At 39.4% G+C, this 43,710-nt stretch carries 41 protein-coding genes; 12 read left to right on the forward strand and 29 right to left on the reverse strand.

The annotated features are described in order from the left end of the window. The first annotated feature begins 216 nt into the window (after positions 1-216). Positions 217-855 carry a hypothetical protein gene (locus CSV79_RS11825; RefSeq protein ID WP_099689265.1) on the forward strand — a complete coding sequence of 213 codons (639 nt, stop codon included), beginning with the start codon at positions 217-219 and terminating at the stop codon, positions 853-855. Between the two features lie 193 nt (positions 856-1,048). Here the strand turns inward: CSV79_RS11825 and CSV79_RS11830 are convergent, their stop codons facing one another. After that, positions 1,049-1,909: an ion transporter gene (locus CSV79_RS11830; RefSeq protein WP_233201430.1), complete on the reverse strand. Its 861-nt coding sequence runs from the start codon at positions 1,907-1,909 to the stop codon at positions 1,049-1,051. Between the two features lie 674 nt (positions 1,910-2,583). On the opposite strand from CSV79_RS11830, the gene CSV79_RS16850 reads away from it, so the two are divergent. From CSV79_RS16850 to CSV79_RS11840, 3 genes are all read left to right on the forward strand, one after another. After that, entirely contained in the window at positions 2,584-2,721 is a 138-nt protein-coding gene (locus CSV79_RS16850; RefSeq protein ID WP_158232531.1) for a hypothetical protein, read from the forward strand. Between the two features lie 76 nt (positions 2,722-2,797). Continuing rightward, the gene (locus tag CSV79_RS11835) at positions 2,798-3,982 is read left to right on the forward strand and encodes an HD-GYP domain-containing protein (RefSeq protein WP_369824955.1); all 1,185 of its coding nucleotides are present in this window, start codon (positions 2,798-2,800) and stop codon (positions 3,980-3,982) included. 125 nt (positions 3,983-4,107) lie between these two features. Further along, complete coding sequence (locus CSV79_RS11840) at positions 4,108-5,277, forward strand: peptidase (protein ID WP_099689268.1); 1,170 nt, start codon at positions 4,108-4,110, stop codon at positions 5,275-5,277. A 199-nt stretch (positions 5,278-5,476) separates the two neighbouring features. Here CSV79_RS11840 and rlmH read toward each other — a convergent pair whose 3' ends face one another. From rlmH to rpsF, 14 genes are all read right to left on the reverse strand, one after another. Continuing rightward, positions 5,477-5,956 (reverse strand): 23S rRNA (pseudouridine(1915)-N(3))-methyltransferase RlmH, encoded by a 480-nt coding sequence (gene rlmH, locus CSV79_RS11845; protein WP_099689269.1) that lies wholly within the window; start codon positions 5,954-5,956, stop codon positions 5,477-5,479. 402 nt (positions 5,957-6,358) lie between these two features. Next, positions 6,359-7,585, reverse strand: a complete 1,227-nt coding sequence (locus CSV79_RS11850) for a S1C family serine protease (protein WP_099689270.1) — start codon at positions 7,583-7,585, stop codon at positions 6,359-6,361. Between the two features lie 111 nt (positions 7,586-7,696). Then, the gene (locus tag CSV79_RS11855; protein WP_099689271.1) at positions 7,697-8,485 is read right to left on the reverse strand and encodes an MBL fold metallo-hydrolase; all 789 of its coding nucleotides are present in this window, start codon (positions 8,483-8,485) and stop codon (positions 7,697-7,699) included. Between the two features lie 11 nt (positions 8,486-8,496). Next, on the reverse strand, positions 8,497-9,309 hold the full coding sequence (locus CSV79_RS11860) for a two-component system regulatory protein YycI (protein ID WP_158232532.1): 813 nt from the start codon (positions 9,307-9,309) through the stop codon (positions 8,497-8,499). After that, positions 9,296-10,627, reverse strand: coding sequence for a YycH family regulatory protein (locus CSV79_RS11865; RefSeq protein ID WP_099689273.1), 1,332 nt, complete (start codon positions 10,625-10,627; stop codon positions 9,296-9,298). The genes CSV79_RS11860 and CSV79_RS11865 overlap by 14 nt, the downstream gene beginning before the upstream one ends. After that, positions 10,618-12,441, reverse strand: coding sequence for a cell wall metabolism sensor histidine kinase WalK (walK, locus tag CSV79_RS11870; RefSeq protein ID WP_099689274.1), 1,824 nt, complete (start codon positions 12,439-12,441; stop codon positions 10,618-10,620). The genes CSV79_RS11865 and walK overlap by 10 nt, the downstream gene beginning before the upstream one ends. Positions 12,442-12,447: 6 nt before the next feature. Further along, the gene (gene yycF / locus CSV79_RS11875) at positions 12,448-13,158 is read right to left on the reverse strand and encodes a response regulator YycF (protein ID WP_099689303.1); all 711 of its coding nucleotides are present in this window, start codon (positions 13,156-13,158) and stop codon (positions 12,448-12,450) included. A gap of 189 nt (positions 13,159-13,347) precedes the next feature. Continuing rightward, entirely contained in the window at positions 13,348-14,694 is a 1,347-nt protein-coding gene (gene dnaB, locus CSV79_RS11880; RefSeq protein ID WP_369824956.1) for a replicative DNA helicase, read from the reverse strand. A gap of 24 nt (positions 14,695-14,718) precedes the next feature. Next, positions 14,719-15,165 carry a 50S ribosomal protein L9 gene (gene rplI / locus CSV79_RS11885; RefSeq protein ID WP_099689276.1) on the reverse strand — a complete coding sequence of 149 codons (447 nt, stop codon included), beginning with the start codon at positions 15,163-15,165 and terminating at the stop codon, positions 14,719-14,721. After that, positions 15,165-17,138 carry a DHH family phosphoesterase gene (locus tag CSV79_RS11890; protein ID WP_099689277.1) on the reverse strand — a complete coding sequence of 658 codons (1,974 nt, stop codon included), beginning with the start codon at positions 17,136-17,138 and terminating at the stop codon, positions 15,165-15,167. Before CSV79_RS11890 ends, rplI begins: the two co-directional genes overlap by 1 nt. Positions 17,139-17,142: 4 nt before the next feature. Beyond that, positions 17,143-18,087, reverse strand: a complete 945-nt coding sequence (locus CSV79_RS11895; RefSeq protein WP_099689278.1) for a YybS family protein — start codon at positions 18,085-18,087, stop codon at positions 17,143-17,145. A gap of 303 nt (positions 18,088-18,390) precedes the next feature. Further along, positions 18,391-18,630 (reverse strand): 30S ribosomal protein S18, encoded by a 240-nt coding sequence (rpsR, locus tag CSV79_RS11900; RefSeq protein WP_199171918.1) that lies wholly within the window; start codon positions 18,628-18,630, stop codon positions 18,391-18,393. A 42-nt stretch (positions 18,631-18,672) separates the two neighbouring features. After that, a complete protein-coding gene (ssb, locus tag CSV79_RS11905) occupies positions 18,673-19,194 on the reverse strand; it encodes a single-stranded DNA-binding protein (RefSeq protein WP_099689280.1) in 522 nt (173 codons plus the stop codon). Between the two features lie 47 nt (positions 19,195-19,241). Next, positions 19,242-19,529: a 30S ribosomal protein S6 gene (rpsF, locus tag CSV79_RS11910; RefSeq protein ID WP_099689281.1), complete on the reverse strand. Its 288-nt coding sequence runs from the start codon at positions 19,527-19,529 to the stop codon at positions 19,242-19,244. 154 nt (positions 19,530-19,683) lie between these two features. Here rpsF and CSV79_RS11915 point away from each other — a divergent pair, with 154 nt between their 5' ends. Further along, positions 19,684-20,226, forward strand: a complete 543-nt coding sequence (locus CSV79_RS11915) for a metalloprotease family protein (protein WP_099689282.1) — start codon at positions 19,684-19,686, stop codon at positions 20,224-20,226. 170 nt (positions 20,227-20,396) lie between these two features. Here CSV79_RS11915 and ychF read toward each other — a convergent pair whose 3' ends face one another. From ychF to CSV79_RS11930, 3 genes are all read right to left on the reverse strand, one after another. Further along, a complete protein-coding gene (gene ychF / locus CSV79_RS11920) occupies positions 20,397-21,497 on the reverse strand; it encodes a redox-regulated ATPase YchF (RefSeq protein ID WP_099689283.1) in 1,101 nt (366 codons plus the stop codon). A gap of 101 nt (positions 21,498-21,598) precedes the next feature. Beyond that, the gene (locus CSV79_RS11925) at positions 21,599-21,796 is read right to left on the reverse strand and encodes a DUF951 domain-containing protein (protein ID WP_099689284.1); all 198 of its coding nucleotides are present in this window, start codon (positions 21,794-21,796) and stop codon (positions 21,599-21,601) included. After that, positions 21,777-22,733 (reverse strand): mechanosensitive ion channel family protein, encoded by a 957-nt coding sequence (locus tag CSV79_RS11930; protein WP_233201431.1) that lies wholly within the window; start codon positions 22,731-22,733, stop codon positions 21,777-21,779. The genes CSV79_RS11925 and CSV79_RS11930 overlap by 20 nt, the downstream gene beginning before the upstream one ends. 120 nt (positions 22,734-22,853) lie before the next feature. Here CSV79_RS11930 and yyaC point away from each other — a divergent pair, with 120 nt between their 5' ends. Beyond that, positions 22,854-23,495 carry a spore protease YyaC gene (gene yyaC, locus CSV79_RS11935; protein ID WP_099689286.1) on the forward strand — a complete coding sequence of 214 codons (642 nt, stop codon included), beginning with the start codon at positions 22,854-22,856 and terminating at the stop codon, positions 23,493-23,495. Here yyaC and CSV79_RS11940 read toward each other — a convergent pair. From CSV79_RS11940 to rpmH, 11 genes are all read right to left on the reverse strand, one after another. Continuing rightward, positions 23,406-24,110 carry a DUF554 domain-containing protein gene (locus tag CSV79_RS11940; RefSeq protein WP_099689287.1) on the reverse strand — a complete coding sequence of 235 codons (705 nt, stop codon included), beginning with the start codon at positions 24,108-24,110 and terminating at the stop codon, positions 23,406-23,408. The genes yyaC and CSV79_RS11940 overlap by 90 nt on opposite strands. Positions 24,111-24,178: 68 nt before the next feature. Further along, positions 24,179-25,015: a ParB/RepB/Spo0J family partition protein gene (locus CSV79_RS11945; RefSeq protein WP_099689288.1), complete on the reverse strand. Its 837-nt coding sequence runs from the start codon at positions 25,013-25,015 to the stop codon at positions 24,179-24,181. Beyond that, positions 25,008-25,769, reverse strand: a complete 762-nt coding sequence (locus CSV79_RS11950; protein WP_099689289.1) for a ParA family protein — start codon at positions 25,767-25,769, stop codon at positions 25,008-25,010. The genes CSV79_RS11945 and CSV79_RS11950 overlap by 8 nt, the downstream gene beginning before the upstream one ends. Positions 25,770-25,963: 194 nt before the next feature. Then, positions 25,964-26,827, reverse strand: a complete 864-nt coding sequence (gene noc, locus CSV79_RS11955; RefSeq protein ID WP_099689290.1) for a nucleoid occlusion protein — start codon at positions 26,825-26,827, stop codon at positions 25,964-25,966. Between the two features lie 79 nt (positions 26,828-26,906). Next, positions 26,907-27,626 (reverse strand): 16S rRNA (guanine(527)-N(7))-methyltransferase RsmG, encoded by a 720-nt coding sequence (rsmG, locus tag CSV79_RS11960; protein ID WP_099689291.1) that lies wholly within the window; start codon positions 27,624-27,626, stop codon positions 26,907-26,909. 51 nt (positions 27,627-27,677) lie between these two features. Beyond that, positions 27,678-29,567 carry a tRNA uridine-5-carboxymethylaminomethyl(34) synthesis enzyme MnmG gene (gene mnmG, locus CSV79_RS11965; protein ID WP_099689292.1) on the reverse strand — a complete coding sequence of 630 codons (1,890 nt, stop codon included), beginning with the start codon at positions 29,565-29,567 and terminating at the stop codon, positions 27,678-27,680. Between the two features lie 29 nt (positions 29,568-29,596). Next, on the reverse strand, positions 29,597-30,982 hold the full coding sequence (mnmE, locus tag CSV79_RS11970; RefSeq protein WP_099689304.1) for a tRNA uridine-5-carboxymethylaminomethyl(34) synthesis GTPase MnmE: 1,386 nt from the start codon (positions 30,980-30,982) through the stop codon (positions 29,597-29,599). A 217-nt stretch (positions 30,983-31,199) separates the two neighbouring features. After that, entirely contained in the window at positions 31,200-32,009 is an 810-nt protein-coding gene (gene jag / locus CSV79_RS11975) for an RNA-binding cell elongation regulator Jag/EloR (RefSeq protein WP_099689293.1), read from the reverse strand. Continuing rightward, on the reverse strand, positions 32,006-32,779 hold the full coding sequence (gene yidC / locus CSV79_RS11980) for a membrane protein insertase YidC (RefSeq protein ID WP_099689294.1): 774 nt from the start codon (positions 32,777-32,779) through the stop codon (positions 32,006-32,008). The genes jag and yidC overlap by 4 nt, the downstream gene beginning before the upstream one ends. Positions 32,780-32,898: 119 nt before the next feature. Next, the gene (rnpA, locus tag CSV79_RS11985) at positions 32,899-33,237 is read right to left on the reverse strand and encodes a ribonuclease P protein component (RefSeq protein ID WP_099689295.1); all 339 of its coding nucleotides are present in this window, start codon (positions 33,235-33,237) and stop codon (positions 32,899-32,901) included. 123 nt (positions 33,238-33,360) lie between these two features. Beyond that, positions 33,361-33,495 (reverse strand): 50S ribosomal protein L34, encoded by a 135-nt coding sequence (gene rpmH, locus CSV79_RS11990; protein WP_099689296.1) that lies wholly within the window; start codon positions 33,493-33,495, stop codon positions 33,361-33,363. A gap of 504 nt (positions 33,496-33,999) precedes the next feature. On the opposite strand from rpmH, the gene dnaA reads away from it, so the two are divergent. The 6 genes from dnaA to gyrA all read left to right on the forward strand — a co-directional run bounded on the left by dnaA (position 34,000) and on the right by gyrA (position 42,665). Next, entirely contained in the window at positions 34,000-35,349 is a 1,350-nt protein-coding gene (dnaA, locus tag CSV79_RS11995) for a chromosomal replication initiator protein DnaA (RefSeq protein ID WP_099689297.1), read from the forward strand. Between the two features lie 171 nt (positions 35,350-35,520). Further along, complete coding sequence (gene dnaN, locus CSV79_RS12000; protein ID WP_099689298.1) at positions 35,521-36,657, forward strand: DNA polymerase III subunit beta; 1,137 nt, start codon at positions 35,521-35,523, stop codon at positions 36,655-36,657. Positions 36,658-36,776: 119 nt separating this feature from the next. Continuing rightward, positions 36,777-37,016, forward strand: coding sequence for a S4 domain-containing protein YaaA (gene yaaA / locus CSV79_RS12005; protein WP_099689299.1), 240 nt, complete (start codon positions 36,777-36,779; stop codon positions 37,014-37,016). Beyond that, complete coding sequence (gene recF / locus CSV79_RS12010; protein WP_099689300.1) at positions 37,006-38,124, forward strand: DNA replication/repair protein RecF; 1,119 nt, start codon at positions 37,006-37,008, stop codon at positions 38,122-38,124. Before yaaA ends, recF begins: the two co-directional genes overlap by 11 nt. Positions 38,125-38,165: 41 nt before the next feature. Continuing rightward, positions 38,166-40,088: a DNA topoisomerase (ATP-hydrolyzing) subunit B gene (gene gyrB / locus CSV79_RS12015; protein WP_099689301.1), complete on the forward strand. Its 1,923-nt coding sequence runs from the start codon at positions 38,166-38,168 to the stop codon at positions 40,086-40,088. 72 nt (positions 40,089-40,160) lie between these two features. Continuing rightward, complete coding sequence (gene gyrA, locus CSV79_RS12020; RefSeq protein WP_099689302.1) at positions 40,161-42,665, forward strand: DNA gyrase subunit A; 2,505 nt, start codon at positions 40,161-40,163, stop codon at positions 42,663-42,665. Positions 42,666-43,710: the final 1,045 nt, after the last annotated feature.

The following is a 43,710-nucleotide window of genomic DNA, read 5'->3' on the forward strand; positions in this document are numbered from 1 at the left end:
TTTCCTGTATCCAGCGAAAGCTGTCAAGTGCGGTCTTTCACTTGACTGGTTTCGCTGGATACAGGACGCTCCATGAATGGATGCCGTTCTGAAACGGACTTAACTTTTTTGTGTCCAGGATATTGACGTAGATCCATTACCTTATAAAGGCTTATAGTATAAGCAAATTAATATTAGTATAGTAAAAGAAATACTATAAACTTTAGGAGGTAAAGTATGAGTAATTTATATTGGTATAGCCATAGTCTAAAAAATTATTTAACCTTTTCTAACCAAAAAATCATCTCAAAAGGCTTTATACTAGTAGAGGAGTCTTGTTCAACTCCATTTTTTAAACAGTTCCTTTTCCAAAAGGACAATCAACAAATTCTTGTCTATTTGTATGCCAGTGATGTTCAAGAAGAGATGTATTTATTCGTTCAGGAATGTGATGTAAAAGAAGTATTTATACAGAATCTCAAATCAAAAGCATTCCAAAGTTTCCATTCTGATATTTTTATTAAAGAGAAGGAACCATTGAAAATAATTGAGGAAATTGAGAAGGCAATGAATTATAGTGAGGAAGATGAATACTTACACATTTATGGACAGCCAAGTTGGCATGGCGATGCCTTTATCGTTGGCAATCGTGCAGCATTACAATTGTTAAGGGATACGATTGATCAAGCACTTCAATTTGGTGAAAAAAAAGAAGTCTTTTTCCCTGAAGACGAAGAAGGTTATAGTTTATATATAGCATGTACAGATGATTCCTTTGATCTGAGTCAATTAGATCTTCCCTACCATGACCCTGATATCTTTGAGAAGCGCAAGCCGCCTATTCAAGCATTTAAACATTATAAATTCCATGACTAAATTAAATATTAACTACCTAAATTGTTGTCCGATCAATTTCCTAGGTGGTCTGTTTTATCAATTTCATCTTACAGTTTTAATACACAGCTGCGATATCATTCAAAAGCAAAGATACAACATACAAAGAATCCCATTTGATCGCGTACGGTTCAGGATCAAACGGGATTCCTTTATTACAAATGAACAATGGTCATTATTTTAGATTCTCTTGATCATGACCATTTTTTTTATGATAACTATCAAGAATGATTTGTTTAATTTCCTGTATGTCACCCTTTAATTCTTGATTTTCCCTAAGAAGACGCTCCATTTTCTCTTCACGCTCAAGTTCATCATCCTGGCCCAAATAGCTTAGAATGACAGCAACAACAAGGTTTAAGATGACTAAAGCACCAATAATAATAAAGGATACAAAATAAGCCCAAGCCCACGGCACCTCATTAATAATTGGTCGAGCAACTTGACTCGCCCATGATTCAAACGTTACAACTTGCAATAAAGTGAACAATGCTGTATGAAAACTACCGAAAAATTCATAAGGAAGTACTTCACTAAAAAACGTCGTTCCAATAATCGCGTAAATAGAGAAAATTAAAAATGATAATCCCAAAATCCCTGTTAATGCAGGTATCGATTTCATTAATGAGTCAATAATTTTTCGTAATGCTGGAATGGCCGGTATTAATCTAATTAAGCGCAACACTCTAATTAACCTTAGGATACTGACAAACGGCGTTGCGTAAAATATCAAACTAGCTACAACAATAAGGAAATCAAATATATTCCATCTGTCTGAAAAATATCCTTTAAGACCGTAGCCGACTAGTTTTAATAGTACCTCTAGGACAAAGATCCATACGATGATTAAATCAAGAGCCAGTAATACGGAGTTTCCAGCAAAGTAAGTCTCACTAACGATGATCAATCCGTTTAGTAGTATAATACTAATAATAACCGGCTGAAAGTATTTGTGCATTACCAACTTAGTAATAAAGTCTCTTAAAGATCCTCTACCATTCCACTCTTTATTGTTTTTATATTCTGTTTGCGGCAATCTACATTTCCCTCTCATTAATTTACTATATCTTTACTAGTATAACAGCATATCTCGTAATTAATTTACTCTGGAAGATAATTTCATCAATATTTTTGATGACAATATTGTGAAGTAGAAGCAGAATGGGATAAGTAAGGTTTTAAATTAATTATCACAGAGCAATTGGTTGAATACTTTTATACTTCCATACCTCTTTCGATTATCACATAAGAATGAACTAATAAATATCATGCCCTATCACACTCCACATTGCCTAAATAACCGCAAAAAAGTATACTATATCAATTAACATAATAGAACTCATGTCACGGGACATGAACATTTTTACCGCACAAAGGTGAACATATGAAGCACCGAGGAAGATTTACTTTTTATTTCTAACGTTTGCCAGTTCATGGATATATTTAATAATTAGGAATGCGGAAGCCATCCTTTTACTATTTTCGTATTAATAGATGTGAGTATTTCATGGTTTATCGGAGGTGGTATGACAAGTATAGGTACCTATCCTATCGCGATTCCCTGACAGGTGTGTATAATCGTATGTATGCATATATTCTGAGAAGTGTTTTAAAAGTGCTAAACGTCATAATGAGAAAATAGGAATTTTAACTATTGATATTGATTATAAGTCTAACCAACCAAATCAATGAAACAATTATGCAGAATCTATGAAACGAGATATAACATTACCCATCGACCATTCCATCTATCCAGAAGATGGGCAAAACATTTCAGATTTATTATTAATTGCCGATAAAAGAATGTATAAAGTGAAATCTATTGCAAAGGATGTTAGTTCATTATGAGACAAGCACAACTTCATCTTCCTATAACCGAGATCCTCCTAGACAAACCATTCATGCTTAGTAGGGTAGAAAATTGATGAATAGATCTTTATTACAAGAAGAAAAAAGAGCTACTGTTTTATTTATGTGGTTATTTTATATTGTATTTTTTCTATATGATATTTTTTATTATATTTTTCTCCCCTTATTACCATGGATAGCGGAAGCTTTACCTGATACAGTATGGTACTATCTAAGTTTTATAAAATATATCATCATAATTAGCCTTATTCCGATTACTATCTATCTATTTAAAAAGGAAAATCCCGGGAAGGTAAAATATATTGTCGTTATTGCTTATCTGGTTACTAATCTAGTTACGGATATTTATTATTACTTTGGCAACGCCAATTCATATTCTAGTGGTAATTTGGTAGAGTTAGTCATTATATTGTTTTCACCTATTTTTATTAATAAAAGATTTTTTTATCTAGTTACATGGGGAATAATCCTGAAATACTTATTAGTTGGGATATTCATACAAGATCCTATCATATTATTCCCTGTTACTATCAACATCATGTTGGCCATTATTGCTTACATCCTTCTTCATCGATTCTTAAGTTACGTGAAAGTACTAAAAAACTCTTATGATGAACAACTAGCGGGAATTGTAAAAGGGGTTATTGCCACATTAGAGTTAAAAGACCCTTATACACGTGGACATAGTGAGCGGGTTGCCGAATATGCACTGAGTCTTGCAATAGCAACAGGGAAAGTGAAAGAGTCTGAATTAAATCACTTTTATTATGCATGTCTATTACATGATATCGGAAAAGTTAATATCCCCGACAGTATCTTGGCAAAGTATGGTAAACTTACAGATGAAGAATATGAAATTATTAAAACCCACCCGGTTGTAGGAGCTAAAGCAATTGAAGATGTAGAAGGAATTGCTGATAATATTGCTGTTGTTTATTATCACCATGAAAGATGGGATGGTAAGGGCTATCCAGATGGGCTTACGGGAGAAGAAACACCCCTTGTTGCTAGAATTACAGCTATTGCAGATGCCTTCGATGCGATGACTTCCACAAGGTCTTATCGACCAGCACTTCCTTTTGACGAAGCTTATAAACGAATACTATGTGGAAAAGGGTCCCAGTTTGATCCTGAATTGGTGGAGGTTTTTAAAAAAGTGTATCCAGATTGGATTACAATCTCAAAACAATATTGTAAGGATCATACTTCAAAGGAGGGGTGTAAACATGAAAATCCGTAAACTTAAGAAAGTTAAAGTAACATGTTGGTGGTGTTTCTTTGCTCCAAAAGGCTAAGCAACACTACGTATAGGATGCTATCACGATAGCATCCTATTTTCATTTTTAAAGAGCGGTGGTGCTATTTTTGGAATTAACGTTACAATCACAAATTATTCTATACCCTTTATCTATTCAAAAAGATAAGAAGAATTATATCGTAGAAGAACCTGTTTCTGGCGATTTTTTTGAAATGCCAAAGATTTGTATCGATGCAATAGAAAGGATAAATAAAGGTCAAACATTAGACGACATCCAAATAGAGTTGCGAGAAAAGTATCCGAATGAAAAAGTAGATATGATTGAATTTGGCGAACAGCTGATTGAATTAGGTCTCGTTCAAGAGCTAGATGGAGAACAAGTCACTCAGAAAAAAGAAGTTCAAGCTTCAGGTGGATTTACATGGATCCCTTCATCTGTTGGACGCATCTTCTTCAATGAGATTACTAATAAGATTTACCTCGTTTTATTATTGATCAATGTTACACTTATGGCGTGGAACCCTGAATTATTCCCGCGTTATCAAGATATATTTTTATTTGATTCGATGATGCTCAACATCATTGCCTACATGCTTATTTCCCTCGCATTAATCACCATTCATGAATTCGGACATATTCTCGCTATCCGCTCCTATGATTTACCCGCTAAATTAAGTATTGGAAACAGGCTTATCTTTGTCGTTATTCAAACAGACATAACGTCAGCCTGGAAGCTAGCACCGAAGCAAAGAAATATTCTTTATTTTGCCGGAATGTCTTTTGAACAAACATGTCTATTAATTGCACTTTCACTACAAGTCATCTTGCCAGAAGCGAATGTTATTATACTAGGTATTTTAGGGATAGTTGTCTTTGATATTTTCATAAAGACCATGTATCAATGCGCTTTCTACATGAAAACAGATGTCTATTATTTCGTTGAAAATATAACAGGATGCTATAACTTGATGGAAAACGGGAAGCAGTTTTTAAGCAGGTGGATTCCATTTTTAAGAAGTGATTCTAGTGATACAGAAGTGTTCGATGGAGAGAAAAGAATAGTTCGTATGTATAGCATATTTTATATCGCTGGGATCTTGTTAACGCTAAGTCTTATTATCTTTTACTTTCTACCACAGGCTTATTATGCTTATTCACAAGTTTTTTCTAATTTACTTTGGTCTACGACTCCATCTGCTTTTTGGGATGCCATAGCTTTTCTTGGACAAACAGTACTTTTACTAGGTTTATTCTTATACTCTAAAAGCAAGGCATGAGATGTAGGGATAGGTCCCATAGCCATCAAGCTAACAAAAGTTAGAGAAATTCATCTTTGAACTTTGTTAGCTTTTCCATCGAACTTCCTATGGATAAAATTCTTTCATTATGTTTGATCGTGAAACCGATAATAAAATTTCATTTTTAATACCGGCTTCCGACAAAGAAATTTCCACCTTATTTTTAACCTTTTTTCCTCTATTTATGGTACGGTTCCCCCTTAATAATCCGAAACCCTCGATAAATCTGCTCCACTAACACTAACTTCATTAACTGATGTGGGAAAGTCATCTTAGAAAATGATAACTTCTCATCCGCCCGATGCAACACACTGCTATGCAACCCAAGTGATCCACCAATGACAAAGACAATCTTGCTCTTACCGTACGTCATCAATGATTCAATACTCGCAGCGAATTCCTCCGATGTTTTCATTTTACCGTCGATTGCTAGTGCGATGACATACGCGTCTGTAGCAATTTTCGCTAAGATTCGATCAGCTTCTTTCTTTTTGACAATTTCCATGTCGGCCTCGCTTAGTGTTTCGGGAGCTTTTTCGTCCGCTACTTCAACTAATTGCATTTTTGCATAGCTATTAAGACGCTTCGTATACTCCTCTATTCCTTGTTTCAAATACTTTTCTTTTAACTTACCAACGGTCACAATAGTTATATTCACAGTTTATCCACCCTCACTCCAAAAGTTATACACAATACTTATGCACATATCCACAATCCATTCTATATATTGTGCCTGACCACCTACTCACTACTACATATAAAACTTCCTTTATAGTTTATCACACATTTGTGGATAACTTTTTACTAACTTGTTTTTTTACTTATGTTTTTTTATTTACGTATAAAAATGAAAACTCCACTACCTGTTGCCCTGTAAGGCATTAGCACTTGTCGGTAATTTTATTTAGTCTATTTTTTACATATTATATTTCACACAATATTATGCACAATTTTTTGATTTTATCCACAATTGGATAACTCTATTAAAAAATCAGGCATCGTAGCGCAGTTTCGCTACGATGCCTGATGTGGACAGAAAGTTGTTCACTGTGTGGATAGCCTAGAATGTGTTACCGTCTTTCAACACCATCTCCAACTCTAACTGTTTGCCATCTCGGTATATTTTTACTTTCAATGAATCACCGATTTCTTTCTTATTGTACAAATATTTACGAAGTGTGACCATATCTGTCACCTTTTCATCGTCTAGCTGTACAATCGTATCATACTTCCTCACACCTGCTACTTGGGCTGGAGAGTTTAACATGATATCTGTAACAACGACACCTTCTGTTACGTCTTTAGGTAAATTCAATGTTTGCTGTTGTTGCTGTATTGGAATTTGTTGAAGATCGAGTAAGGATACGCCCATTGTCGGTCGATTAACTTGTCCTGTTTCTTCTAAGTGCTCAATAATCGGTAACGCAATATTGATTGGTATTGCCAAACCAATACCTTCTACCGTCTCTTGAGAGATCTTCATGGAGTTAATACCAATCAGTTGGCCCGCCATGTTGATCAATGCACCGCCTGAGTTCCCTGGATTAATCGCTGCATCAGTCTGTAAAACATCTGCTTGCCAATCAATAATACCGTCTTTGTTGAGATCCATTGGAATCGAACGGTCTTTACCTGAAATGACACCGACTGTTACGGACCCTGCAAAGCCAAGACCTAGTGGATTACCGATAGCAATGACCGATTCACCACGTTTTAGTGCATCTGAATCACCAAATTCAACTATTGTATCTACATGTTTAGCATCTATTTCGACTACCGCCAAGTCAGTCCAGAGATCGCTACCGATCAATTTCCCTTCTACTTTGGTACCGTCATCGAAACTAACTTCTAGCTGCTCAGAGTTTTCTACAACGTGATGGTTCGTGACGATATAGGCTTTGTCTCCCTCTTTTTTATATATAACCCCAGAACCAGAGCCCGCTTCTTGTGTAGACTTTGTAGATGACCAAAAGTCTTGTACTGTTTGGATATTCGTGATACCTACTACCGCCGTTGCAACATCATCGACTACGTCTGTGACTTCATTCGATATATCCATTGGTATTTGCGCGTGCTGGGAGTTCGGCGTGCCAGTTGTTTGGTCAGCTTGCGCATCATTATCATTAATCGATAAGCCAGTAACATACATCATAATCGCAAATACGATCAAGCCACCTACTAATGCACCGAGCAAACCTGGCCAAAAGCCGCTATTACGTTTTGGTTTACGTGTTGGTTCTTTGGGTTGTGTGGGTTGCCACTCCGATTCTCTTCTATCTTCATCCATCCGCTACTCCTCCTCTTCAGTTCTTTTAGTTTCCTACATATACTGTACCCCAACGCACCAATGAAAATGCAAAAAGCCCCACTAATTTAAGTAAGGCTTTTTGCGTTTTTGTTAGACTAGCACAAGTTCTGTGGATTCCGAGGCGTCAGTATCGTGCAAGTGGACAAATTCTCCTGCACGGATACCACAGTCTTCAAGTGTTTGTGCTACACTCATACGCGCTAAGTCCTTCATATTATTGTCTAGACTTAAATGGGCTAAGTAAATATGCGTGTCTTTTTGAGCTACTACTTCGCTCATTGCGACGGCAGCATCTTCATTGGACACGTGACCGACATCACTTAATATCCGGCGTTTAATGGACCATGGATAGCGTCCCATTTGGAGCATACTGACGTCGTGATTGCTTTCGAATACAAAACTATCAGCGCCTTGAATATGCCCCTTCATACGATCACTAACGTAGCCTGTGTCGGTAATGATTGCTAACTTGCGATTGCCTTCATTGAATGTGTAGAACATCGGATCTACCGCGTCGTGGGATACAGCAAATGATTGGATATCCAGTGAGCCAAATGTTTTCACCGTCTCCATATCGAAATGAAAACGCTGATCAATAGGAATCTCACCAACAAGTCCATCCATCGCTTGCCATGTTTTTGCATTGGCATAAATGGGGGTTTTGTACTTTCTTGCGAGAACTCCGATTCCTTTAATATGATCACTGTGTTCATGTGTGACGAAAATGCCGTCAATTTGTTGCATGGAACGACCAATTGATGCAAGTAAACCTTCCATTTTCTTGCCGCTCATCCCTGCATCTACAAGAAATGCATGTTCATCGGACTCTATATATAGCGAATTACCTGTACTGCCGCTCGCCAAAATGCTAAAGCGCATGTGGAAAACTCCTATTCTGTTTGTTCTTCTAACATATTAGATTGGAACTCGATAACTTTCCCTTCAATCGCATTGATGAAGTAATTTTCAATTGTCCCGTCTCTCAATTTTACCTGAATGTTCCACGTTGGTGCAAATACTTGTGTTTCCGTTAGCTGGACAAGTGTCGAATAACCAGACTTCACTTGCATGACAGTAGAACCTTGCTTCAAATAACCTCTTGTCACGAGTGAACCTACTGCATCGTCTTGCGACATCAAATCCTTCTTATGATTAAAGCTGACGAAATCATCCAACATACTTTGCTCATAATGAGTCACTGCTTCGTCATCATCCCAATGAATGACTAGCATCGCATTCGGACTATGGAATATCGTTTCATTCTTTACGCGCTGAAAGAACGTGGCACGCTGATTTTCTTCATCTATTTCCCATAGTTCATAACTACTCCCTTTTAAAACATACCTTACAAGAAAGTCGTCAAAATCAAATTCGTCTTTTTCATCTTTCACGGAAACTTGTTTTTTCATATGAGACAGCAATCGTGAGTTTTCAATTAAAACGAAGGATTGGTTACTTAAGTTTTTTAAATCTTCCTCTGAAAAAGTAGCAATATGTGCAGATAAATAAGAGACTTCCTTTTTCATGAACGGAATTGGATTGTATGTGACCTCTTCTAACTTCAATGTATCTTCCAAAGATATCTTTGGTATGACTTGCATATTATCCACACCCATTTGACGATCCAAGTACAACCAATACAAGAAAATATTCATAACGGAAAAGACGATGATGAAGATTGTTTTGGTTTTATTCCAATCCAAACTGTTCACCTCCCCCAGGGAACCGTGCTGGCGTGAAGCGGAACCAGTTATCTTTGATAAGGTAATACCAACAAGGTTGCAAAATGAGCAATCTTCGACTTTCATCATGGATTAAATAATAACCCACAGAGATTTCATCGATTGAATCAAAGTCTAGTTCATCGGAGTTTTTTAAGGCCTTTGCTACATCTACGCCTGAAGGCAGCTCTTCTTCTACTTTTTCTACATTGACATCAAGTGTATAGTACGGTCTGATATATTTGAAAACACGTGTTTTCCCCCATTTCTGGGTGATCTTATTTGTTTCTGAGTGGTCACTATAAACCGGCAAACCATCTACATATAACTGAAATTCCACGTAACGCGAGATTGGATTCATATAAGCGTAGCGGTATTCATCTGTCCAACCGCCGTGTTCGTTAATGAAGTCTATAGTATTCAGTAGTAGCTCTGAAGGGATAGCTATTTCCTGAGATTCCGCAGCAGGCATGACATAGTTCAACATTTTAGTCTTTGTGTTGATGCTCATGAACGCATGATCGTCTCCATATTCTTCATGGGTGGAATCCACTTGACTACGCTTTACGGCATTCGGATCGTTGAATAATGCATCACGAAATCGATGAGGATTAATTTCTTCCTGATAATACGTATTTCGAGTGACGGAAACAGGATCTTTAGATACAGCTAGCAAAGGTGCGTTGCCACGATCGATTTCCGCGTATTCATCAAACGACTGACCCACATCCACCACATTACGCAAGAATCTAGATTTATTAGGTAATGTGACTTGAGCTTGGTAATGCATACCGTTTGCTTCACTTATAAAGTGAAGCGTCGGCAATTGAGTAGACTGACTCCAATCAATAACTAATCGATTGAATGTAGATTCTGGTATGCTCGTCTCATTCATGAGTAGAACATTATCGTATACAAGAATTGGTACTTCGCCAGGAAAGTATAATGTCATCTGACTAGGCCTTTGTAATAGCTGGGCAATTTCCAACTTACTTAACTTCTGATTGATAAGATGAAAATCACTGATCTCCCAAGTTCCCATTTCAGAAAGAATCGTATCAATCTTACTTGCTTCTACTGAGCCAAGTACTTGATCTTTTAAATTTGTGATCATTTTATATGGTTTAATAATCTCATCGATTGTCTTTTTTTCTGCGATCGAAATATCTACTGTTTGTAATTGTTCCATTGGTTCATATTTCGGTGAAAAGTTCCAGACCGTAAATGTGAACATGATACTCAAGATTACAAGCAATAGTAACACGATGGATTTAATTGTTTCTACGTATTTCAATCCCACTCACCATCCTCTTGTTGTTCAAATGGTAAGTTGAAGAAGATTGTTGTTCCTTTCCCTTCTTCACTTTGGGCCCAAATTTCTCCTTTATGGGCGATTATCATTTCTTTGGCAATTGCAAGACCTAGGCCTGTCCCACCAAGTGCACGTGAGCGTGCTCGATCTGCACGATAGAAGCGGTCGAAAATTCGTTTGACGTTGGATTTTGGAATTCCCATACCATCGTCTGAAATCATGACTTTAATATTGTCACCAGAAACTGTGACTCCGAAACGGACTTCCCCGCCATCCGGCGAGTATTTCAAGGCATTAGAAATAATATTGTCAAGCACTTGCGTCAGTTTATCGGTATCAATTTCTACAAACAAACTACTAGAATACAAATTACGTGTAAATCGAACATTTTTTGACTTGGAGAACTCAAAACGTTCAATGACAGCATTGAAGAACCGATTAAATTCTACCCATTCTTTATTCAGTTCATATTCCTTACTATCCATGCGAGAAAGTTTTAGCAAGTCGTTGACAAGTCGAATCATACGCTCGGTTTCATTTTGCGTTACGCGTAGGAAGTTTGGTGCAATTTCTTCATTTCTCCATGCACCATCAGCTAATGCATCTAAATAACTGCGCATCGTAGTAAGTGGCGTACGTAATTCATGTGAAACGTTTGAGACAAATTCCCGACGTTCCATATCAACTTTTTCTTGCTCCGTATTATCATGAAGTACGACGATCAAGCCATTGACGAAGCCTGTCTCGCGCTGTGTAACTGAAAATGTTGCACGTAAAATATAGGATTGTTCTTCGGTACTGAAGTCTAATGGGATTGACTCTTTCACCTGAATTAACTCTTCAAATGTATAGTCAGACTCGATACCAAGAATGCTCGTAATTGAACGATTGATTACTAAATCATTTGTCACGCCAAGCATTTGTAAGGCCGAGTCATTGATCAAACTAATACGTCCTTTACGATCGGTTGATATGACCCCATCCGTCATGTTTTCGAGAACGGAGGCTAACTTTCTCCTTTCACTTTCGGTGGTGGATTGAGATTCCTGTAATTGATTGGTCAAATGGTTGAAAGCAATCGCCAATTGTCCCATTTCATCAGTCCCGTACACTTTTACTTTACGTGTGAAATTACCATTCGCCATTGCTCGAGCTTGTCGTCGCATGTCGGATATTGGACGCGTAAATGTTCGCGCGATGAAAATTCCGACGACAATCGTAATCGTTAATGATACAGCAGCTGCTCCGGCTAGTATGCGGTTAATTTCTTCGATTTGTTGGAACACGGACTCTATATTCGCCTCAACGTATAGAGAGCCAATAACATCATTTCCATCTACTATAGGTTGGGCTAAAGATAGTACCCGTGTCTGGGACTGGGAATCAAGTGTGATGGCATCTTTAATCGTCTCAGACGTTATAGACTTCCTAACACTGTCATTTGTGGAATGCTGACCAACCCTCGTTTGATTTTCATAAGACGAAGTAGCTAGAATACGGTATTTTGAGTTAATGACACGTATTTCAATAATGTCGTCTGATGTGAACTCAACTAAGACGTTTTTCAAGCTTTGCTCAAGGGTTGGATCACCATCTTTACGCTTTTTCGTAATTTCTTCTCGTACACTAAATTCGACTAAATTCATTCGATCAACAATTGAGTTAGTAAAGTTTTCTTTTAGTGTTTGTTCTAGTTCACGAGCAAAATAAAGACCAATAATTTGCATCGCTACGAGAATAAGCAGGACATAGATCAAGACGAACTTGACATGAATTGACCGGAAAAAACCTACTTTCTGCATAGTGGCTTACTCCTGTTCCGGGTCGCGCAAATAATAGCCTACGCCACGTCTTGTGACAATCCAGCTAGGATGACTCGGCGTATCTTCAATCTTCTCGCGCAAACGACGAATCGTAACGTCTACTGTCCGTACATCTCCAAAGTAATCATAGCCCCATACAGTTTGCAGTAAGTGCTCACGCGTCATGACCTGGCCAATATGTTTTGCTAAATAATAGAGTAGCTCAAATTCGCGATGTGTCAGTTCAATCGTTTCGCCACGTTTCTGGACGAAATAGGCATCTGGTTGAATAACTAAATGCCCAACTGTAATATCATTCGTCACTTCTTCTTGGTCTTCCGCTATTGTTCTTGCATGACGTCGTAAGTTTGCTTTAACACGTGCTATTAATTCACGTGTTCCGAATGGCTTGGTTACATAATCATCCGCACCTAGTTCAAGTCCTAATACTTTATCAATCTCTGAATCCTTGGCAGTTAACATAATTATCGGGAAGTCATACTTTTTACGCACTTCACGGCATACTTCCATGCCATCACGTTTAGGTAACATAATATCGAGTAGCATGAGATCGGGTTGAATTTCTTCTACACGATTGATGGCGTCTTCACCATCATAGGCGCAAAAGACATTGAAGCCCTCCTTTTTTAAGTTGAATTCTATTATATCTGCAATGGGTTTTTCATCGTCCACTATAAAGATCGTTTTATTTTGCATGGTCTGTTCCTTTCCCGCCACGAAGGCGATCGGTTTTTTAGACTGTTTACTACTGGTAAAAGTTCTTTCCATATCCTTTAACTCTATCATGAATACGGCCAAATCGCACTTTTTTCTGGTGGCTGTAACTTGTCCCATAAAAAAACAACACTTCCTATTCTACAAATTTAGAGAGGAAGTGTTGTACTATTAGTTAGGTGGAGGGCCTTCGTGCTGGCTCCAGTCAATATTAAGAAACTTATTGTATTCTTTCGCAAATGCCAATGTTACTGTACCGGTCGGGCCGTTACGTTGCTTGGCGATGATGATTTCAATCATGTTCTGCATTTCAGTTTCCTTATCGTAATAGTCTTCACGATATAAAAACGACACGATATCAGCATCTTGCTCAATACTTCCTGACTCACGTAAGTCAGACATCATCGGTCGTTTATCTTGTCGTTGCTCTACTCCCCGTGATAGCTGGGAAAGGGCAATGACAGGGACTTTCAATTCACGTGCCAATGCTTTCAACGAACGTGAGATTTCGGATACTTCTTGCTGCCGATTATCACTGCCGCGGCCGCTTCCCATGATCAATTGTAAGTAATCGATCATAATCATGCCCAATCCATGTTCTTGCTGCAAACGTCTGCATTTAGAACGGATTTCATTGATGCGGATACCTGGACTGTCATCGATAAAAATGCCTGCGTTGGATAGTGAACCCATGGCCATCGTAAGTTTACGCCAATCGTCAGCTTCTAGATTCCCCGTACGAAGCACTTGCGCATCAATATTACCTTCCGCACAAAGCATACGCATGACTAACTGTTCAGCACCCATCTCTAGACTAAAGATCGCGACATTCTCGTCTGTTTTTGTCGCAACATTTTGCGCTACGTTCAAAGCGAAAGCCGTCTTACCAACGGATGGACGTGCCGCCACAATAATCAAGTCATTGCGTTGAAAGCCTGCCGTAATTTTATCTAAATCACGGAATCCTGTAGGAATACCTGTAACGTCTCCTTTACGAGTATGCAGTAACTCGATATTGTCATAGGTCTCTACTAAAACATCTTTGATATGACGGAAGTCTCCAGCATTTTTTCGACTGGACACTTCCATCATCTTTTTCTCAGCTTCGCCTAGTAAAGCTTCGACCTCATCTTCCCGTGTATAACCATCTTCGACAATGCCGGTTGCTACGCGGATTAACTTACGTAGTAACGACTTCTCTTCTACGATATTGGCATAATAGACAATATTCGCAGCAGTCGGCACAGCATTCGCAAGCTCTGTTAGATACGATATGCCTCCGATATCTTCTAACTCATTTTTCACCTTTAACTCTTCAGTGAGCGTAACGAGATCGATTGGCTGTCCTTTATCACTTAACACAAGCATCGTCTCGAAAATCTTCTTATGCGCTACTCGATAAAAATCTTCAGGCATTAAAATTTCCGATGCGGTTATTAATGCTTGCGGTTCTAAAAATACAGCGCCGATGACCGACTGTTCTGCTTCATTGTTATGAGGAGGCGTACGCTCGATCATCTGGTTCAAGCTATTATCTCCTTATCATTCTTCTGTAACATGCACTTTAAGCGTTGCAGCTACATCAGGGTGTAATTTAATCGGAACATTTGTGAAACCAAGTGCACGGATTGCGTCAGGCAATTCCATTTTTCTGCGATCCACTTTTATTTTATGTTGTTTTTCAAGTGCTTGTCCGATTTGTTTCGATGTGATAGAGCCGAATAAACGACCACCTTCACCAGACTTCGCTTGAAGTTCGACCGTTAACTTCTCGATTGTTTCCTTCAATTCCTTCGCTTCCGCTAATTCAGCTGCCGCGTCTTTCTTTTGGCGATTTTTTTGTCCTTCTAGTTGGCTAAGATTGCTCGCTGTAGCTTCAATTGCTACATTATTTTTCAATAAATAGTTTTGTGCGTAACCAGTCGATACTTCTTTCACTTCACCTTTTTTACCTTTTCCTTTAACATCCTTCAAAAAAATAACTTTCATCATTCATTTCCCCTCTCGACGTATTGATTGATTGTATCTTTTAACTTACTCACAGCTTCTTCTATTGTCTCTACTTCCAATTGGCAGGCAGCATTCGTCAAATGACCGCCACCTCCCAAATCTTCCATGATGACTTGGACATTTAAATCACCTAAAGAACGGGTGCTAATTCCAATCCTTCCATCCGCACGCTTGGCTATGACAAATGATGCAGAAATGCCTTGCATCGTTAGAAGTATATCCGCCGTTTGCGCGATGAGCACGGGGCTGTGGATGATATCATCATGTCCCTTAGCAATCGCTATTTCACCAGATCCGACCAATTCTACCGTTTCAATTAATTTAGAACGCTCGATATATGTCGTAATATCTTCCTTTAACAAACGCTGTACAAGTACGGTATCTGCTGCATTTGTCCGTAAATAGGAAGCAGCTTCAAAGGTACGTGCACCTGTACGCAACGTAAAGCTTTTCGTATCGACAACAATACCCGCAAGCATTGCCGTTGATTCTAGCATCGTTAACTTTTCATTCTTTGGCTGATACTCTAGCAACTCCGTGACAAGTTCCGCCGTAGAGGACGCGTATGGCTCCATGTAGACGAGTACGGTGTTGTTGATGAACTCTTCCCCGCGACGGTGATGGTCGATCAAAACAACCTTCTGTGCTTTGTCTAGGACACGCTCATCAATGACCATGCTCGGTTTATGTGTATCGACAATGACGACAAGTGAACGCTCCGTCATCAATTCCAATGCTTCATCGGGCATAAGCATATGATTGAATAAGTCTTCATCTTTCTCAACTTCATCCATCAATCGGTTTACACTCGCATCTAGCTCTTCAAAATTAACGACGACATACCCTTCAACACCGTTCATGCGGGCCATTTTACGAACACCGATAGATGCACCAATTGCGTCCATATCAGGCATCTTATGCCCCATAACAAACACGCGATCACTGTCTTGAATTAAGTCACGCAACGCATGCGAGATGACACGCGCACGTACTCTTGTACGCTTCTCTACAGGGTTCGTTTTACCGCCGTAAAACTTCAGCTTACCATCATGATGTTTAATAGCCACTTGGTCACCACCGCGACCTAATACTAAGTCTAGACTCGACTGCGCTAATTCACCTAGTTCTGTCAGTGATGTCGTACCCGTTCCTACACCAATACTGAGTGTAAGTGGTGCTGTATTCTTCGATGTATTTTCACGAATTGTATCCAATAGGGCAAATTTTGTCTTCTCCAATTGTTCTAACGTACCTTCATTGAATACTGCCAAAAACCGTTCAGATGAAATACGCTTTACGAAAATACCATTTTCATCTGCCCATTCATTGATCAGTGATGTGACAAGCGAGTTCATCTGACTTCTTGTTTGGTCATCCATCGTCTGAGTTAACTCATCGTAGTTATCGACAAGCAAAATCCCGATCGTAGTCCGATCTGCATAGTAAAGGGATTGAATCTTCATACGCTCTGTTACGTCAAATAAATAGAGTAATTTTTCTTCCGGCTTATAATACACTTTATATGAGCGATTATTCAGTGTGATGACATCCCGCTCTGTATCCTCTTTCATGACTTGGCGGAAATCTTCATTCACTTCATAGAGTGTGGCTCCCACCCATGACTTATCAGGATAAATAGTAGAGATGAACGGATTCACCCACTCAATTAATTGCTTATCATTAAGCAAGATAATTCCTATGGGCAATTCCAATAACGCTTCTTCACCGACTTTTTTCATTCGATACGATAAAGTTTCAATATATTTTTCAGTTTCCAGATAGCCTTCATTCTCTGTCTTCCAGGCTATTGCCAAAGCTATAGCATAGAGGACTGCAAAAAATAGTCCAGCCCAGAATTGGAATAGCATTAGTAACACTGCACCTATAGCTCCTAGGAAAGACAAGACAGCTAGTGGAATTCGTATTGCTCGTTTTTTATAAAATAAATTCAATGTCTTAACTTCTCTCCTCTCTGTCTTTATCTATCCATGCGCGAATATTAATTGCGATATCTAACACACCGAGCATTACGGTGAATGGACTGAGGAACATTGCGAATAATGTAGCAAGTACGTTGATAATGACAGGTTGCTTCATCTTTCGCAATGCATAGTAAATCAATGCCAGACCTTGTAAAAAGAATAAGAATCGAAAGATAAGTATAGCATTCGCTTCCATTAGATAAAATGTCGTTCCTTGTTCTGGCTGCGACAGTATAGAAATCAATAATAGTGCCAGATAAACAACAACCGTCACAAACGGCAGACGCATAGTTAAGAAGGATGCAAACTTAGGGACCTTAAAACGTAAACGCGCAGCCACTGCCATAATGGGCATAATAAAAAAATAAGCTGAGATAAAAACTGACAAAATAAACAGAGATGGGACAATGGTTTGGTAATACGTAAATGCTTCTGCAACCATCCGTTCTACATCTTTTGTTGAATTACCCATTCCACTTAAAATGACAAGTGCTTCTTTTTGTATTGTCTCAAATTGTTGCAGTAGTTGATCGATTGGATTGATTTTGAAAAACCAAACAGATCCAACATACAGCGCACTTAAAGATATAAGAAGTGTTAGACCAGTTGCCATGAATACATAAAGCTTTGACTTGCCAGTTCGAACAGCGTCTCCGATAACGAATCCGACCATACTTAAAACAATTGCAGAAGGAATAGATAATAGTCCACCAATCAGCAAGGTAATAAGCCACGTACATGCAGCTACGAGCAACGTTGATAGTCGATCATAGCGTAAACGGTATAACGTCACAGGCAGTGGGATTAGCAACAATGTCAGCATCCCGAGTAATGGCACATACAATGTAAATGCTAGTAGTATGGCGAAGAGTGCTACCATCATCGCACCATACGTAATTCTTCTAGTTTGATCTTGCATATCATTCACGCCTCAATTCATTCACAGCTTTTTGTTTCTGCTTACCATTAATTGCGTAAGTGAACAAATTTGTATGAACACTGATTATAATTATTTTACATTCATCCTTCTAATTGTATCATGATTCGATCTGAAATCAAAAGGCTGTGCCGTGTTGTCTTCCAGTTATATGGTAGGTATAACGATGAAGAGTAATTTCAAACTTCCACGATACATCTCTGCTTACTATTCCCCTAACTTCATTAAATAGTTAAATAAAAAACCACCACTGACTGAATAATTCAGTCAGTGGTGGTTTGTATATTACCGCTCTTCTGAAACGAACGGAAGAAGTGCCATGATGCGTGCACGTTTAATTGCAATCGTCAATTTACGTTGGTATTTAGCGCTCGTACCAGTAACTCGACGAGGCAACATTTTTCCTCGCTCAGAGATAAACTTCTTCAACAAGTCAACATCTTTATAGTCAATGTTTGTAATGTTGTTAGAAGTGAAATAGCAAACTTTACGGCGTCTGCGACCTCCACGACGTGGTGCCATAATTGTTGTCCTCCTTCCTATTTGCGTATTAAGTGAAACGTTCTATCAGAATGGCAAGTCATCATCAGTTACTTCGATTGGACCGCCGCCTGGTTGGAATGGATCATTGTCAACACGCGTCATATTTTGCTGACTCGGTTGGTAGGATTGCTGGTTGTTGTATCCTTGTCCTTGGTCTTGCATAGGTGCATTATACGAAGGTGCTCCACCGCCATAAGACGGTGCTTGCGACCGTTCTGTATTAGCTCCACGCGGTTCTAGGAATTGGGTACTGTCCGCAACAACTTCTGTCGTGTAAACGCGCTTACCATCTTGTCCTTCAAAGCTGCCCGTCTGTATACGGCCATCTACTCCGGCAAGACTTCCTTTTCGTAAGTAATTCGCGATATTTTCAGCCTGTTTACGCCAAGCCACACAGCTAATAAAATCTGCTTCTCGCTCTCCTGACTGGTTAGAGAACGCACGGTTCACTGCCAGTGTAAATCGAGTCACAGCAATACCAGTTTGTGTATACTTTAGCTCAGGATCTTTCGTTAATCGACCAACTAAAACGACACGGTTTATCATTCAGAATCAAACCTCCCTCATCATTGGAATAAATTATTTATATCAGCTTACGCATCCACACGAACTGTCATATGACGAAGAATACCTTCGTTGATGTTCGCTAGACGTGTAAATTCATCGATTGCTTCGTTACCAGCGTTTGCAGTTACTAATTGGTAGTAACCTTCACGTAGATCGTCGATTTCGTATGCAAGACGACGCTTGCCCCACTCTTTCGACTCGATGATTTCCGCTCCGTTTGAAGTTAAGACGTTATCAAAACGTTCAATCAACGCTTTTTTCGCGTCATCTTCAAGAGTTGGGCGCATAATGTACATAATCTCGTACTTTCTCATCAATAGTCACCTCCTTATGGACTTGGCCCTGCTTTTTCAAGCGGGCAAGGAGTAAGTAATTTAGATATTACTCACATCAGTTGATATTACCATAGCTTCACTTTAATATCAACCCTTAATATACTATACTGAATATGTTAAGGAGTGATTTCGTATGGAACAACAAGATCCTGTCATTGTAGAGTTGGAACTACAAAAGCTCGCGAAGCAAAGTATTTGGCTGACTTTTCTTCCGCTCATTGGACTTTTATTGATTCGTTTCTTTTTGGAAGGTGGATTATTCCTGTCTTTTTCATTATGGTATTTCCTGTACTTCATTATTGGTTATATTCTTTTGATTGTTATACATGAGTTTTTCCATCTGCTCGGCTTCCGTATTTTCTGCAATATACCGTGGAAGAACATGGACTACGGCGTCAATTTGAAAATGGGTGTCGCTTATGCCACAGCGGATCGGCTGATGGATAACAAAGGCATCCGTAAAGCTCTACTGTTGCCGTTTTGGATGACAGGTGTGTTACCGGCTGTCATTGCTCTTTACATTGGCGATGGCGTGTTGCTGACGCTAAGCGCTATGCTCATTGGCGGGGCGGCTGGTGACTTTGCGATGTATAAAGAATTGAAGAAGTTTCCCGACAATGCCATGGTGAAGGATGATCCAGAATTGCCGAAGTTGTATATTTATCCGGCTAAATGAAAAATGCTGGATTTAAAAGAGTACTTAGTAAGTGGTTCTGGATTTACGGCAAAGATGTGCTCCTAACGCGTACGCACGGAACGCAGTGAAATGGTAACCTTTCCACTCCATACCTTTATATAATGCAAAAAGCTGTTTCTCCTTTTATTACAGGAGAAACAGCTTTTTTATTATACGTTAAAACGGAACAGCATAACGTCACCGTCTTTAACGATATACTCTTTACCTTCCAAACGAACTTTACCGGCTTCTTTTGCTGCCGTCATTGAACCGTGCTCAACTAAATCATCATACGCTACTGTTTCTGCACGAATGAATCCGCGCTCGAAGTCTGTATGAATTACACCCGCACATTGCGGAGCTTTCATCCCTAGACGGAACGTCCATGCACGAACTTCTTGTACGCCTGCCGTGAAGTATGTAGCGTATCCAAGCAATTTGTACGTTGCTTTGATCAACTGATCTAGACCCGATTCTTTTATGCCTAATTCTTCAAGGAACATTTCTTTCTCATCGTCTTCAAGCTCTGCCATTTCTTCTTCAATCTTCGCACAAACAACGATGACTTCTGCATTATCTTTCGCAGCGAAGTCACGTACTTGCTGAACATATGGGTTATTGTCCGCATCTACGATTTCATCTTCTGAAACGTTAGCCACATATAACATCGGCTTGATCGTCAATAAATTCATACCTTTGATTACTTGGAATTCATCATCCGTCAAATCAATTGCACGAGCCGCCATTTCTTTTTCAAAGCCATCTCGCAACTTCAATAACACAGGTTCTTCAATCATTGCATCTTTTTCTTTTTGTTTGGCCATTTTAGAGACACGTGCTAAACGCTTATCCACACTTTCCATATCAGCCAAAATCAATTCCAAGTTTATGATATCAATATCATAAAGTGGATCTACTTTTCCCGCCACGTGCGTAATATTCTCATCTTCAAAACAACGGACCACTTGGCAAATTGCATCCACGTCACGAATATGCGAAAGGAACTTGTTTCCAAGACCTTCACCTTTACTCGCGCCTTCTACAATCCCTGCAATATCTGTAAATTCAAATGCCGTCGGTACCGTCTTCTTTGGCGTGACAAGTTCTGTCAGTTTATCTAAACGTTCATCTGGTACTTCAACAATCCCCACGTTTGGATCAATTGTACAGAACGGATAGTTTGCCGCCTCTGCTCCTGCTTTTGTAATTGCATTAAATAATGTTGATTTTCCTACATTCGGAAGACCTACAATTCCTGCCGTTAACGCCATTCTTCCCACACCCTTCTCATCTATCTAATATCTAAAAACTTTATTATTCGTTAGTCAACCATTTCATTATAAGGACAATCCCTATGAATGTCTATGTGTTCTCAAGACTCGTTCTTCAGCAGAACCTTTTTCATCTTCTTCGCAAATTCATTACGCGGAATCATGACGCTATGCCCACAACCTTCACACTTGATACGAATGTCGGCACCCATACGTATGATTTTCCATGCATTTGTTCCACAAGGATGTGGTTTTTTCATCTCTACAACGTCATGCAAATCAAACACTTTCTCCGCCATCTTGTGAATCTCCTTTCATCTTTTCCTGATATAGCACCATTTTCGGGTATGGTAGCTCAATCCCATTCTCATCCATAAACCTCTTCAAGTCTTGACGTAATTTTCGTCCTGCTCCAAAGTTTGCAACTGGTTCTGTTACCGCTATAATACGTAGCACAACACTAGAGGCGTCAAGTCTTTGAACACCTATCACTTCCGGAATACCAATCACTTCTGCATAACGATCCTTTGGTAGGTTATTCAAAAATCCACTAATTAATTCTGCTGCATGATCAATATCCGTTTCATAAGACAAGTCAAGATCCAATATGAGTTTAGAATTATTCACGGAAAAATTGATTACCTCGCCAATTTGTCCATTAGGTACGATATACAGTTCACCCCCGAATAATGCGATTTTTGTTGTTCGTAATCCAATTTCCGTTACCGTTCCTTCAGCTGCATTGATTCGGACATAATCCCCCACCCCAAATTGATCTTCAAAAATAATGAAAAACCCCGAGATGATGTCTTTTACTAAACTCTGTGCACCAAATCCAACTGCTAGACCAAGAACCCCCGCACCAGCTAAAATTCCTTTCACATCAATTTTAAACTCCGACAAAATAGCCAATATAGCAGAAAAATATACTACATACGTCAATGCATTTTCAAGCAACTTGATAATGGTATTTTCTCGTCTTTCCGTCTTGCGCATTGGACTTTTTAGTTTAATAGTGAAAAAACGTCGAATGAATACATGACCCACTTTCACCAAAATACTAGCCACGACAATGATTAAAAAGATTCGCAACGTAAAAATTCCAGTTTCAAACCAAAATGTAGAATCGAACAATGTATTATTCGCATGTTTAGCCGTTTCTTCTACTGCCTGTTTAATCGTTTCTTCCACAGTTTCTAGGTTTTCTTTCACGTCTGCTTTTGTAGACACTGTCATTGAAAGAAATCCTCCTCTCGTATAAACCTTTACACCCCTGGCCATACTGCACAGCAATACGTACGTAGGCTTACTTTAGTAAGACAGCGTATAGAATTCATAAAGGAATGGTGTTTCCATATGTATATTGCTGAAACTTCTTCTTATCATTACCGTATTTCCTATAAAGAAACCGGGGTTGTTTGGAAATTAAGTTCTTATTTCGTTGAACATATCCCTTTTAAGCAGCAACCAATCGTTTTCTACTGCATAGGTACAGATCGTTCAACCGGGGATTCCCTTGGCCCACTTACCGGCTCATATCTATCTGAGCTTAGTCTATTCCCTTATCCAGTCATCGGTACACTTGAAGATCCTTTACACGCGCTTAATCTACAACAGCGGATAGAACATACCAAAACGCTTTATCCTGACGCTTTTACTGTAGCCATAGACGCCTGCCTTAGTAAAAGGGACGCAGTCGGGCAGCTACTGTTCCAAGACGGTCCAATCTTGCCAGGGAAGGCTGTTGGAAAAGAACTACCCCCTGTTGGTGATGTGTCTATTAAAGGCATCGTTAATATTGCAGGTTTTATGGAACAAGCCGTCTTGCAAAGCACTCGATTACATCTACCCTTTGAAATGAGCAGAATGATTGGACGTGCTTTACAACTTGCGCACCATCGTCAAAAATCAGAAAGTGTAAACAATCGTGACAATTATAGCCACTACGCCGATCCCTGGAATAAAGTTCGCTATCCTGATTTTCGTCAAACCGATTAAATTCAAACCAATTGCCACAATCATTAATCCACCCGTTGCCGTCATTTCAGAAATAAAGAACTGTAGCAACTCGTCCGGAACAAAACGACTTATCAATGTGGCTAGGATTGTAATACTCCCTTGGTAAATGAGTAAAGGTATTGCGGAGAAAACCACGCCAATCCCTAAAGTGGAACTTAGAATAATAGAAGTGAAACCATCTACTATTCCTTTCATCACCAATACATTATGGTCATTTCTAAGCCCGCTGTCGATTGCACCAATGATTGCCATGGAACCTACGCAAAATATCAGTGTAGCTGTCACGAATCCTTGAGCAATTCCCGGGCTTCCCTTTCTTGCGGGCAACTTCTTTTCTATCCATTGACCTAAAAGGTTCACTTTTTGATCCAAGTCAATCCATTCACCTATGATCGCTCCAATGACAATGCTTATGATCACAATAACAATTTGAGTTGTTTGGAATGTCATCTGTAAACCAATAGCTACAACTGCCAGACCAATACCATACATAATTGTTTCTTTCATTCGTTCAGGTATACCGTGTAAAAATCGGCCAATTAATGTACCGATGATAATTGTCAATACATTAAAAAGCGAACCTAACAATATCATGTAGCCACGTCCATGTTCTATTCAAGAATAAAACCTATTCTGCTTTATAAGCAAAATAGGTATGTGTTTTATCGTTCATCACTTAAAATTTCAAGGATACGCTCAAAATCTTCATCCGATAAAAATTCAATTTCAATCTTCCCTTTATTCTTCATCTTTTTAATCGTGACTTTTGTTCCGAATTGTTCTCGTAATGTAGATTCTTGTTCTGCAAGAAACAAATCCTTTTTCTTTGTTTTCTTTGTTTCACGTGGAACATCCTCATTTAATTGCTGTACCAGCTTTTCTAATTGACGTACATTCAAATGTTCACTCTTAGTTTTTTCAGCAATAGCCACGATCTGTTCCTTATTTTTTAACCCCAATAATGTACGGCCATGTCCCATTGATAAAATTCCTCGGGAAATATCTCTTAGTACTTGCTCAGGCAATGCCAACAATCGAATGTGATTGGCAATATGTGGTCTACTTTTACCTAATCGAAATGCTAATTGTTCTTGTGTTAATTGCAAACTTTCCATCAGTCGCTGATAAGCCTCTGCTACCTCTATTGGCGTTAAATCTTCGCGTTGTAGATTTTCTAAAATGGCCATTTCCATGGATTGTTCATCTGTTAACTCTCGAACGACTGCCGGAATATCTTTTTTACCTGCCAACTCTGAAGCGCGGTATCGTCTTTCACCTACAACAATTTCATACCCGGTGCCTACGCTTCTTACGATAATCGGTTGTAGTACGCCATGTTCTTTAATTGATTCGCTTAACTCGATTAGTGATGCATCATCAAATATTGTACGTGGTTGATACGGGTTTGCTTGAATGCTTTTTAATCGCAGCAACTCTACTTTTTCCAATGACTCCCGAGGAAACAATGCGTTTAGCCCTTTACCTAGACCTTTACTCATTTTCCGCCACTTCCTTTGCCAACTCTAAATAGACTTCCGCACCTTTGGATCTGGAATCATACAAAATAATCGGCTTTCCATGACTGGGTGCTTCACTTAATCTGACGTTTCGTGGAATAATTGTTTTATATACTTTGTCTTGGAAATACTTCTTAACCTCTTCAATCACTTGAATACCTAGATTGGTACGCGCATCAAACATCGTCAATAAGACACCGTCAATGTATAATGACTCATTTAAGTGCTTTTGAACGAGACGAATGGTACTAAGCAACTGACTGAGTCCTTCCAATGCGTAGTATTCACACTGCACTGGAATAATAATTGAGTCAGAAGCCGTCAATGCATTTAATGTCAATAATCCAAGTGACGGTGGACAGTCGATAATGACGTAATCATATTGACCTCTAACATCTTGAATTGCATGTTTCATTCGTACTTCACGAGAGATTGTAGAGACTAGTTCAATTTCAGCTCCCGCCAATGAAATTGTAGCAGGAATGATGTCTAAGTTCTCAATGTCCGTATGTAAGATAACATCTTGTACTGGTACGTCATCGATGAGCATATTGTAGATGCAGTCGTGTACATCTCCTTTGTTGACACCTACTCCACTTGTTGCATTCCCTTGTGGATCAGAGTCGATCAAGAGCACTTTTTTGCCTATATGGGCAAGGCATGCGCTTAAGTTTACAGAAGTCGTTGTTTTGCCGACTCCTCCTTTTTGATTTGCTATGGCAATAATCTTACCCACTCTCGCACCCGCTTTCTCTCAAGTTTCAATTATTAGTTACCTATTATGTGCCTTGGCTTAATTATACCTTCTTTAGACACCAAATATTTCACTTATCGTTCTTTAAGTCACTACCATTTTATCATCTTCACAGGACGAACTCTATTGATATATAAGAAAACTCTTGCTAGTCGGACAGCAAGAGTTTTTTTATGTCATTTTTTAAGTATTTTAACCGTGATTGTATAGCAGTCTTCAGAGTCTACTTCTTGCGATTCTACTTCAATCCCACTCTTAGTCATCAAAGTTAGTGACTCTCTTAATGTATTTACTGCAATTCTCACATCTCTACTAACAGACTTTTGACGGGATGCTCGTTTTTTTTCTGGTTGTGCTTTTTCACTTGGATTCATGATTTCTTTAATTCGACTTTCAAGTTCCTTGACGTTATATTGATTTGCTTTTGCTTCTTCCATTACTTCGATCTGTAGCGTTGTTTCTTTCAACGGTAATAGAGCTCGTGCATGTCTTTCAGAAATTTCTTGTTTCAGGATTGCGTCTTGTACTTCTTTAGGCAATTTTAATAATCGCATCTTATTCGCAATTGTAGACTGACCTTTGCCTAGTCTTTGTGCTAGGGCTTCTTGTGTCAGTTCATGAAGTTTTAATAGATTTTCGTAGGCATATGCTTCTTCAATCGCAGTAAGTTCTTCGCGTTGTAAGTTTTCAATCAATGCTACGGAAGCTGTTTCTTTATCACTTAAATTACGTACAATTGCTGGTACTTCCGTCCAACCAAGCTTGCGCATAGCACGATATCTTCGTTCCCCTGCAATGATTTCATATTGTCCATCATCCATCTTACGAATCACAATTGGTTGAATTACACCATGCGTATGGATTGTTCTAGCGAGTTCTTCAATCTTTTCTTCACTAAATATTGTCCGTGGTTGGAACTGATTCGGCACAATTGAATCAATCGCAACTTGATCTACTTTTTCAAGTTGTTGAACTACCACTTCCTCTACCAAGTCCATCTTCTCTCCCCCACCAAAAAAGCGCGATAAAGTATTTTTCAACCCCTGCACCACCTTTTCGAAACTAGTCCCTTTAACAACTTCTCTCTCTCACTGTTCCACGTGAAACATCTTTACGCACTTAACCTGTAATAGGCGTCTTATTTGGCACTCCTGGTTTTCGAGGATATTTCTTAGGTGTTTGTTTATTCTTTTTAAATATGAATATATGCCGTTCACTATTTTCCTCGGGCAATAAAAACTCATATTCTTCTTGCAATACAGCACCCAGTAATTTGACGGCTTTCGCTGCATCTTGCAGTTCTTCGGTAGCAGCAGCACCTTTCATTGAGACGAAGAGGCCACCTGTTTTAGCAATTGGTAAGCATAACTCGGATAATACTGATAAACGTGCTACTGCACGAGCAGTTACTAAATCAAATTGTTCACGATACTTTGGATTGCGCCCAAACTCTTCCGCTCTCGCATGAACAAATGCTACGTTTTCTAACTTCAATTCACCTGCCAAGTGATTCAGGAAATTGATACGTTTATTCAATGAATCCACGATTGTTACTTGAAGATGCGGATAGCAAATCTTCAATGGAATACTTGGAAAACCTGCACCTGCACCTACATCACAAATAGATTCAATTGTTGATAAATCCACATAGAATGAACTAGTGATGGAATCATAGAAATGCTTTAGATATACAGAAGGTGCATCCGTAATTGCTGTTAAATTCATTTTTTCATTCCACTCTACGAGCACTTCAAAATAGCGTTTAAACTGTTGCTTTTGCACATCAGATAACTCGATGCCTTTTTGTCGTAACGCTTCATAAAACTGTTCTTCCGTCATATTCTCATTCCTTTTCAAAAAGACTGACGCCTCTAAGCGCCAGTCATATTCTTAACCAGAAACTTTTGCAATTTTTCCTTGCTCGATATAGACGAGCAAGATTGCAATATCTGAAGGATTCACACCAGAAATGCGGGATGCTTGCGCAATAGACAATGGTTGCACAGCTTTTAAATTCGCCTTTGCCTCTTTTGCAATACCTGAAATCGCATCATAATCGATGTTTTCCGGAATCCGCTTATTTTCCATCTTCTTCATTCGTTCAACTTGTTGCATTGCCTTTTCGATATATCCCTCATACTTGATGAATATTTCTACTTGTTCTGCCACTTCGTCAGTAATCTCTTCTAGAGGTGGAACAACAGTGCACAGTTCACTGTATTTCATTTCAGGACGTTTCAATAAGTCTGCTGCTTTCATCGGCTCACGTAGCGCGGTTCCACCTGCTTCTGCAATAATTGCCTGAATTTCTTCTGTAGGTTTAACAGATACCTTACGCAAATGTTCGATTTCAGCATCGATTTGCGCCTTCTTCGCTACAAAACTCTCATAACGTTCTTCACTAATCATGCCATTTTGATAACCGATCTCTGTTAGACGCATATCCGCATTATCATGACGCAGTAATAAACGATATTCTGCTCTTGAAGTCAAAAGACGATACGGCTCGCTAGTTCCTTTAGTAACTAAATCATCCACAAGAACACCGATATATGCTTCACTTCGATCTAATACCACTTCGTCTTTTCCAAGAACGTTACAAGCCGCGTTAATACCTGCCATCAATCCTTGAGCTGCGGCTTCTTCATAGCCAGACGTTCCATTAATTTGACCAGCAGTATACAAGTTCTTAATCTTTTTTGTTTCCAATGTTGGCCATAGTTGTGTGGCAATCACGGAATCATATTCAATTGCATAGCCTGCACGCATCATTTCAGCCTTCTCAAGACCTGGTACGCTCGCAATTAGGCGATGTTGTACATGTTCTGGAAGACTTGTCGATAAACCTTGTACATAAACCTCACGCGTATTACGACCTTCTGGTTCTAAAAAGATTTGGTGACGTGACTTATCTGCAAAACGAACGATTTTATCTTCAATGGATGGGCAATAGCTTGGTCCCTTCCCTTTGATCATGCCCGAATACATTGGAGACAGATGAAGGTTTTCATTGATGATTTCATGTGTTTCAGGTGTTGTGTATGTTAACCAGCACGGAAGTTGATCCATAATGAACTCCGTCGTTTCATAGCTGAATGAACGTGGAACATCATCACCTGGTTGAATCTCTGTTTTACTATAGTCAATTGTATTGCTGTTAATTCGTGGAGGTGTCCCCGTTTTGAATCGAACAGTCTGTAAACCTAATTCTTTCAAATGATCTGCAAGCTTGATGGATGGCATTTGGTTATTCGGACCACTTGAATACTTTAAGTCTCCAATAATAACTTCACCGCGTAAAAATGTTCCTGTCGTAATGATGACAGTCTTCGCACGGAAGATCGCTCCAATTTGTGTGACGACACCTTTTACTTCACCATCTTCTACAATCAAACGCTCCACAACTGCTTGGCGAAGCGTCAGATTAGGTTGTTCTTCGAGGATTCTTTTCATTTCTTGCTGATACAAGACTTTATCGGCCTGTGCACGCAATGCGCGGACAGCAGGACCTTTCCCTGTATTTAGCATACGCATTTGAATATGCGTCTTATCAATTACCTTAGCCATTACTCCACCTAGTGCGTCAATTTCACGAACGACAATCCCTTTTGCAGGACCTCCTAGGGATGGATTACATGGCATGAAAGCGATCATATCTAGATTCATCGTTAGCACTACAGTCGATGCACCCATCTTCGCAGCTGCATACGCTGCTTCTGCACCCGCATGTCCAGCTCCGATGACTATACAATCGAACGTGCCTGCTTCAAATTGTGGCATGTTCGTTCATCCTTCCTATCATAAAATTATTATTTTCCGAGGCAGAACTTTGAAAACAACTCATTAAGTAAACTATCTTGAACGGTATCCCCAATGATTTCTCCGAGGATTTCCCATGTACGTGTAACGTCTATTTGAATCATATCAATCGGTACACCTGCTTTTGCTGCTTGCACAGCATCTTCAATCGTATGGCGTGCTTGTTTCAATAAAGCAATATGTCGGGCATTGGAAACATACGATAGGTCCCCTGACTCGAGTGACCCTTCAAAGAACAGTGAAGCAATAGCTTCTTCCAATTCCGCAATGCCTTGCTCTTGTAAAATAGAAGTTGTAATGACTCGATCTTTTCCCGCCATTTCATAAACGTGCTCTAAATCAATCTTCGCCGGCAAATCTGTCTTATTAACGATGACTAGCATGTCCATTCCAGCAACAGCTTCAAATAAACGTTCATCTTCATCAGTTAGTGGTTCAGAACTATTGACCATCAATAAAATCAAATCTGCTTCCTTCAATACTTGTCTTGAACGTTCTACACCAATCCGCTCAACAATATCTTCTGTTTCACGAATTCCAGCCGTATCGACAAGACGCAAAGGGACTCCCCTTACATTGACATACTCCTCTATAATATCACGGGTAGTACCTGCAATGTCAGTCACAATGGCCTTATTTTCTTGAACTAAACTATTCAATAGTGATGACTTTCCAACGTTCGGACGACCAACGATAACAGTAGACAGCCCTTCACGTAAAATTTTACCTTGTGAAGAAGTGCGTAATAACTGATCAATTTCATCGCGTACCCATTCTCCTTTTTCAACCATTAAGGGAATGGTTACTTCTTCTACATCATCGTATTCCGGATAGTCAATATTCACTTCCACCTGCGCAAGCGTTTCAAGAAGTGCTGTACGTAAATCGCCGATTAAATGGGATAGCTTACCCTCCATTTGGTTAAGTGCTACACTCATTGCTTTATCGGTTTTTGCTCTAATTAAATCCATCACTGCTTCGGCTTGTGATAAGTCAATTCGACCATTGAGAAATGCCCGTTTTGTAAACTCACCCGGTTCCGCCAATCGTGCACCTTCCGTCAATACAAGTTCTAACACTCTATTAACCGAAGTAATTCCTCCGTGGCAATTGATCTCCACTATATCTTCCCGCGTAAATGTCTTTGGTCCTTTCATAATGGAAACCATAACCTCTTCCACTACTTCAGCAGTAGCAGGATCATGTAAATGTCCATAATGAATTGTATGAGAGGGTTGTTCACACAACGGCTTAGCTGCTGGCGATTGGAATATACGATCTGCAATCTCCCATGCATACTCACCGCTGATTCGAACGATGGCGATTGCTCCCTCTCCCATCGGAGTTGAAATCGCGGCTATCGTATCAAAATGCAAGTTTTTCACCTTCCCAGCTTCTTTATCCACATGTGAATATCTTTTGCGGACACAACTTTCTAACAATCAATACTATCATAAATCACTGCATTCTCCTAGCGTGTGAATTGAAAATATGTGGATATTTTTAAGAAAGATTGAATCCGGTATATGATACTTCATGATGTACTATAAACCGACAAAAAACCCCGCGGAGTCAAGCTTCCGTGGGGTTAAATTATTCAAATCCTTTAATGACAATATGACGATATGGATCTTTTCCTTCTGAGAAGGTTTCAACATCCAATCTACGAGATAAAGCATTATGAATGACTTTTCTTTCATACGATGGCATAGGTTCTAATGCAACTTGACGTTTTGTACGGATTGCACGATCTGCCATGCGATCTGCCAGCTGTTCAAGTGACTGCTCACGACGTTCACGATAATCTGCGACATCAATACGTACAATTTTAAACTGTTTTGTGACCTTATTGGCTACAAGCTGTGCTAATTGCTGAATGGCATTTAACGTTTGTCCTCGTTTTCCTATTAAGAAAGCAGCCTTTTCGCTTTCTAACTGGAAGTTGATATACTTCCCTTTCGTTTCATAGGTAACGACTAAATCAGCGATGCCCATTTCTTTTGCCATATCGACTATAAAAGCTTTTGTTTCTTCAATCGCTTCTAATTCATTATACGCTTTGTCTTTTAAAACATTTTCAGCTGCATAGTCTTGCGAATTTTCCAAATCAGTTGGCAGTGGATCAGGATTGGAGTCCTCTATATTTTCTCCGGCTGTGATAACGGGCGGTACTTTTTTCGTTGCGTCAACAGCTAGTTCTGCAACTTTGGTAGGTGCTGGTTGTATAGACTTTTCATTAACAGTAATATTTACTACCGCTTCTTTTGCACCGAACCCAAGAAACCCTTTTCTACCACTTTCTACAACTTCTACTTCTACTTCACTTCTTGTTACACCTAGGTTCTGTAAAGCCGATTTGATTGCTAGCTCAACGGTTGCAGCCCTTTGTGTAATTTGTTTCATTTCTTTTTCCCTCCTGTTTTCCCTACTTCGACGTCTTTTGGCTTGTCAAACGGCTTGTAGATTACAATGTTTTGGAGTAGTGAAATGATATTTCCTACAATCCAGTACAAAGCAAGTGCTGCAGGTAAGAATGAACCGAATACCATAATCATGAATGGCATGATGTACATCATTGTCTTCATCTGCGGGTTATCCATCGCTGGCCCGGTACGAAGAACTAACAATTGGAATAGTCCTGCGATAATAGCAAAGATAATACTTGGTGTGCCAAGAGTGATGCCTAGGAAACTGCCTAATTCAATCGTTGGAGTTGCATTCATTCGACTGATTGCATGGTAGAAACCGATAAATATTGGCATTTGGATGATAACAGGCAAACATCCTGCAACTGGATTGATCTTTTCATCGATCATAATTTGTTGCATTTCTTCTTGATACTTCTTCTGCGTGACCGCGTCTTTAGATTTGTACTTTTCCTTCAATGCTTTCAGACGTGGTTGAATTTCCTGCATACGTTTTGAGCTTTTTGTTTGCTGGACAAATAGTGGTAGTAACGCTGTACGGATAATTGCTGTTACGACGATAATTGCCAATCCGTATGTACCTAACCACGACTTGAACTTCATAATTAATGTTACGAGCGGCCATACGATGTATTCGTTCCAGATTCCCGTGCTCTCCGCTGTGATCGGCTTGTTAAAATCCGCACAACCTGCCATGAAGATAGCAACCACGACGAGCAGTGAAAGGAACACTAATTTCTTTTTCACGTTTTTTTCCCCCAAACAATCAAAAAATTGTTTCTTAACTTTTTTCAGTTTATCATGACGACTCTAAACGTTCTACATCTATTGTAGAAAGTATTTTTAGTCGTTCTGCAATATGGATATTACTTAAATGCCTTTGCAATCTTTAGAACGTGCTGGAGATTCTTTTTGGCCGTATGGAAATCAAGCGTGGCAGCTTGATTTCTTGCGATAATAACATAGTCAAAATCTGGTTTAATTTCATCTTTCATTTCTAGGAAGGATTGCCGAATATAGCGCTTAATCCTGTTACGCGTGACGGCATTGCCGACTTTTTTGCTGACGGATAGCCCTATACGGAACTCTTCTTGTTCTACCTTCTTATAGGTATAGACGATAAACTGTCGATTTGCAAAAGACTTTCCCTTTTTAAAAACTGTTTGAAATTCTTGGTTTTTCTTAATTCGCTGGCTTTTTTTCATAGTTCCACCTGCTTTAATTTTCTTCCACTACCTGTAGATCCCCTAATAGAAAGCTACTAGAATAGGGTTTGTCATGAAGAAGTCGCTCAATAGCAAAAAAAGACCACTGATAAGTCAGTGGCCTTATGCTGAAAGAATTTTTCTTCCTTTACGACGACGAGCTGCTAAAATTCTACGGCCGTTTTTTGAACTCATTCTTTGACGGAAGCCGTGGACTTTACTGCGTTTACGTTTATTTGGTTGGAATGTACGTTTCATTTCGTAAGACACCTCCTGCTTGATTGTCTCTTTTCCTACTGTGACAGTCTTGACTAGTATAGCTAGCCAGTAAAAGAATGTCAATGGTTTTCTATAGAACATGTTTTAGTCATCTCGTAGATCTTTGCTTCATACCTAAAAACTTATCCACACCCGAACACGTCGTACTTCCGGATGAAATGTTGGTAGCTTAAAACTGTGGATTTTTTATTCTAGCAATTGTCGACAAGTTTTTCACATATCCAAGGTTGTGGATAACCATTTTATGCACAGTTATTGGTATTGTTAATAAGTCATTAGACTGCTTGTCATTATTCAGTTTCCCTGTTACAATAAAAAAGCTTTTATTGTGCATATAATTTTTACAATAAATCTTATCCACATATGTGAATACTATGTGGATAGTTTTTTCAACATGTTTCGATAATTTTTATCCACAAGCCTGGATACTGTGCATAAGCAGATTCCCGGCTTTTATAATCTTATCGTAAAGGAGGCACACGATTGGAAAACCTATCGAGTTTATGGGAACAGGTATTAAAAAATATTGAAACGCGCGTTTCGAAACCAAGTTTTGAAACTTGGCTAAAATCGACCAAGTTGCTGACGTATGAATCGGAAAATGCAACGATTGCAGTTCCCAATTCATTTGCTAAAGATTGGTTGGAAACGCATTACGTTCATTTAATTACGGGTATTTTATCGGAGTTAACTGGAGAAGACCGGATCGTAGAGTTTGTTGTTCCACAAGATATGGCTGAACAAGATATTAAGTTACCTAAAACACAGCCAAAAGCAGTAGAGAAGGTTCCTATGGCAAACTCTGCTGGTATGCTGAATCCTAAATATACGTTTGATACATTTGTTATTGGCTCGGGTAACCGTTTTGCGCACGCCGCTTCACTTGCCGTCGCAGAGGCGCCTGCTAAAGCGTATAATCCTCTCTTCATTTATGGTGGAGTAGGACTAGGGAAAACACACTTAATGCACGCAATTGGCCATTATGTATTGGAGCAAAATCCCTCATTGAAAGTCGTTTATTTGTCATCTGAAAAGTTCACCAATGAATTCATTAACTCAATCCGCGACAATAAAGCCGGTGATTTTAGAGATCAGTACCGTAATGTAGATGTACTATTAATTGATGATATTCAGTTCTTGGCAGGAAAAGAACAAACACAAGAAGAATTTTTCCATACATTCAATACGTTGCACGAAGAATCTAAGCAAATCATCATTTCAAGTGACCGTCCGCCAAAAGAAATTCCTACACTGGAGGATCGGCTGCGTTCACGCTTTGAGTGGGGATTAATCACTGACATTGCACCGCCGGACTTAGAGACACGGATTGCAATTTTACGTAAAAAAGCCAAAGCAGATGGGCTTATTGATATCTCTAATGATGTAATGTTATACATCGCCAATCAAATTGACTCGAATATACGCGAGCTTGAAGGGGCCTTGATCCGCGTGGTTGCATACTCTTCACTCGTAAATGCGGATATTACGACGGATCTAGCAGCGGAAGCATTAAAAGACATTATTCCGAATTCTCGTCCACGAATCATTACCATATTGGATATCCAGAAATCCGTTGGGGAACACTACAATATACGGTTAGAAGACTTTGTTGCGAAGAAACGAACGCGAGCTATTGCATTCCCACGTCAAATTGCGATGTATTTATCGAGAGAATTGACGGATTCATCATTACCCAAAATTGGTTCCGAATTTGGTGGGCGTGATCATTCCACTGTAATTCATGCGCACGAGAAGATTTCAAAACAGCTAGATATAGATAAATCTTTGCAACAAGATATTCAAGATATTAAAAAGACATTAGGCCGTGCGTAAGAAACTGTGGATAACTGTGGACAAGCTGTGCAGGGTAGTCCACCTTTTATACACATGTGGGAAACTTAGAAACTTATACGTTTGTGGCGGTTTTCCACATATCCACAGGCCCTACTACTATTACTACTATATTTAATTACTTAATTATTATTATATAAGCGAGGTACCGAGATGCAGTTTGAGATTATGCGAGACAGATTGTTGGATGGATTAAGCGATGTCATCAAAGCAATCAGTTCAAAAGTAACAACACCGATTTTGACAGGTATAAAGTTAAATGCCACGGAAAAAGGATTGACAATGACCGGAAGTGATTCAGATATAACAATCTCCACATTTATTCCTTTAGAAGAAGATGGTACACAAATTATTAAAATGATTCAGCCAGGTACACTAGTACTTCAGGCAAAAGTATTCAATGAAATTATTCGTAAACTGCCAACCAATGAAGTAATGATTGAATTACGTGATGGGATGAAGACGCATATTCGTTCTGGACAGTCTGAATTCCATATTATTGCCCAAAGTGCAGACGAATATCCTATTTTACCGGATATTCAAGATGCCGAACGGTTTGAACTACCGGCGGACTTGATGAAGTCTATTATTCGAGAAACAGTCTTTGCCGTATCTCAACAAGAAACACGTCCAGTATTGACGGGTGTCCAGTGGATGATGAAAGAAGATGAGCTGTATTGTATAGCGACAGATAGCCACCGCTTAGCTCGTAGAATTATTACACCTGAGGTTCAAGCAAGTACGCCATTTAATGCGGTAATTCCAGGTAAAAGTCTTCAAGAATTAAGTAAGATCTTGCCGGATCATTCCACCGCAGTAGAAATCTTCATTGCTAACCAGCAAGTGTTATTTAAACTGCATAACGTATTGTTCTATTCAAGATTGCTTGAAGGAAACTACCCAGATACATCTCGTCTTATACCAAGTGAATATAAAACGTCTATTACGATTAATGGACGGAATTTACTCCAAGCGATTGACCGGGCATCATTACTTGCACGTGAAGACCGTAATAATATTGTCCATTTTTCTACTGACGGTAGTCCACATGTGCAAATCTCTTCGAATTCACCAGATGTGGGTAATGTAGAAGAATTGGTGGAAGCTGTACACATTGAAGGGGAACCATTAAAAATTTCTTTTAGTGCAAAGTATATGATGGACGCACTTAAAGCTATTGATAGTCAAGACTTGAAAATTCATTTCACGGGTAGTATGCGCCCATTCATCTTAAAATCGGTCGACAGTGAAGAAATATTGCAATTAATTTTGCCGGTTCGAACATTTTAATTTGTGAATAAAGAAAATAACTAGAGAAAGGATAGTCATACGTTGGCTATCCTTTTTACTTATTGTGAAAAGTTAGGTAAACTAGAGGGACAGACTAAATTGTGAGGGATTGAGAAATCATGGAAAACGTACAGTTTAATACAGAATATATTACATTAGGCCAGTTATTAAAGATGACAAATATTATTAGTTCAGGCGGTATGGCAAAATGGTATTTAGGAGAAAACGTAGTGTATGTAAATGGTGAACCAGAACAACGTCGTGGTAAAAAATTATATGACGGTGATGTCGTGAATATCCCGGGTGCAGGAAAGTTTAAACTGTCAGTGGATGAATCTGGACAGTCGGATGTATATTGATCGGCTACAGTTAACAAATTATCGAAACTATGACTCCCTAGAATTACAGTTCTCTCCAACAATGAATGTATTAATCGGTGAAAATGCCCAAGGAAAAACCAATGTCATGGAGGCGATCTATGTATTAGCGATGGCAAAATCCCATCGCACATCAAATGATCGTGAACTCATACGTTGGGAACAAGAGTGTGGTAAAATAGAAGGGCACGTAGAACGTAAATTTGGACATATGCCATTAGAGTTAACGATTTCTAAAAAAGGCAAGAAAGCAAAAGTTAATCACTTGGAACAAAATCGTTTGAGTATGTACGTGGGACAAATGAATGTCGTGATGTTCGCACCTGAAGACTTACATATTGTCAAAGGTAGCCCACAACTACGCAGACGTTTTTTAGATATGGAAATAGGACAAATTTCAAGAGTCTATTTGCATGACTTAGTTAACTTTCAAAAAGTGTTGAAACAACGAAATGCTTTGCTAAAAGCGAATCGAGGCAAGTTGGACCTGCAGGATGTAATGTTCGACATTTATACAGAACAGTATATTCAAGTAGCGGTACAAATTATTCGTAAGCGTTTCTACTTCATGGAATTGCTGCAGAAATGGGCAAATCCAATTCATCAGGGTATATCACGTGGCCTAGAAACACTTGAAGTTTCATATGGAACTTTAAAAGATCTGCATTCTGGGCAGACTGTAGAAGAAATGGAAACTATTTTTGCGAATCAGTTGAAAAGTGTTCGAAGGCGCGAGTTAGAACGAGGACTGACATTGGTAGGTCCACATCGTGATGATTTGCAGTTTTTTGTTAATGGGTATGACATCCAAACATATGGATCACAAGGTCAGCAACGAACGACGGCACTTTCTTTAAAACTGGCGGAAATTGAGCTAGTGAAGCAGGAAGTAGGGGAAACACCTATTTTATTGTTGGACGATGTGTTATCAGAGTTAGATGATTATCGTCAATCACACTTACTGAGTTCGATGCAAGGACAGGTTCAAACGTTTGTCACAACGACAAATATTACGGGAATCGATCATGATACGATCCAGCAAGCAGCTATTTTTGAGGTGCATGCTGGTTCTGTGAAAGGTAGAAAGTAGCGGTTTGCTAGGTTTGGAAAGGAAAGGTGAACACCTTGGCAATGGAAGAGAAAGATATGCAGCCAGCTTATGATGCAAATCAGATACAAGTATTAGAAGGTCTTGAAGCTGTCCGAAAACGTCCCGGTATGTATATTGGAACAACAAGTGCAAAAGGGCTTCATCACCTTGTGTGGGAGATAGTAGACAATAGTATTGACGAAGCACTCGCTGGCTATTGTGATCACATAGAAGTAACAATTGAAGAAGACAATTGGATACGCGTAGAAGATAATGGTCGTGGGATTCCAGTTGGCATACAGGAGTCCACAGGAAGACCGGCTGTAGAAGTTATAATGACCGTTCTTCATGCCGGTGGAAAGTTCGGTGGCGGCGGTTATAAAGTTTCCGGTGGTCTACATGGTGTAGGTTCATCCGTCGTTAACGCATTGTCCGAGAAAACAGAGGTTTACGTTAAACGTGACAACAAGCTATTTGCTATTGAATTTTCTAGAGGTCCTGTTTCAAAAGAGCTAGAAGTAATTGGAGAGTCTGACGAAACTGGAACAGCTATACGTTTTAAAGCAGACGCCGAAATTTTTACAGAAACGACTGTTTATGAGTACAGTATACTTGCTACACGTTTGCGCGAACTAGCTTATTTAAATCGTGGATTACGTATATCAATTACTGATGAGCGCGGTGAAGAAACAAAATCTGATGTATTCCATTACGAAGGTGGCATTAAATCATACGTTCAGCATTTGAATGAAAGCAAAGAGCCAATCTTTGAAGATCCGATCTTCATCGAGGGAGAACGTGACGGAATTTCAGTAGAGATTGCTATGCAATACAATAGTGGCTATGCGGAAAATCTTCTGTCATTTGCTAATAATATTCATACGTATGAAGGTGGTACACACGAGTCAGGCTTTAAAACAGCATTAACACGTGTCATCAACGACTACGCACGAAAAAGTGGTTTATTGAAAGATGCGGATGGCAATCTATCGGGGGATGATGTGCGTGAAGGACTTACGGCAATTATCTCTATCAAACATCCAGATCCTCAGTTTGAAGGACAAACGAAAACAAAGCTTGGAAACTCTGAAGTGAGTACAATTACAAATTCATTATTTTCCGAAGCGTTGCAGCGGTTTTTGATTGAAAATCCTGTAGTAGCTCGTAAAGTTGTTGATAAAAGTACGATGGCTGCGAGAGCACGTATGGCTGCGAAGAATGCCCGTGAATTGACGCGACGTAAATCCGCACTAGAAGTGTCTAGCTTGCCTGGGAAACTCTCTGACTGCTCTTCCAGAGATCCGTCAATCAGTGAGTTGTATATTGTTGAGGGTGACTCGGCTGGTGGTTCAGCTAAAAACGGCCGGGATCGCCACTTCCAAGCAATTTTACCTTTACGCGGTAAAATCTTGAACGTAGAAAAAGCACGTTTAGACCGGATTCTCGGTAATGCGGAGATTCGTATGATTATTACAGCACTTGGTACAGGAATCGGTTCGGAATTTAATTTGGAGAAAGCACGTTACCACAAGCTTGTCATCATGACAGACGCTGACGTAGACGGTGCACATATCCGTACGTTATTATTAACGTTCTTCTTCCGTTTCATGCGTCCGTTAATTGAAGCAGGTTATGTATATATTGCACAGCCACCGCTTTATCGTGTGCGCGCAGGGAAAAAAGAAGAATATTGTTATGATGAAGAAGCATTACAAGAGATTTTGAGAAGTATGCCTGCTTCTCCAAAGCCAGATATCACACGCTATAAAGGTCTAGGTGAGATGAATCCGGAGCAACTATGGGAAACAACGATGGATCCAGATCAGCGTACATTCCTACAAGTTCGTCTCGAAGATGCCATGGAAGCAGATGCTACATTCGAAGAATTGATGGGCGATGAAGTAGAACCGCGCAGAAAATTCATTGAAGATAACGCTGTTTTTGTACAAAATATCGACACCTGATCAGTCGTCAACCGCTAGTGGGTTGGCAGTAGTTGAATTTATAGACGTAAGTGGTGAAAGGAGCTTGACAACATGGCAGATTTGCCAAGAGGCGGAGTGCAAGAAATAAATATTAATACAGAGATGAAAACATCCTTTCTGAACTATGCGATGAGCGTTATTGTTTCTCGTGCGCTACCGGATGTTCGAGATGGTTTGAAGCCAGTACATCGACGTATTTTATATGCAATGCATGATTTGGGGATTACAGCAGATAAACCACATAAAAAGTCGGCACGTATCGTTGGGGACGTTATTGGTAAGTACCACCCACACGGTGACAGTGCAGTTTATGACACGATGGTCCGTATGGCGCAAGACTTCAGTTATCGCTATATGCTTGTTGATGGTCACGGGAACTTTGGTTCTGTGGACGGTGATGGTGCTGCAGCGATGCGTTATACAGAATCACGTATGTCTCGTATTGCGATGGAATTATTACGTGATATCAATAAGAACACGATAGATTTCCAAGCAAACTATGATGAACAGGAGAAAGAGCCAGCGGTTTTGCCAGGACGTTATCCTAACCTACTAGTTAACGGGACATCGGGAATTGCGGTGGGAATGGCAACAAATATACCTCCTCACCATCTAGGTGAAACTATTGACGCAGTACTTGCATTGGCAGAAAACAGTGCAATTACAACAGAAGAGTTGATGGAAATTATACCAGGGCCAGACTTTCCAACAGGCGGTATGATTCTTGGACGTAGCGGAATCAGACGCGCCTACGAGACTGGTCGTGGTTCACTTATTATCCGTGGTAAAGCAGAAATAGAGACTGCTTCAAATGGCCGTGAAACCATTATTGTGACGGAAATTCCATTCCAAGTGAATAAAGCTAAATTAATTGAAAAAATTGCGGAACTCGTGCGCGATAAGAAAATTGACGGCATTACGCACTTGGCGGATGAATCAGACCGTACAGGTATGCGGATTGTCATTGAAGTACGACGTGATGCAAATGCCAATGTATTGTTGAATAATCTATATAAGCAAACTGCCTTGCAGACTAGTTTCGGAATTAATATGCTGGCACTAGTAGACAAGCAACCAAAAGTTTTGTCACTGAAAGAAATCTTATTCCACTACTTGGAGCACCAAAAAGTAGTGATTCGTCGTCGTACACAGTTCGAGCTCAACAAAGCCGAAGACCGTGCACATATCTTGGAAGGATTACGTATAGCACTTGATCATATTGACCGGATCATTGCATTAATCCGTGCGTCTAAAACAACAGCTGAAGCGAAAGCAAACTTGATGGAAACATTCGAGTTGTCTGATCGTCAGTCGCAGGCCATTTTGGATATGCGTTTGCAACGTCTAACTGGTTTGGAACGAGACAAGATCGAATCAGAATACCAAGAACTTCTAACACTTATTTCAGAATTACGTGCTATTTTAGCAGATGAACTAAAAGTGATTGAAATTATTACGGAAGAATTAACTGAAATCAAAGAACGTTTTGCAGATGAACGCCGGACAGAAATTATGCTTGGCGGTGCTGAAATGCTAGAAGATGAAGACTTGATTCCAGTAGAGAACTCCATCGTTACGTTAACTCACCAAGGCTATATTAAGCGCCTACCTGCGAATACTTACCGTAGTCAAAAACGTGGCGGTCGTGGTATTCAGGGAATGGGTACAAACGAAGATGACTTTGTTGAACACTTATTAAATACATCTACACATGATACGATCTTGCTATTTACTAGCCGTGGCCGAGTATTCCGTAAGAAAGGTTATGAAGTTCCTGAATATAGCCGAACAGCAAAGGGATTACCGATCATCAACCTTATTGACTTTGAAAAAGGTGAAAAAGTAACTGCAATGATCCCAATTAGTGAATTTAGCGAAGATCATTACTTATTCTTTGCAACAAAACATGGCGTCATCAAACGTACATCGATTATGGATTATGCAAATATCCGAGCAAATGGACTCATTGCTTTAGGTTTGCGTGAAGATGATGAGCTAATTTCCGTGAAGATGACAGATGGTACGACAGATATTGCGATCTGTTCAAAACAAGGAATGCTTATTCGTTTCGATGAAGAGAGTATTCGCCCGCTTGGTAGAACAGCAGCTGGTGTACGCGGAATTCGCTTGCGTGAAGCGGATGAAGTAGTTGGCATGGATATAGTTGCTCCAAACGACGACATTCTGGTAGTCACTGAGAAAGGGTATGGAAAACGTACGCCTGAAATTGAATACCGTTCGCAGTCACGTGGTGGTTATGGTCTGAAAACTATGCATATGACCGAGCGAAATGGAGAAATTGTTGCGATGAAGGCAGTTAATGGTGAAGAAGACCTAATGCTCATTACCATTCATGGCATCCTGATCCGTATGTCAATTGGTGATATTTCAATATTTGGTCGTTCGACTCAAGGTGTACGATTAATTCGCTTATCAGATGACGAGCTTGTAGCAACAGTCGCAAAGGTTGAGAAAGACGAAGATCATGGAGAAGATATAGAAGAATCCGAGGTAATTGTTGAAGAAGTCTCAGATGAACTAGATGATAAAGAGTGAATAAAAGTTATTGAGGGGGCATAAAGTGCCGCTTCAATAACTTTTTTTATTTATCGGTTCTATAATATATATATGATAATTTGCTCAGGTATCTATCCACAATAAAAATTATACGGTAATAGATGGAGAAGAAAGCAAATTGGATGATAGTGGTGAATAATTACAGAGAGGTAAGTGAATTATATCAAGGTAACTGGGAGTCTGAATAATTTATCCGAAATCCAGAATTACGAAGCACATCATTTGATTAGCGTAGGGATTTTAGCTGGATTAATCAGTGAACAGATGGGGTATCCAAGATGGTAGGTATTACAAATAGGTATTGCACGTGTATTAGCTGACAGCAAAATGGAAAAGTAGAACAGATAATTTTGATAAAGCAGCATTCTCGACTAGTGAAAAACTAAGTAAAGCGAAAAGCACGTCATTCTTAGTTTCCAAATGATTCAAGCCTCTCCACTTGTACGTCAAGAAATGAAAGTAGCTATTTTCAACATCATGAGTGATTTGATGGTAATGGGGAACGTATTGTTTTATTAGCTAACAGAAAAGTCACGAAAGTAAAGTTCATTTAACTCATTTAAGTATTCATCTCCTGTTTATGCGGAGATGAATGCAAGAACTTAGTGTAGTATTATTGTAAACAATAATGTATTAGTTTAGACCGTTGCTAAATGTTCCTTCTATATATTGCTCAATAAGTAGAGCATCCAATATTTCGCGTCTTAGGTTGAAAAACAAGAAATTTTTAAAAAGATATTAGAAATGCTTGCAATTTAAATAGATGGGTGGTATATTAATAAGCGTCGCATTAAGCAGTTGCGAAAACATCATTCTTACTAAGAAAATCTTTTAAGAAAAGTGTTGACAACAAGATGGCGATTTGGTATTATTAAAAAGTTGCCTCTTACGAAAGAGCGACTACATGAACCTTGAAAACTGAACAGCAAAACGTTAACGAAATAAACGTTTGTGCATCGACTCTGTCGGTGACATAAACAAAATGAGTATCTTAATTGATGCCAGCAAATGAAACTCGAGCTAA

This window comes from Sporosarcina sp. P13, assembly GCF_002743055.1.
GTDB lineage: Bacteria > Bacillota > Bacilli > Bacillales_A > Planococcaceae > Sporosarcina.

Coding starts and splice junctions, on each gene's coding strand:
- CSV79_RS11825 (WP_099689265.1), top strand. CDS start 217: ATGAGTAATTTATATTGGTATAGCCATAGTCTAAAAAATTATTTAACC.
- CSV79_RS16850 (WP_158232531.1), top strand. CDS start 2,584: ATGAAACGAGATATAACATTACCCATCGACCATTCCATCTATCCAGAA.
- CSV79_RS11835 (WP_369824955.1), top strand. CDS start 2,798: ATGAATAGATCTTTATTACAAGAAGAAAAAAGAGCTACTGTTTTATTT.
- CSV79_RS11850 (WP_099689270.1), bottom strand. CDS start 7,585: ATGGATGAAGATAGAAGAGAATCGGAGTGGCAACCCACACAACCCAAA.
- CSV79_RS11855 (WP_099689271.1), bottom strand. CDS start 8,485: ATGCGCTTTAGCATTTTGGCGAGCGGCAGTACAGGTAATTCGCTATAT.
- walK (WP_099689274.1), bottom strand. CDS start 12,441: ATGCAGAAAGTAGGTTTTTTCCGGTCAATTCATGTCAAGTTCGTCTTG.
- yycF (WP_099689303.1), bottom strand. CDS start 13,158: ATGCAAAATAAAACGATCTTTATAGTGGACGATGAAAAACCCATTGCA.
- dnaB (WP_369824956.1), bottom strand. CDS start 14,694: ATGATCGAGCGTACGCCTCCTCATAACAATGAAGCAGAACAGTCGGTC.
- rplI (WP_099689276.1), bottom strand. CDS start 15,165: ATGAAAGTTATTTTTTTGAAGGATGTTAAAGGAAAAGGTAAAAAAGGT.
- CSV79_RS11895 (WP_099689278.1), bottom strand. CDS start 18,087: ATGCAAGATCAAACTAGAAGAATTACGTATGGTGCGATGATGGTAGCA.
- ssb (WP_099689280.1), bottom strand. CDS start 19,194: ATGATAAACCGTGTCGTTTTAGTTGGTCGATTAACGAAAGATCCTGAG.
- rpsF (WP_099689281.1), bottom strand. CDS start 19,529: ATGAGAAAGTACGAGATTATGTACATTATGCGCCCAACTCTTGAAGAT.
- CSV79_RS11915 (WP_099689282.1), top strand. CDS start 19,684: ATGGAACAACAAGATCCTGTCATTGTAGAGTTGGAACTACAAAAGCTC.
- ychF (WP_099689283.1), bottom strand. CDS start 21,497: ATGGCGTTAACGGCAGGAATTGTAGGTCTTCCGAATGTAGGAAAATCA.
- CSV79_RS11925 (WP_099689284.1), bottom strand. CDS start 21,796: ATGGCGGAGAAAGTGTTTGATTTGCATGACGTTGTAGAGATGAAAAAA.
- CSV79_RS11930 (WP_233201431.1), bottom strand. CDS start 22,733: ATGACAGTGTCTACAAAAGCAGACGTGAAAGAAAACCTAGAAACTGTG.
- yyaC (WP_099689286.1), top strand. CDS start 22,854: ATGTATATTGCTGAAACTTCTTCTTATCATTACCGTATTTCCTATAAA.
- CSV79_RS11940 (WP_099689287.1), bottom strand. CDS start 24,110: ATGATATTGTTAGGTTCGCTTTTTAATGTATTGACAATTATCATCGGT.
- CSV79_RS11945 (WP_099689288.1), bottom strand. CDS start 25,015: ATGAGTAAAGGTCTAGGTAAAGGGCTAAACGCATTGTTTCCTCGGGAG.
- rsmG (WP_099689291.1), bottom strand. CDS start 27,626: ATGACGGAAGAACAGTTTTATGAAGCGTTACGACAAAAAGGCATCGAG.
- mnmG (WP_099689292.1), bottom strand. CDS start 29,567: ATGCCACAATTTGAAGCAGGCACGTTCGATTGTATAGTCATCGGAGCT.
- jag (WP_099689293.1), bottom strand. CDS start 32,009: ATGAAACAAATTACACAAAGGGCTGCAACCGTTGAGCTAGCAATCAAA.
- rnpA (WP_099689295.1), bottom strand. CDS start 33,237: ATGAAAAAAAGCCAGCGAATTAAGAAAAACCAAGAATTTCAAACAGTT.
- rpmH (WP_099689296.1), bottom strand. CDS start 33,495: ATGAAACGTACATTCCAACCAAATAAACGTAAACGCAGTAAAGTCCAC.
- dnaN (WP_099689298.1), top strand. CDS start 35,521: ATGCAGTTTGAGATTATGCGAGACAGATTGTTGGATGGATTAAGCGAT.
- yaaA (WP_099689299.1), top strand. CDS start 36,777: ATGGAAAACGTACAGTTTAATACAGAATATATTACATTAGGCCAGTTA.
- recF (WP_099689300.1), top strand. CDS start 37,006: ATGTATATTGATCGGCTACAGTTAACAAATTATCGAAACTATGACTCC.
- gyrB (WP_099689301.1), top strand. CDS start 38,166: ATGGAAGAGAAAGATATGCAGCCAGCTTATGATGCAAATCAGATACAA.
- gyrA (WP_099689302.1), top strand. CDS start 40,161: ATGGCAGATTTGCCAAGAGGCGGAGTGCAAGAAATAAATATTAATACA.